Source organism: Pseudolysinimonas sp., assembly GCF_051954455.1.
GTDB lineage: Bacteria > Actinomycetota > Actinomycetes > Actinomycetales > Microbacteriaceae > Pseudolysinimonas.
This window is the reverse complement of sequence record NZ_JBQCHS010000020.1, coordinates 55812-111794: the sequence shown is the minus strand read 5'-3', so window position 1 is coordinate 111794 and position 55983 is coordinate 55812. Positions and strand designations below refer to the sequence as shown.

General features: G+C 71.4%; 58 protein-coding genes (2 of these 58 running past the window's edge). 31 read left to right on the top strand and 27 right to left on the bottom strand.

All coding sequences use genetic code 11. The annotated features are described in order from the left end of the window. From rapZ to ACTHM3_RS09690, 8 genes are all read left to right on the top strand, one after another. A protein-coding gene (gene rapZ, locus ACTHM3_RS09725; protein WP_440405893.1) for an RNase adapter RapZ crosses the window boundary here: on the top strand, nt 1-402 show its end. It extends 468 nt beyond the left edge of the window; the window shows 402 of its 870 coding nt (coding positions 469-870); its start codon lies off the left edge, out of view; its stop codon occupies nt 400-402. 24 nt (nt 403-426) lie between these two features. Next, the gene (gene whiA / locus ACTHM3_RS09720; protein ID WP_440405892.1) at nt 427-1401 is read left to right on the top strand and encodes a DNA-binding protein WhiA; all 975 of its coding nucleotides are present in this window, start codon (nt 427-429) and stop codon (nt 1399-1401) included. 48 nt (nt 1402-1449) lie between these two features. After that, nucleotides 1450-2079: a superoxide dismutase gene (locus ACTHM3_RS09715; protein WP_440405891.1), complete on the top strand. Its 630-nt coding sequence runs from the start codon at nt 1450-1452 to the stop codon at nt 2077-2079. Nucleotides 2080-2194: 115 nt separating this feature from the next. Then, nucleotides 2195-3202, top strand: coding sequence for a type I glyceraldehyde-3-phosphate dehydrogenase (gene gap / locus ACTHM3_RS09710; RefSeq protein WP_440405890.1), 1008 nt, complete (start codon nt 2195-2197; stop codon nt 3200-3202). A 4-nt stretch (nt 3203-3206) separates the two neighbouring features. Continuing rightward, nucleotides 3207-4430 carry a phosphoglycerate kinase gene (locus ACTHM3_RS09705; RefSeq protein WP_440405889.1) on the top strand — a complete coding sequence of 408 codons (1224 nt, stop codon included), beginning with the start codon at nt 3207-3209 and terminating at the stop codon, nt 4428-4430. Continuing rightward, a complete protein-coding gene (gene tpiA, locus ACTHM3_RS09700; RefSeq protein WP_440405888.1) occupies nt 4427-5212 on the top strand; it encodes a triose-phosphate isomerase in 786 nt (261 codons plus the stop codon). The genes ACTHM3_RS09705 and tpiA overlap by 4 nt, the downstream gene beginning before the upstream one ends. A gap of 51 nt (nt 5213-5263) precedes the next feature. Further along, nucleotides 5264-5512 carry a preprotein translocase subunit SecG gene (gene secG, locus ACTHM3_RS09695; RefSeq protein ID WP_440405887.1) on the top strand — a complete coding sequence of 83 codons (249 nt, stop codon included), beginning with the start codon at nt 5264-5266 and terminating at the stop codon, nt 5510-5512. Then, nucleotides 5512-5928 (top strand): RNA polymerase-binding protein RbpA, encoded by a 417-nt coding sequence (locus tag ACTHM3_RS09690; protein WP_440405886.1) that lies wholly within the window; start codon nt 5512-5514, stop codon nt 5926-5928. The genes secG and ACTHM3_RS09690 overlap by 1 nt, the downstream gene beginning before the upstream one ends. On the opposite strand, the gene pgl is transcribed toward ACTHM3_RS09690, so the two are convergent. The 6 genes from pgl to tkt are packed head-to-tail and all read right to left on the bottom strand — an operon-like array spanning nt 5892 to nt 14048. Next, nucleotides 5892-6695 carry a 6-phosphogluconolactonase gene (pgl, locus tag ACTHM3_RS09685; protein ID WP_440405885.1) on the bottom strand — a complete coding sequence of 268 codons (804 nt, stop codon included), beginning with the start codon at nt 6693-6695 and terminating at the stop codon, nt 5892-5894. The genes ACTHM3_RS09690 and pgl overlap by 37 nt on opposite strands. 4 nt (nt 6696-6699) lie before the next feature. Continuing rightward, nucleotides 6700-7650: a glucose-6-phosphate dehydrogenase assembly protein OpcA gene (locus tag ACTHM3_RS09680; RefSeq protein WP_440405884.1), complete on the bottom strand. Its 951-nt coding sequence runs from the start codon at nt 7648-7650 to the stop codon at nt 6700-6702. Next, nucleotides 7647-9188 (bottom strand): glucose-6-phosphate dehydrogenase, encoded by a 1542-nt coding sequence (zwf, locus tag ACTHM3_RS09675; protein WP_440405883.1) that lies wholly within the window; start codon nt 9186-9188, stop codon nt 7647-7649. The genes ACTHM3_RS09680 and zwf overlap by 4 nt, the downstream gene beginning before the upstream one ends. After that, on the bottom strand, nt 9188-10801 hold the full coding sequence (locus tag ACTHM3_RS09670; protein ID WP_440405882.1) for a glucose-6-phosphate isomerase: 1614 nt from the start codon (nt 10799-10801) through the stop codon (nt 9188-9190). The genes zwf and ACTHM3_RS09670 overlap by 1 nt, the downstream gene beginning before the upstream one ends. Continuing rightward, on the bottom strand, nt 10798-11907 hold the full coding sequence (gene tal, locus ACTHM3_RS09665) for a transaldolase (RefSeq protein WP_440405881.1): 1110 nt from the start codon (nt 11905-11907) through the stop codon (nt 10798-10800). Before tal ends, ACTHM3_RS09670 begins: the two co-directional genes overlap by 4 nt. A gap of 41 nt (nt 11908-11948) precedes the next feature. Further along, complete coding sequence (tkt, locus tag ACTHM3_RS09660) at nt 11949-14048, bottom strand: transketolase (RefSeq protein ID WP_440405880.1); 2100 nt, start codon at nt 14046-14048, stop codon at nt 11949-11951. Nucleotides 14049-14160: 112 nt separating this feature from the next. Here tkt and ACTHM3_RS09655 point away from each other — a divergent pair, with 112 nt between their 5' ends. The 9 genes from ACTHM3_RS09655 (at nt 14161) to ACTHM3_RS09615 (ending at nt 23210) form a co-directional block, all read left to right on the top strand. Continuing rightward, nucleotides 14161-15117: a heme o synthase gene (locus tag ACTHM3_RS09655; RefSeq protein WP_440405879.1), complete on the top strand. Its 957-nt coding sequence runs from the start codon at nt 14161-14163 to the stop codon at nt 15115-15117. 16 nt (nt 15118-15133) lie between these two features. Next, on the top strand, nt 15134-16087 hold the full coding sequence (locus tag ACTHM3_RS09650) for a COX15/CtaA family protein (protein ID WP_440405878.1): 954 nt from the start codon (nt 15134-15136) through the stop codon (nt 16085-16087). A 107-nt stretch (nt 16088-16194) separates the two neighbouring features. Beyond that, on the top strand, nt 16195-17613 hold the full coding sequence (gene sufB, locus ACTHM3_RS09645) for a Fe-S cluster assembly protein SufB (protein ID WP_440405877.1): 1419 nt from the start codon (nt 16195-16197) through the stop codon (nt 17611-17613). Nucleotide 17614: 1 nt separating this feature from the next. Next, nucleotides 17615-18766 carry a Fe-S cluster assembly protein SufD gene (sufD, locus tag ACTHM3_RS09640; protein WP_440405876.1) on the top strand — a complete coding sequence of 384 codons (1152 nt, stop codon included), beginning with the start codon at nt 17615-17617 and terminating at the stop codon, nt 18764-18766. Next, nucleotides 18763-19098, top strand: a complete 336-nt coding sequence (locus ACTHM3_RS09635; RefSeq protein WP_440405875.1) for a non-heme iron oxygenase ferredoxin subunit — start codon at nt 18763-18765, stop codon at nt 19096-19098. Before sufD ends, ACTHM3_RS09635 begins: the two co-directional genes overlap by 4 nt. Further along, nucleotides 19095-19874 (top strand): Fe-S cluster assembly ATPase SufC, encoded by a 780-nt coding sequence (gene sufC / locus ACTHM3_RS09630; RefSeq protein ID WP_440405874.1) that lies wholly within the window; start codon nt 19095-19097, stop codon nt 19872-19874. Before ACTHM3_RS09635 ends, sufC begins: the two co-directional genes overlap by 4 nt. Next, a complete protein-coding gene (locus tag ACTHM3_RS09625) occupies nt 19874-20203 on the top strand; it encodes a metal-sulfur cluster assembly factor (RefSeq protein WP_440405873.1) in 330 nt (109 codons plus the stop codon). The genes sufC and ACTHM3_RS09625 overlap by 1 nt, the downstream gene beginning before the upstream one ends. Nucleotides 20204-20364: 161 nt before the next feature. Continuing rightward, nucleotides 20365-22062, top strand: coding sequence for an ATP-binding protein (locus ACTHM3_RS09620; protein ID WP_440405872.1), 1698 nt, complete (start codon nt 20365-20367; stop codon nt 22060-22062). Then, nucleotides 22059-23210: a diguanylate cyclase domain-containing protein gene (locus tag ACTHM3_RS09615; protein WP_440405871.1), complete on the top strand. Its 1152-nt coding sequence runs from the start codon at nt 22059-22061 to the stop codon at nt 23208-23210. Before ACTHM3_RS09620 ends, ACTHM3_RS09615 begins: the two co-directional genes overlap by 4 nt. 31 nt (nt 23211-23241) lie before the next feature. Here the strand turns inward: ACTHM3_RS09615 and ACTHM3_RS09610 are convergent, their stop codons facing one another. After that, on the bottom strand, nt 23242-23850 hold the full coding sequence (locus ACTHM3_RS09610; RefSeq protein ID WP_440405870.1) for a hypothetical protein: 609 nt from the start codon (nt 23848-23850) through the stop codon (nt 23242-23244). Nucleotides 23851-23997: 147 nt separating this feature from the next. Here ACTHM3_RS09610 and ACTHM3_RS09605 point away from each other — a divergent pair, with 147 nt between their 5' ends. Both ACTHM3_RS09605 and ACTHM3_RS09600 read left to right on the top strand, forming a co-directional pair. Further along, on the top strand, nt 23998-25434 hold the full coding sequence (locus ACTHM3_RS09605) for a glycosyltransferase family 2 protein (protein ID WP_440405869.1): 1437 nt from the start codon (nt 23998-24000) through the stop codon (nt 25432-25434). Nucleotides 25435-25442: 8 nt separating this feature from the next. Further along, on the top strand, nt 25443-25811 hold the full coding sequence (locus ACTHM3_RS09600) for a hypothetical protein (protein ID WP_440405868.1): 369 nt from the start codon (nt 25443-25445) through the stop codon (nt 25809-25811). A 178-nt stretch (nt 25812-25989) separates the two neighbouring features. Here ACTHM3_RS09600 and ACTHM3_RS09595 read toward each other — a convergent pair whose 3' ends face one another. From ACTHM3_RS09595 to ACTHM3_RS09585, 3 genes are all read right to left on the bottom strand, one after another. After that, nucleotides 25990-26877, bottom strand: a complete 888-nt coding sequence (locus tag ACTHM3_RS09595; protein ID WP_440405867.1) for a response regulator transcription factor — start codon at nt 26875-26877, stop codon at nt 25990-25992. A gap of 1 nt (nt 26878) precedes the next feature. Continuing rightward, nucleotides 26879-27856: a glycoside hydrolase family 6 protein gene (locus ACTHM3_RS09590; RefSeq protein WP_440405866.1), complete on the bottom strand. Its 978-nt coding sequence runs from the start codon at nt 27854-27856 to the stop codon at nt 26879-26881. A gap of 84 nt (nt 27857-27940) precedes the next feature. Then, nucleotides 27941-28546: a biotin transporter BioY gene (locus ACTHM3_RS09585; RefSeq protein WP_440405865.1), complete on the bottom strand. Its 606-nt coding sequence runs from the start codon at nt 28544-28546 to the stop codon at nt 27941-27943. 68 nt (nt 28547-28614) lie between these two features. Here ACTHM3_RS09585 and ACTHM3_RS09580 point away from each other — a divergent pair, with 68 nt between their 5' ends. Further along, nucleotides 28615-30213 (top strand): ABC-F family ATP-binding cassette domain-containing protein, encoded by a 1599-nt coding sequence (locus ACTHM3_RS09580; RefSeq protein ID WP_440405864.1) that lies wholly within the window; start codon nt 28615-28617, stop codon nt 30211-30213. Nucleotides 30214-30293: 80 nt separating this feature from the next. Here ACTHM3_RS09580 and ACTHM3_RS09575 read toward each other — a convergent pair whose 3' ends face one another. Genes ACTHM3_RS09575 through ACTHM3_RS09565 form a run of 3 tightly spaced genes read right to left on the bottom strand, consistent with a single transcriptional unit; the run spans nt 30294 to nt 31656 of the window. Then, nucleotides 30294-31151 (bottom strand): SURF1 family cytochrome oxidase biogenesis protein, encoded by an 858-nt coding sequence (locus ACTHM3_RS09575; RefSeq protein WP_440405863.1) that lies wholly within the window; start codon nt 31149-31151, stop codon nt 30294-30296. After that, nucleotides 31148-31375 carry a hypothetical protein gene (locus tag ACTHM3_RS09570; RefSeq protein WP_440405929.1) on the bottom strand — a complete coding sequence of 76 codons (228 nt, stop codon included), beginning with the start codon at nt 31373-31375 and terminating at the stop codon, nt 31148-31150. The genes ACTHM3_RS09575 and ACTHM3_RS09570 overlap by 4 nt, the downstream gene beginning before the upstream one ends. Next, nucleotides 31375-31656, bottom strand: coding sequence for a DUF3099 domain-containing protein (locus ACTHM3_RS09565; protein ID WP_440405862.1), 282 nt, complete (start codon nt 31654-31656; stop codon nt 31375-31377). Before ACTHM3_RS09565 ends, ACTHM3_RS09570 begins: the two co-directional genes overlap by 1 nt. Before the next feature lie 57 nt (nt 31657-31713). On the opposite strand from ACTHM3_RS09565, the gene fabG reads away from it, so the two are divergent. Next, entirely contained in the window at nt 31714-32427 is a 714-nt protein-coding gene (gene fabG / locus ACTHM3_RS09560; RefSeq protein ID WP_440405861.1) for a 3-oxoacyl-ACP reductase FabG, read from the top strand. Here the strand turns inward: fabG and ACTHM3_RS09555 are convergent. Genes ACTHM3_RS09555 through ACTHM3_RS09540 form a run of 4 tightly spaced genes read right to left on the bottom strand, consistent with a single transcriptional unit; the run spans nt 32424 to nt 35923 of the window. Then, complete coding sequence (locus ACTHM3_RS09555) at nt 32424-33518, bottom strand: DUF4232 domain-containing protein (protein WP_440405860.1); 1095 nt, start codon at nt 33516-33518, stop codon at nt 32424-32426. The genes fabG and ACTHM3_RS09555 overlap by 4 nt on opposite strands. A 28-nt stretch (nt 33519-33546) precedes the next feature. Then, a complete protein-coding gene (locus ACTHM3_RS09550; protein ID WP_440405859.1) occupies nt 33547-34029 on the bottom strand; it encodes a GNAT family N-acetyltransferase in 483 nt (160 codons plus the stop codon). Then, nucleotides 34026-34661, bottom strand: coding sequence for a phosphoserine phosphatase SerB (serB, locus tag ACTHM3_RS09545; RefSeq protein WP_440405858.1), 636 nt, complete (start codon nt 34659-34661; stop codon nt 34026-34028). The genes ACTHM3_RS09550 and serB overlap by 4 nt, the downstream gene beginning before the upstream one ends. A gap of 23 nt (nt 34662-34684) precedes the next feature. Continuing rightward, nucleotides 34685-35923, bottom strand: coding sequence for a glucose-1-phosphate adenylyltransferase (locus ACTHM3_RS09540; protein ID WP_440405857.1), 1239 nt, complete (start codon nt 35921-35923; stop codon nt 34685-34687). Nucleotides 35924-36001: 78 nt separating this feature from the next. Here ACTHM3_RS09540 and glgA point away from each other — a divergent pair, with 78 nt between their 5' ends. Genes glgA through ACTHM3_RS09525 form a run of 3 tightly spaced genes read left to right on the top strand, consistent with a single transcriptional unit; the run spans nt 36002 to nt 38317 of the window. Continuing rightward, nucleotides 36002-37207, top strand: a complete 1206-nt coding sequence (gene glgA / locus ACTHM3_RS09535) for a glycogen synthase (protein WP_440405856.1) — start codon at nt 36002-36004, stop codon at nt 37205-37207. 12 nt (nt 37208-37219) lie between these two features. Further along, the gene (locus ACTHM3_RS09530) at nt 37220-38008 is read left to right on the top strand and encodes an ABC transporter ATP-binding protein (RefSeq protein WP_440405855.1); all 789 of its coding nucleotides are present in this window, start codon (nt 37220-37222) and stop codon (nt 38006-38008) included. Nucleotides 38009-38068: 60 nt separating this feature from the next. Further along, nucleotides 38069-38317, top strand: coding sequence for a type B 50S ribosomal protein L31 (locus ACTHM3_RS09525; RefSeq protein WP_440405854.1), 249 nt, complete (start codon nt 38069-38071; stop codon nt 38315-38317). Nucleotides 38318-38392: 75 nt separating this feature from the next. On the opposite strand, the gene ACTHM3_RS09520 is transcribed toward ACTHM3_RS09525, so the two are convergent. From ACTHM3_RS09520 to treS, 3 genes are read right to left on the bottom strand one after another with little or no spacing between them, the layout of a single operon-like run. Beyond that, nucleotides 38393-39910, bottom strand: coding sequence for an exonuclease domain-containing protein (locus tag ACTHM3_RS09520; RefSeq protein ID WP_440405853.1), 1518 nt, complete (start codon nt 39908-39910; stop codon nt 38393-38395). 9 nt (nt 39911-39919) lie between these two features. Next, a complete protein-coding gene (locus tag ACTHM3_RS09515) occupies nt 39920-40237 on the bottom strand; it encodes a hypothetical protein (RefSeq protein ID WP_440405852.1) in 318 nt (105 codons plus the stop codon). After that, the gene (treS, locus tag ACTHM3_RS09510) at nt 40237-41961 is read right to left on the bottom strand and encodes a maltose alpha-D-glucosyltransferase (RefSeq protein WP_440405851.1); all 1725 of its coding nucleotides are present in this window, start codon (nt 41959-41961) and stop codon (nt 40237-40239) included. Before treS ends, ACTHM3_RS09515 begins: the two co-directional genes overlap by 1 nt. 84 nt (nt 41962-42045) lie before the next feature. Here treS and ACTHM3_RS09505 point away from each other — a divergent pair, with 84 nt between their 5' ends. Together ACTHM3_RS09505 and ACTHM3_RS09500 are read left to right on the top strand one after the other, a co-directional pair. Continuing rightward, nucleotides 42046-42930: an alpha/beta fold hydrolase gene (locus ACTHM3_RS09505; RefSeq protein ID WP_440405850.1), complete on the top strand. Its 885-nt coding sequence runs from the start codon at nt 42046-42048 to the stop codon at nt 42928-42930. Next, on the top strand, nt 42927-44027 hold the full coding sequence (locus tag ACTHM3_RS09500; protein WP_440405849.1) for a glycosyltransferase: 1101 nt from the start codon (nt 42927-42929) through the stop codon (nt 44025-44027). Before ACTHM3_RS09505 ends, ACTHM3_RS09500 begins: the two co-directional genes overlap by 4 nt. Before the next feature lie 166 nt (nt 44028-44193). Here the strand turns inward: ACTHM3_RS09500 and ACTHM3_RS09495 are convergent, their stop codons facing one another. Genes ACTHM3_RS09495 through ACTHM3_RS09485 form a run of 3 tightly spaced genes read right to left on the bottom strand, consistent with a single transcriptional unit; the run spans nt 44194 to nt 46146 of the window. Next, nucleotides 44194-44652: a YbaK/EbsC family protein gene (locus ACTHM3_RS09495; protein WP_440405848.1), complete on the bottom strand. Its 459-nt coding sequence runs from the start codon at nt 44650-44652 to the stop codon at nt 44194-44196. After that, the gene (locus tag ACTHM3_RS09490) at nt 44649-45260 is read right to left on the bottom strand and encodes a histidine phosphatase family protein (RefSeq protein WP_440405847.1); all 612 of its coding nucleotides are present in this window, start codon (nt 45258-45260) and stop codon (nt 44649-44651) included. Before ACTHM3_RS09490 ends, ACTHM3_RS09495 begins: the two co-directional genes overlap by 4 nt. A gap of 31 nt (nt 45261-45291) precedes the next feature. Continuing rightward, the gene (locus ACTHM3_RS09485; RefSeq protein WP_440405846.1) at nt 45292-46146 is read right to left on the bottom strand and encodes a Sir2 family NAD-dependent protein deacetylase; all 855 of its coding nucleotides are present in this window, start codon (nt 46144-46146) and stop codon (nt 45292-45294) included. 62 nt (nt 46147-46208) lie between these two features. Here ACTHM3_RS09485 and ACTHM3_RS09480 point away from each other — a divergent pair, with 62 nt between their 5' ends. Together ACTHM3_RS09480 and ACTHM3_RS09475 are read left to right on the top strand one after the other, a co-directional pair. Next, entirely contained in the window at nt 46209-47012 is an 804-nt protein-coding gene (locus tag ACTHM3_RS09480; protein WP_440405845.1) for a TrmH family RNA methyltransferase, read from the top strand. Between the two features lie 56 nt (nt 47013-47068). Continuing rightward, the gene (locus ACTHM3_RS09475; RefSeq protein WP_440405844.1) at nt 47069-48298 is read left to right on the top strand and encodes a D-alanyl-D-alanine carboxypeptidase family protein; all 1230 of its coding nucleotides are present in this window, start codon (nt 47069-47071) and stop codon (nt 48296-48298) included. A 24-nt stretch (nt 48299-48322) separates the two neighbouring features. On the opposite strand, the gene ACTHM3_RS09470 is transcribed toward ACTHM3_RS09475, so the two are convergent. Next, nucleotides 48323-49108, bottom strand: coding sequence for an SGNH/GDSL hydrolase family protein (locus tag ACTHM3_RS09470; RefSeq protein ID WP_440405843.1), 786 nt, complete (start codon nt 49106-49108; stop codon nt 48323-48325). Between the two features lie 41 nt (nt 49109-49149). On the opposite strand from ACTHM3_RS09470, the gene dinB reads away from it, so the two are divergent. Genes dinB through ACTHM3_RS09455 form a run of 3 tightly spaced genes read left to right on the top strand, consistent with a single transcriptional unit; the run spans nt 49150 to nt 53515 of the window. Continuing rightward, nucleotides 49150-50394: a DNA polymerase IV gene (dinB, locus tag ACTHM3_RS09465; protein WP_440405842.1), complete on the top strand. Its 1245-nt coding sequence runs from the start codon at nt 49150-49152 to the stop codon at nt 50392-50394. A 52-nt stretch (nt 50395-50446) separates the two neighbouring features. Beyond that, nucleotides 50447-52207 (top strand): DEAD/DEAH box helicase, encoded by a 1761-nt coding sequence (locus ACTHM3_RS09460; RefSeq protein WP_440405841.1) that lies wholly within the window; start codon nt 50447-50449, stop codon nt 52205-52207. A gap of 39 nt (nt 52208-52246) precedes the next feature. Continuing rightward, the gene (locus ACTHM3_RS09455) at nt 52247-53515 is read left to right on the top strand and encodes an aminotransferase class I/II-fold pyridoxal phosphate-dependent enzyme (RefSeq protein WP_440405840.1); all 1269 of its coding nucleotides are present in this window, start codon (nt 52247-52249) and stop codon (nt 53513-53515) included. 21 nt (nt 53516-53536) lie between these two features. Here the strand turns inward: ACTHM3_RS09455 and ACTHM3_RS09450 are convergent, their stop codons facing one another. The 3 genes from ACTHM3_RS09450 to ACTHM3_RS09440 form a co-directional block, all read right to left on the bottom strand. Further along, on the bottom strand, nt 53537-54820 hold the full coding sequence (locus tag ACTHM3_RS09450; protein WP_440405839.1) for a GAF domain-containing protein: 1284 nt from the start codon (nt 54818-54820) through the stop codon (nt 53537-53539). 168 nt (nt 54821-54988) lie between these two features. Continuing rightward, nucleotides 54989-55315 (bottom strand): hypothetical protein, encoded by a 327-nt coding sequence (locus ACTHM3_RS09445; protein ID WP_440405838.1) that lies wholly within the window; start codon nt 55313-55315, stop codon nt 54989-54991. A 7-nt stretch (nt 55316-55322) separates the two neighbouring features. Beyond that, nucleotides 55323-55983, bottom strand: the end of a protein-coding gene (locus ACTHM3_RS09440; RefSeq protein ID WP_440405837.1) for an error-prone DNA polymerase. The gene runs 2774 nt beyond the window's last position; 661 of the gene's 3435 nt are visible here — the last part of the coding sequence; its start codon lies off the right edge, out of view; its stop codon occupies nt 55323-55325.

Here is a 55983-nt window from a genome sequence, read left to right as displayed (position 1 = left end):
CAGTTCTCCGAGTCCGCCGACCAGACCACGCGCATCGCCGTGCAGAGCTTCGGATTCAAGTACGGCCTGCCCTCCGACGCCGATCTCGTGGCCGACTGCCGGTTCCTCCCGAACCCGTTCTGGGTGCCCGAGCTGCGGCCCCTCGACGGCCTCGATCCGAGCGTGGAGCGCTACGTCCTGGAGCAGGAGGGGGCGACCGAGTTCATCGACGCGTACGTCCGGGCGCTGACCCCCGTGCTGGCCGGGTACCGTCGCGAGAACAAGCGGCACGCTACGATCGCTATCGGATGCACGGGCGGGAAGCACCGCTCGGTGGCCATCGCGGAGGAGCTGGGGCGCCGGTTGCGCGCCCTGCCGGATCTGACCGTGAGCGTCAAGCATCGAGATCTGGGCCGCGAGTAGACGACGGCCGGAAGGGCGGAGCGCGTGGCATTGACCGCCGACGTCAAGGAGGAGTTGGCGGCCGTCGAGGCCGGGCGCACCTCGGTCCGAGCGGCCGAGCTGGCCGCGATCCTGCGGTTCTCGGGCGGCCTGCACATCATCTCGGGCCGGATCGCGGTGGAGTCGGAGCTCGACTCGCCGCAGATCGCCCGCCGGGTGCGCAAGGACCTCGCCGAGCTGTACGGCGTCCGCAGCGAGGTGTCGGTGATCTCCGGCGGCAACCTGCGGCGCGCGAGCACCTACCTCGTGCGCGTCCTCGACGGCGGCGAGACCCTCGCCCGCCAGACGGGGCTCCTCGACGCCCGCCGCCGCCCCGTGCGCGGCCTTCCCAACCGCCTGACCACCGGGTCGCGGGAGGAACTCGCCGCCGTCTGGCGCGGGGCCTTCCTCGCCCACGGCTCCCTCACCGATCCGGGCCGCTCCGCCGCGCTCGAGGTGAGCGCCCCCGGCAACGAGTCCGCGATGGCGCTCGTCGGCGCGGCCGGCCGCCTCCACATCGTCGCCAAGGCGCGCGAGGTGCGCGGCGTGCACCGCGTCGTGATCCGCGACGGGGAGTCGATCGCGGCGATGCTCCGGCTCATGGGCGCCGACCGCACCGTCGCGTCGTGGGAGGAGATGCGCCAGCGCCGCGAGGTCCGGGCGACCGCGAACCGGCTCGTCAACTTCGACGACGCGAACCTCCGCCGCAGCGCCCAGGCGGCCGTCGCCGCCTGCGCCCGCGTCGAGCGCGCGCTCGAGATCCTCGGCGACGAGGTCCCCGATCACCTGCGGTACGCGGGGGAGCTCCGCCTCGCCCACCGCGACGCGAGCCTCGACGAGCTGGGGCACCACGCCGACCCGCCGATGACGAAGGACGCGGTCGCGGGGCGCATCCGCCGCCTCCTCGCCATGGCCGACAAGTCGGCCTCCGACCGCGGGATCCCGGGCACCGACGCGAACCTTCCCGAAGGCTTGGAGTAGCCCCTCCGACCCCGGCGCGGAGGGGGCTCGGATCACTAGATTCGAGTCATGGCCGAATACACGCTGCCCGATCTCCCGTACGACTACGCAGCCCTCGAGCCGCACATCAGCGGCAAGATCATGGAGCTGCACCACGACAAGCACCACGCGACCTACGTCGCGGGCGCCAACACCGCCCTCGAGAAGCTCGCGGAGGCGCGTGACAGCGGCGACCTCGCCAACGTCAACAAGCTCGAGAAGGACCTCGCGTTCAACCTCGGCGGTCACGTCAACCACTCGATCTTCTGGACCAACCTGACCGGCGACGGCCAGGGCCGCCCCGAGGGGAACGAGCTCGCGAGCGCGATCGACGAGTTCTTCGGCGGGTTCGACAAGTTCCAGGCGCACTTCACCGCCGCGGCGACCGGCATCCAGGGCTCCGGCTGGGCCGTGCTGTCGTGGGACCCGGTGGGCAAGCGCCTCATCATCCAGCAGCTGTTCGACCAGCAGGCGAACACCGCGCAGGCGACCATCCCGGTCCTCCAGCTCGACATGTGGGAGCACGCCTTCTACCTCGACTACCTCAACGTCAAGGCCGACTACGTGAAGGCGTTCTGGAACATCGCCAACTGGGAGAACGCCGCGCAGCGCTTCACCACCGCGCGGGAGAAGACCGAAGGCCTGCTGCTACTGTCGTAATCGGCGACGCGGCCGGGCCCGGACCTCGTGATCCGGCCCGGCCGCCGCCGTCCAACGCCACCACCACACCCCTACGAGCGGCGCGCGGACGCGCGTCCGGCAAGGAGACACTCCCGTGCCCGTCAAGATCGGCATCAACGGCTTCGGCCGCATCGGTCGCAACTACTTCCGCGCCGCCCTCGCCAAGGGCGCCGACGTCGAGATCGTCGCGGTCAACGACCTCACCGACAACAACGCTCTCGCCAACCTGTTGAAGTACGACTCGATCACCGGTCGCCTCCCCGCCGAGGTCTCGGTCGAGGGCGACAGCATCGTCGTCGACGGCAAGCCGATCACGGTGTTCGAGGAGCGCGACCCCGCCGCCTTGAAGTGGGCCGACCACGGCGTCGACATCGTCATCGAGTCGACCGGCCGGTTCACCAAGGCCGAGGACGCCCGCAAGCACATCGACGGCGGCGGCGCCAAGAAGGTCATCGTCTCCGCCCCCGCGACGGGCGACGACGGCACGTTCGTCATGGGCGTCAACGAGGGCACCTACGACCCGGCCACGATGCACGTCCTGTCGAACGCGTCGTGCACCACGAACTCCCTCGCCCCGCTCGCCAAGGTCTTCAACGACGCCTTCGGCATCGAGCGCGGCCTCATGACGACGGTCCACGCCTACACTGCCGACCAGAACCTGCAGGACGGACCCCACGGCGACCTGCGCCGCGCCCGCGCCGCCGCGATCAACATCGTCCCGACCTCGACCGGCGCCGCGAAGGCCATCGGCCGCGTGCTCCCGGAGCTCAACGGCAAGCTCGACGGCTACTCGCTGCGCGTGCCGGTGCCGACCGGATCGATCACCGACCTCACGGTCACCTCGTCGCGCGTCGTCACCATCGACGAGGTCAACGCGGCGTACAAGGCCGCAGCCGAGGGCCCGCTCAAGGGAATCCTGCGCTACTCGGAGGACCCGATCGTCTCGAGCGACATCGTCACCGACCCGCACTCGTCGATCTACGACGCGCCGCTGACCAAGATCATCGGCGACCAGGTGAAGCTCTACGCCTGGTACGACAACGAGTGGGGCTACTCGAACCGCCTCGTCGACTTCACCGAGTACGTCGCGGCCCGCCTCTAAGCGGATGGCGCTGCGCACCCTCGAGTCGCTGGGCGAGCTGTCCGGCAAGAAGGTCATCGTCCGCTGCGACCTGAACGTGCCGCTTGACGGCGGCACCATCACGGACGACGGACGCATCCGGGCGTCGCTCGGCACCCTCCGCGAGCTGACGGCGGCCGGGGCACGGGTCATCGTGATCTCGCACCTCGGCCGGCCGGGCGGCGAGGAGAAGCCGGAGTTCAGCCTCGCGCCCGTCGCAACGCGGCTCGGCGAGCTCCTCGACGCGCCGGTCGCGTTCGCGGCGGACACGGTCGGGCACGACGCAGAACGCGCCGTGGATGCGCTCGAGGACGGCCAGGTCGTCGTCCTCGAGAACCTGCGCTTCCACGGGCGCGAGACCTCGAAGGACGCCTCCGAGCGCGAGGAGTTCGCGACCCGGCTGGCGCGCTTCGGCGATGCGGTCGTGGAGGACGGCTTCGGCGCCGCGCACCGCAAGCACGCGAGCGTGTGGGAGCTCCCGAAGCTGCTCCCGAGCGCCGCCGGCCGGCTCGTGCAGGCGGAGCTCGAGGTGCTCGAGCGCCTGACGACGGGGGAGCCCCAGCGCCCGTACACCGTCGTGCTCGGCGGCTCGAAGGTCAGCGACAAGCTCGGCGTCATCGACGCACTGCTGCCGCGGGTCGACCGCCTGCTCATCGGCGGCGGCATGCTCTTCACCTTCCTCAAGGCCCAGGGGCACGCGATCGGGAAGAGCCTGCTCGACCAGGACGGGCTCGACGCCGCCCGCGGCTACCTCCGTCAGGCGGAGGAGCGGGGCGTGGACCTCGTGCTGCCGACCGACGTCGTGGTCGCGGATCGCTTCGGCGCCGACGCGGCGCACCAGGTCGCCCCGATCGACGCGATCGAGGCGACGCCTGCGGGCGCCGACGGGATCGGTCTCGACATCGGCCCCGACACGGCCGCCCGGTTCGCGGACCTCGTCCGCGGCTCGGCGACGGTGTTCTGGAACGGCCCGATGGGCGTCTTCGAGCTCGAGCCGTTCGCCGCGGGCACCCGCGCCGTGGCCCAGGCGCTCACCGAGGTCGACGGCCTGAGCGTCGTCGGCGGTGGCGACTCCGCGGCCGCCGTCCGACAGCTCGGGTTCTCCGACGACCGGTTCGGCCACATCTCGACGGGCGGCGGCGCGAGCCTCGAGTTCCTCGAGGGCAAGGCGCTGCCGGGGCTCGAAGCACTCGGATGGGAGCAGGCATGACCGGGCGCCGTCCGCTGATCGCGGGCAACTGGAAGATGAACCTCGACCACCTGCAGTCGATCGCCTTCGTCCAGAAGCTCGCCTGGACCCTGCGCGACGCCAAGCACGACAAGGGCGCGGTCGAGGTCGCGGTGTTCCCGCCGTTCACCGATCTGCGCTCCGTGCAGACGCTCGTCAACTCGGACGAGCTGCCGATCGCCTACGGCGGTCAGGATCTCTCGGCGTTCGACAGCGGCGCCTACACGGGCGAGATCTCGGGCGCGTTCCTGCACGCCCTCGACTGCCGGTACGTCATCATCGGTCACTCCGAGCGACGGCAGTACCACCACGAGACGGACGAGACCGTGGCGACGAAGGTGGCCGCGGCCTTCCGTCACCAGCTGATCCCCGTCGTGTGCGTCGGCGAGACGGCCGAGGATCTCGAGACCCACGGCGCGAGCGCGATCCCGGTCGCGCAGCTGCGCGAGGCGCTGGCCCCTGTCACCCGCGGATCCGAGGTCGTTGTCGCGTACGAGCCGGTCTGGGCGATCGGTTCGGGTCAGGCGGCGACACCCGCCCAGGCCCAGCAGGTATGCGCGGCGCTCCGCGCCGTCGTCGCCGAGGTGCTCGGCGAGGACGCGGGGGCCGCGACCCGCATCCTCTACGGCGGCTCGGTGAAGGCCGCCAACATCGCCTCGTTCATGCGCGAGGCGGACATCGACGGCGCCCTGGTCGGCGGTGCGAGCCTCCTCCTGGAGGAGTTCGCGAGCATCGCGCAGTACCAGAAGCACGTCGGCATCTGAGTACAATCTCCTGAGCCCCTGTGAGGGGCGTCCCGACTCGAAGGGCCCGATGTGGCAATCCTCCAAGTGATCGTCGAGGTCATCCTCGGCATCACGAGCCTGCTCCTGACGCTGCTGATCCTCCTCCACAAGGGTCGCGGAGGCGGTCTCTCGGACATGTTCGGAGGCGGCGTCACGTCCAACCTCGGCGCCTCCGGCGTCGCGGAACGCAACCTGAACCGGATCACCGTGGTGCTGGGGCTCGTCTGGGTCACCTGCATCATCGTGCTCGGGCTCACGATCAAGTTCGCGAACAGCTGATGGCGTCCGGCGGCAGCGCGATCCGGGGATCGCGGGTGGGCTCCGGCCCCATGGGCGAGCAGGATCGCGGATACCACGCGGATCGCGTGCAGGTCTCGTACTGGGACGCGCTCGGCAACGAGACCGTCCGCTACTTCGCGGCGAACCTCCCGGCGGAGGAGATCCCGGACGTCATCGACAGCCCGAGCTCGGGTCTGCCGGCCGGGCGCGACAAGGACAACCCGCCGCTGCTCGCGAAGACGGAGCCCTACAAGACGCACCTCGCCTACGTGAAGGAGCGCCGCTCCGACGAGGAGGCCGCCCAGCTGCTCGACGAGGCGCTGCAGCAGCTGCGCCAGCGTCGCGGGACCGCGGCGCCCTCGAAGCAGGCGACGGCCGGTCACTCCGCGGGGGAGTCGTCCTCGGCGGTCCAGTAGTAGCTGGGGGCGATGAGGTTCGCCGGCACCTCGGCCGCGGCCTCCTGATCGACGAAGAACACCGTGCGCTTGCGCCCCTCGATGCCCGCGACCGGCACCGAGCTGACGCTCGCGCCCGCGAGGGCGAGACCGAGCGCCCCGGCCTTGTCCGGCCCGGCGAGCACCATCCAGCACCGGTCCGACGCGTTGATGATCGGGAGCGTGAGGCTGAGCCGCTCCGAGGGCGGCTTCGGCGAGTCGGTCTCCGCGACGACGACGTGCTCCGTGTCGCGGATCCCGGCGTGGTCGGGGAAGAGCGAGGCGATGTGCCCGTCCTCACCGACGCCGAGGAAGGTGATGTCGAAGCGCGGGGCGCGCGCGCCCTCGGGCGCAGCGGCGAGCAGCTCGGCCGCGTACGCGTCGGCCGCGGCCTGGATGTCGGCCTGCTCGCCGGGTGCCGGCAGGCTCTTCACCTGGGCCGGGTCGAGGTCCAGCGCGTCGAGCAGCGCCGCCTTCGACTGGGTGTCGTTGCGCTCCGGGTCGCCGACCGGCAGGTAGCGCTCGTCGCCCCACCAGAAGGTGATCCGGCTCCAGTCGACCGAGCCGCGGGCGGGGGAGTCGGCGATCGCCTGCAGCACCGCCGACCCCATGGTCCCGCCGGTCAGGCAGACATCGGCGTGGCCGCGCTCCTCCAGGACGTCGACGATCTTGGTGAGGAACCGGGCGGCGACGGCGCCGGCCAGCGCCTGCTTGTCGGGATGGACGAGCACGCGGCGTTCATTGGACACGGATCTACTTCCCCTTCTTGGCAGGGGCCGGCAGCTTCGGCACCCCCTGCTGGACGACCTCGCCGAAGAGGTCGTCCGGGTCGAGCCGGCGCAACTCCTCCGCGAGGCAGTCGCGGAGACTGCGGCGGGGGAGCGCGATGTCGTGGTCGGGCTGACCGGGCTGGACGAGGGTGGCGACGTTGGGCACCAAACGCTCGAGGCTGATCGTGCCCGACTCGCGCACGAGCTGGACGCCGTGGATGCCGCTCGAGCCGTGGGAGGCCGAGCTCGCGATCTCGAGACGGGCGTCGACCTCGAGCTCGAGCTGCAGCCACGCGCAGAGGAGCTCGGTCGAGGGCGAGTCGCTCGCGCCCGACACGATCACGGAGGTGACCGGCTCGTACGGCGGCTGGTCGAGCACCGCGGCGAGCTGCGCGCGCCAGAGCGTCAGACGGGTCCACGCGAAATCGGTGTCGCCGGGGCGGTAGTTCTCGCCGAGCGCCTGCAGCGCCTTGACCGGGTTGCGGGCGGTGGCGGCGTCCGTGATGCGCAGCTGCGCGATCCGGCCGAGCGGGGACTCCGCGGGATGCTCGGGAGGCTCGACCGGCCACCAGACGACCACGGGCGCGTCGGGGAGCAGCAGGCTCGTGACGAGTCCCTCCTCGTCGTCGCCCACCGGGCCATACGCTCGGAGCAGGATGACCTCGCTCGCGCCGGCGTCGCCGCCCACACGGATCTGGCCGTCGATGCGCGACGTCTCGTCGCGATCCGAGCCGCGGGAGAGCACGATGACGCGCATCGGGTGCTCGCGGGAGGCGTCGTTGGCGGCTTCGATGGCCTCCTCCTCCTCGCCGAGCGGCGTGACGATCACGAGCGTCAGCACGCGGCCGAGAGCGACGGCGCCGCCCTCCTCGCGGATGTGGACGAGCGCCTTGGAGACGGCGCTCGTCGTCGTGTCGGGCAGGTCGACGATCACGGGCGCCTCCAGACGCGGCCATCGCGAGCCAGCAGCTCGTCGGCGGATTCGGGACCCCAGGTCCCGGGCTTGTACTGCTCGAGCGGGCCGCCGAGCTGCGCCCAGTACTCCTCGATCGGGTCGAGGATCTTCCAGCTGAGCTCCACCTCCTGGTGGCGCGGGAAGAGCGGCGGGTCGCCGAGCAGCACGTCGAGGATCAGGCGTTCGTACGCCTCCGGGCTCGCCTCGGTGAAGGCGTGGCCGTAGCCGAAGTCCATCGTGACGTCGCGCACCTGCATGCCGGCGCCCGGCACCTTCGAGCCGAAGCGGATGGTCACGCCCTCGTCCGGCTGGACGCGGATGACGAGCGCGTTCTGCCCGAGGGCCGAGGTCTGCGCCTCGGCGAACAGGTACTGCGGCGCTCGCTTGAAGACGACGGCGATCTCGGTGACGCGACGGCCGAGCCGTTTGCCGGCCCGGAGGTAGAACGGCACCCCCGCCCAGCGGCGGGTGTCGACGTTGAGCTTGATGGCGGCGTAGGTCTCGGTGACGGACTCGGGGTTCATCCCCTCCTCCTCGAGGAAGCCGGTGACCTGCTCGCCGCCCTGCCACCCGGAGGAGTACTGCCCGCGCGCCGTCGCCTTCGAGAGATCGGCGTCGAGGTGGACCGCGGAGAGCACCTTCTCCTTCTCGGCGCGGAGGTCCGCGGCCTCGAAGGAGACCGGCTCCTCCATCGCCGTCAGCGCGAAGAGCTGCAGCAGGTGGTTCTGGATGACGTCGCGCGCCGCGCCGATGCCGTCGTAGTACCCGGCCCGGCCGCCGACGCCGATGTCCTCGGCCATCGTGATCTGCACGTGGTCGACGTAGTTGGCGTTCCAGATCGGCTCGAACAGCTGGTTGGCGAAGCGCAGCGCCAGGATGTTCTGGACCGTCTCCTTGCCCAGGTAATGGTCGATGCGGAAGACCGCGTCCGCCGGGAAGACCGACTCGACGACCTCGTTGAGCTCGCGCGCGGTCTGCAGATCGGAGCCGAACGGCTTCTCGATGACGACGCGCCGCCACTCGCCGTCCTTCGGGTCCGCGAGGCCGGAGCGCTTCAGCTGCTCGGTGACCTGGGGGAAGGACTTCGGCGGGATCGACAGGTAGAACGCATGGTTGCCCATCGTCCCGCGCTTCTCGTCGAGGTCGTGCAGGGTCTCCTTGAGGCGGTCGAACGCCGCGTCGTCGTCGAACTCGCCCTGGACGAAGCGGATGCCCTCCTTGAGCTGGTTCCACACGTCGTCGTCGAACGGCGTGCGCGCGTTCGCCTTGACGGCGTCGTAGACGACCTTCTCGAAGTCCTGGTCCTCCCAGTCGCGCCGGGCGAAGCCGACGAGGGCGAAGCCGGGCGGCAGCAGACCCCGGTTGGCGAGGTCGTAGATCGCCGGCATGAGCTTCTTGCGCGACAGGTCGCCCGTCACGCCGAAGATCACGACGCCGCTCGGCCCCGCGATCCGGCTCAGCCGGCGGTCGAGGGGGGAGCGGAGCGGATTGTGGCCCGGTCCGATCTCGGCGGCCATCAGGCCGTCCCGCCGAGGGCGGCCTTCACCGCGCCGAAGCCGGCCGCCACGTCGCCGAGCGTGAGCGTCAGGACCGGTCGGCCGTGCTCCGCGAGCACCGAGGCGTCGCCGGCGGCCTGCGCGCTGATCAGCTGGCCGAACGTGAAGGGGCGCTCCGGGATCGCGAGGTCCTCGGTCGCCGACGCGACGTGCGTGAACTGGAGGAACACGCCGACCGCGGGGCCGCCCTTGTGATACTGCCCGGTCGAGTGGAGGAACCGCGGACCCCAGCCGAAGGTGACCGGCCGCTTCGCCTTCGCGGCCAGCAGGTCACGGAGCTCCGCGAACTCCGGGTGGTCGACCCGGTCGAGGTATGCCTGGATCGCGATGTAGCCGTCGGCGGGGAGCGCGGCCACCAGGGCGTCGAGCGCCGAGGCGATCGTCAGACCGTCGACCGACAGCCCGCCGGCGGTCCGGACCTCGACGTCGCCCTCCGTGAAGACCGGCGCGGTCGGCTCGGGCTGCGCGTCGAGCAGGCCGCGCGCCGCCTTCTTGGCGGACTCGACGTCCGGCTGGTCGAACGGGTTGATCCCGAGGAGCCGCCCGGCGACCGCCACGGCGTACTCCCAGACCATCATCTGACCGCCGAGCGTGCCGGAGATCTCGATCTCGCCCTCGGCGACCTCGCGGGTCGCCGCCGCGTCCTTGACCAGGCGGACGACCTGGAGGTCGGCGAGACCCTCCGAGAGCTCGGGGGAGCGGGTGTCCAGGACGACGGGGAGGAGGCCCTTGCCCTCCTTGCCCGTGGACTCGGCGATCAGCTGCTCGGCCCAGTCGGCGAAGCCGACGATGTGGGTGCCGTCCGCGACGATCCCGAGCTTGTCGCGGAGCGGCTGCGTGCCGCCGATCGCCGCGCCGAGGATCAGGCCGGGGTTGCTGGGCTGATCCTGCACGAGCTCGAGGAGGACCGCCTCCGCCTCGCCGAGCAGCTCGGCGATGTCGGCGCCCGCGAGGCCCGACGGCACCAGGCCGAAGGCCGTGAGGGCCGAGTAGCGGCCGCCGACGTTGGGATCGGCGTTGAAGACGCGGTACCCGTCGGCGCGGGCGGACTGATCGAGCGGCGAGCCCGGGTCGGTCACGACGACGATGCGCTCCGCCGGGTCGATGCCCGCGGCGCGGAACGCCGCCTCGTAGACGCGCTTCTGGCTGTCGGTCTCGAGGGTGGTCCCGGACTTCGACGAGATCACCACGGCGGTCTCGGTCAGCCGATCGTCCAGCGCGTCCTTCACCTGCTGCGGATCGGTCGAGTCGAGCACCGTCAGCTCGACGCCGTAGGTGCGGGTGATGACCTCCGGGGCGAGCGACGAGCCGCCCATCCCGCCGAGCACGATGTGCCTCACGCCCTTGCCGTGCAGCTCCTCGCGGAGCGCGACGATCTCGTCGACCATCGGGCGCGAGATCGCGACGGCCTCGGTCCAGCCGAGGCGGATCGATGCCTCGCCCTCGGCGTCCGAGCCCCAGAGCGTCGGGTCGAGGGCGGTGATCCCGCCGGCGACGCCGTCCGCGACGAGCTGCGGCACGTGCCGGTCGACGGCGTCCTTGGCGGCCCCGGTGGGGACGACCGTGACGCTCACTTCGCGGCCTCGAGGGCGGCGGTCACGGTGTCGAGCAGCTCGCCCCAGGAGACGTTGAACTTCTCGACGCCCTCCTTCTCGAGGACGGCGGTGACGTCGTCGTAGTCGATGCCGACGGCCTTGACGTCGTCGAAGACCTGCTGCGCGGCGGCGTAGGAGCCGGTCACGGCGTCGCCGTGCAGGTCGCCGTGGTCGGCGACCGCGTCGAGGGTCTTCTCCGGCATCGTGTTGACGACGTCCGCCACCGCGAGCTGCGTCACGTAGAGCGTGTCGGGGAGGTTCGGGTCCTTCACACCCGTCGACGCCCACAGCGGACGCTGGCGGTGGGCGCCGGCGTCGAGGAGGGCCTTCGCCCGGTCGGTGGCGAACTGCTCCTCGTACAGCTTGTAGGCGAGCTGCGCGTTGGCGACGCCCAGCTTGCTGCGGAGGGCCTTCGCCTCGTCGGTGCCGATCGCGTCGAGGCGCTTGTCGGTCTCGGTGTCGACGCGCGAGACGAAGAAGGAGGCGACGGAGCGGATGGTCGAGAGGTCGATGCCCGCCTCCTTCGCCTTCTCCAGCCCCGTGAGGTACGCGTCGATGACGGCCTTGTGGCGCTCGATGCTGAAGATGAGGGTCACGTTGACGCTGATGCCGGCGGCGATCGCGGCGGTGATGGCCTCGAGGCCCTCGACCGTCGCCGGGATCTTGATCATCGCGTTCGGCCGGTCCACCGAATCCCAGAGGCGCTTGGCCTCGTCGATCGTGCCGGCTGCGTCGTGCGCGAGGCCCGGCTCCACCTCGATCGACACGCGGCCGTCCCGGCCGTTCGTCGCGTCGTAGACGGGGCGGAAGATGTCGCACGCGTCGCGGACGTCACCGGTGGTGATCTCGAAGACCGCGTCGGTGATCGAGGTGCCGGCCTCCGCGAGCTCGGCGACCTTCTCGTCGTACGCGTTGCCCTTGGCGAGCGCCGACGCGAAGATCGTCGGGTTCGTCGTCACGCCGACCACGTTGAGGTCGTCGATGAGCTTCTGCAGCCCGCCCGAGGCGATGCGCTCGCGCGAGAGGTCGTCGAGCCAGATGCTGACGCCGAGCTCCGAGAGCGCGGCCGTGTTGCTGTTGGTCATGATTCCTGCTTCCTGCTGGGGTGGCGACAGGGTGATGGATGTCAGGCGGACGCCGCGGCGATGGAGTCCTTGGCGGCAGCGACGGCCGCCTCGGCGGTGAGGCCGAACTCCTTGTACAGCGTCTTGTAGTCGGCCGAGGCGCCGTAGTGCTCGATCGAGATGCTGCGCCCGGCGTCGCCGAGGAACGGCGCCCACGTGAGCTTCAGACCGGCCTCCACCGAGACACGCGCGCGGACCGCCTTCGGCAGCACCGACTCGCGGTAGGCCTCGTCCTGCTCGGCGAACCACTCCTGGCTCGGCACCGAGACGACGCGGGCGTGGACTCCCTCCGCCTCGAGCTGCTCGCGCGCGGCGATCGCGATCTGGACCTCGGATCCCGTAGCCAGGAAGATCACGTCCGGCGTCTCCGCCTTCGCCTCGGCCAGGATGTACGCGCCCCGGGCGACGTTCGACGCGGCCGCGAACGTGTCGCCCGAGGCGTCGCCGTCTCCGCGCTCGAACACCGGGAGGTTCTGGCGGCTGAGCACGAGGCCCGCCGGGTTCTTGCGGCGCTCGAGGATGGTCTTCCAGGCCCAGGCGACCTCGTTCGCGTCGGCCGGGCGGACGATCTCGAGGTTCGGGATCGCGCGCATCGCCGTGAGGTGCTCGATGGGCTGGTGGGTCGGTCCGTCCTCGCCGAGGGCGATGGAGTCGTGGGTCCAGACGTAGATCGTGGGGATCTGCATGAGCGAGGCGAGGCGCACGGCCGGCCGCATGTAGTCGCTGAACGTGAAGAACGTCGCGCCGAACGGGCGGGTGTTGCCGTGCAGCTGGATGCCGCTCAGGATCGCGCCCATCGCGTGCTCGCGGATGCCGAAATGGAGGACGCGGCCGTAGGGGCTGCCGTTCCACATCGTGGTGCTGCGCTCGGGCGGCAGGAACGAGTCGGCGCCCTCGATGGTCGAGTTGTTCGACTCGGCGAGGTCGGCGGATCCGCCCCACAGCTCCGGCATGATCGGCGCGATCGCGTTGATCACCTTGCCGGAGGCGGCACGGGTCGAGACGTCCTTGCCGGCCTCGAAGACCGGCAGCACCTCGGCGATGCCCTCGGGGTGCTCGCCGGCCTCCAGCCGGTCGAGCAGCTGCTTGCGCTCCGGGTTCGCGGCGGCCCACGCGTCGAACGAGTGCTGCCAGCCGGCCTTGTACTCCTGGATCCGGTCGCTCGCTCCGCGGGTGTGGGCGAGCACGTCGTCCGCGACCTCGAAGCTCTTCTCGGGATCGAATCCGAGAGCCTTCTTGAGGCCCGCCACCTCGTCGGCGCCCATCGCCGAACCGTGGATCTTGCCGGTGTTCTGCTTGGTCGGCGACGGCCAGCCGATGATCGTCTTGAGGACGATGAGCGACGGCTGCGTGGTGTTCGCCTTCGCGGTCTGGATCGCGTCCCAGAGCTGCTGCACGTTCTCGACGTAGCCGGCCTTGGTGTTGAAGTCGACCGTCTGCACGTGCCAGCCGTACGCCTCGTAGCGGGCCGCCGTGTCCTCGCTCAGGGCGATGTTGGTGTCGTCCTCGATCGAGATCTGGTTGCTGTCGTAGAACACGACGAGGTTGCCGAGCTGCTGCGTGCCGGCGAGCGAGCCCGCCTCGCTGGTCACGCCCTCCTCGATGTCGCCGTCGGAGGCGATGACGTAGACGTGGTGGTCGAACGGGCTCTCGCCCTGGGCCGTGTCCGGATCGAACAGGCCGCGCTCGAAGCGCGCGGCGTAGGCGAACCCGACGGACGAGGCGAGACCCTGGCCGAGCGGGCCGGTGGTGATCTCGACGCCCGGGGTGTGGAAGACCTCCGGGTGGCCCGGGGTCAGGGAGCCCCAGGTGCGCAGCGCCTCGAGGTCCTTCAGCTCGAGGCCGGATCCCTCGAGGTAGAGCTGGATGTACTGGGTCAGCGAGCTGTGGCCCGCCGAGAGGATGAAACGGTCGCGGCCGTGCCAGGTGAGATCCCGCGGATCCCGCTTCATCACCTTCTGGAACAGCAGATAGGCGAGCGGCGCGAGGCTGATGGCGGTGCCGGGATGCCCGTTGCCCACCTTCTCCACCGCGTCGGCAGCCAGCACACGAGCGGTGTCGACCGCCCTCTGATCGATCGGTTCCCAGTTGAGGTTGGTCACGTTCCCTGATCCTAGTGAGCGAGCCGGGTGGCCGCCGACCGCGGGCCGAGAGGCCCAGGGGACTCCCACGGGAGTACGGAGGCACGCGCGGGCGTCGCCTAAACTGGACGACATGCAGGAGGCCGTGGCGACTCCGGCCGCCCAGCCGGTCGGTGCTGCGACCCGACCCCGCATCCCGCTCGGCCGCAAGGTCCTCGCCTACGTCGCGCTGACGAAGCCGCGGGTCGTGGAGCTGCTCCTGGTCACGACCGCGCCCGTCATGGTGCTGGCGGCCCACGGGATCCCGAACCTCTGGCTCGTGCTCGCGACCCTCGTCGGCGGCGCGCTCAGCGCGGGCTCCGCCAACGCCTTCAACTGCTACATCGACCGCGACATCGACCGGGTGATGAAGCGCACCCAGAAGCGGCCGCTCGTCACGGGGGAGCTGCGCGACGGCGAGGCCCTCGCGTTCGCCTGGATCACCGGCGTCGTCTCGACCGCGTGGCTGTGGTTCCTCACCACGCCCCTCGCCGCGATCCTCTCGGTCGCCGCCATCGCGTTCTACGTCCTGATCTACACACTGATCCTCAAGCGCCGCACCCCGCAGAACATCGTCTGGGGCGGCGCGGCGGGCTGCATGCCGGTGCTCATCGGCTGGGCCGCCGTGACCGGCTCGCTCGACTGGGCGCCGATCATCCTCTTCGGCATCGTCTTCCTCTGGACCCCGCCGCACTACTGGCCGCTGTCCATGCGTTATAAGGAGGACTACGCGTCGGTCCACGTGCCGATGCTCGCCGTGGTCCGCACCCGGACGACCGTCGGCATCCAGGTGGTGCTGTACGCGTGGGCGACGGTGGCGTGCTCGCTCCTGCTCATCCCGATCTCGGGGATGGGGTGGATCTACGCGGTCGCGGCGCTCGGCTCGGGCGCCTGGTTCCTGCTGGAGGCGCACCGCCTCTACGCGAGCGCGATCCGCGAGGGCGAGGTCAAGCCGATGCGGGTGTTCCACGCCAGCATCACGTACCTGACGATCGTCTTCCTCGCGGTGGGCATCGACCCGCTCGTGCACCTGCCGATCGCGCTGCCGTGACGGTCGTGATCGCCTCGTGCTGACTCCTCTCGGCTGGGCGGCGTCGCGCTGGACGCTCGGCACCCGGGCGCTGCGCTGGTCGACGACCGCCGCGCTCGTCATGGCCGTGCTCATCGTGCTGGGCGGCGGCATCGTCCGGGTGACCGGTTCGGGCCTCGGCTGCCCGACCTGGCCCACCTGCGACGGCACCAACGTGATCCAGGTGGTTCCCGACTCGGTCCACCTGCTCATCGAGCAGACCAACCGGATGGTCACCGGGCTGCTGGTGGTCGCGGTCGGCTGGGCGATCATCGCGACGCGCCTGCAGCCGGTGCGCGACCGCGCGCTGACCCGGCTCTCCTGGTCGATGTTCTGGCTCGTGATCGTGAACGCCGTCGCGGGCGGCATCACGGTGCTCGTCAAGCTGAACCCCTGGGTGGTGGCGCTGCACTTCGTGCTCGCGATGGCGCTGCTGGCGACCGCCACGCTCACCTGGCACCGCTCGCGGTGGCGCGGATCGCGCGACGTCGTCGTCGCGCCTCGCGCGCGCGGGATCGGCTGGGTCCTGCTGACCGCGTCGGCGGCGCTCGTGGTCGTCGGCACGATCGTGTCCGGCGCGGGACCCCATTCGGGCGACAGCCGCGAGGTCCACCGGATCCCGGTCGAATGGACGAGCGTCGTCTGGGTGCACGGCCTGCTCGCGGCGCTGGTCGTCGTGCTGACCGTCGTGGCGATCGCGGCGGTGCCGACCGCCCGGCGTCGGGCGATCACGCTCCTCGTCGTCCTGCTCCTCCAGGGCCTCATCGGAGTGGTCCAGTCGCTGACCGCGCTGCCGGAGCTGCTCGTGGCCCTGCACCTGCTCGGCGCGGCGCTCGTGTGGGTCGGCGCCATCCGGGTGCTCCTCGACGCCGATCCGCGGCTGTTCGCGCTCCGAACCCCGATCGCCGAACAAGCGGCGGCGACCCAGCCCCGGGCGAGCAGCGCCCGATAGACTGACTCACTGATCCGAACACGCAAGGGTGCGTGCCCCAGAGTGCTCCCGAGCACACAAGCCGGTCCGGACAGGACAGTCCGCAGCGGCAGGAGAGAGGGAACCCCATGTCCGACGTGCTCATCGACCGGCCCGAGCTGGCCGGCCTCGGCCAGTACGAGTTCGGCTGGTCCGACTCCGACGCGGCCGGCGCCTCGGCGCGCCGAGGTCTCAGCGACGACGTCGTCAGCGACATCTCGAAGCTCAAGAACGAGCCGGAGTGGATGCTGAAGAACCGCCTCAAGGCGCTCAAGATCTTCGGCATGAAGCCCATGCCCACCTGGGGTGCCGACCTCACCGGCATCGACTTCGACAACATCAAGTACTTCGTCCGCTCCACGGAGAAGCAGGCCTCCTCGTGGGAGGAGCTGCCCGAGGACATCAAGGCGACCTACGAGAAGCTCGGCATCCCGGAGGCGGAGCGCCAGCGCCTCGTCGCGGGCGTCGCCGCGCAGTACGAGTCCGAGGTCGTGTACCACCAGATCCGCGAGGACCTGGAGCAGCAGGGCGTCATCTTCATGGACACCGACACGGCGCTCCGCGAGCACCCGGAGATCTTCCAGGAGCACTTCGGCACCGTCATCCCGGCCGGCGACAACAAGTTCGCGGCGCTGAACACCGCGGTGTGGTCGGGCGGCTCCTTCGTGTACGTGCCGAAGGGCGTGCACGTCGAGATCCCCCTGCAAGCCTATTTCCGGATCAACACCGAGAACATGGGCCAGTTCGAGCGGACGCTGATCATCGCCGACGAGGGCTCCTACGTGCACTACATCGAGGGCTGCACGGCGCCGATCTACAAGTCCGACTCGCTGCACTCGGCCGTCGTCGAGATCATCGTGAAGAAGAACGCCCGCGTGCGGTACACGACGATCCAGAACTGGTCGAGCAACGTCTACAACCTGGTCACCAAGCGCGCGATCGCCCACGAGGGCGCGACCATGGAGTGGATCGACGGCAACATCGGCTCGAAGGTCACGATGAAGTACCCGTCGATCTACCTGGTGGGGGAGCACGCCAAGGGCGAGACGCTCTCCGTCGCGTTCGCCGGCCCCGGCCAGCACCAGGACGCCGGCGCGAAGATGATCCACATGGCGCCGCACACGACGTCGTCGATCGTGTCGAAGTCGATCGCCCGCGGCGGCGGTCGTGCCGGTTACCGCGGCGAGGTGCGCGTGGCCGAGGGCGCGCACCACGCGGCGAACACGGTCCGCTGCGACGCGCTGCTGGTCGACACCATCTCGCGCTCCGACACCTACCCGGCGATCGACATCCGCGTCGACGACGTGCAGCTCGGCCACGAGGCCACGGTCTCGCGGGTGAGCGAGGAGCAGCTGTTCTACCTGCAGTCGCGCGGGATGCCCGAGGACGAGGCCATGGCCATGATCGTCCGCGGCTTCATCGAGCCGATCGCGCGCGAGCTGCCGATGGAGTACGCCCTCGAGCTCAACAAGCTCATCGAGATGAGCATGGAAGGCAGCGTCGGCTGACGTGAGCACGTACACCGAGACCGAGCCCAGCTTCCTGGCCCCGGTCCAGACCCGTTCGGAGCGCTTCACGAGCTTCGTGCACGACGACTTCCCCGAGGTCGAGGGCCACGAGGCGGAATGGAAGCTCACGCCCGTCGACCGTGTGCGCCCGCTCATCGACGGCGACCTCGACGGCGCGCCCTACGCGGTGCTGTATCCGGAGGTCGCCGGCACGACGGTGGAGTGGATCGACCGCGCCGACCCGCGCATCGGCTCCGCCGGCGCCCCCGAGGAGCGCGCGGCGGCCAACGCCTGGACCTCGTTCGAGAAGGCGCTGCACGTGCACGTCGAGGGCGCCGTCGAGGCGCTCACCGTCACGCGCGCCCAGCTCGGCTCGGCGCCGCGCGGCGCCCACGTGCTCATCACGGCCGCAGCGCAGTCCCGCGGCCTCGTCGTGCTCGACAGCCGGGGTCCCGCCCAGCTGTCGGAGAACGTCGAGATCGTGCTCGAGCAGGGCGCCGACCTCACGGTCGTGAGCCTGCAGGAGTGGGATGACGACGCGATCCACCTGTCGAGCCAGTTCGCGCGGCTCGCGAAGGATGCGCGCCTCAAGCACATCGTCGTCTCGCTCGGCGGGGCGATCGTGCGCGTCAACCCGTCGGCGCACCTGGCCGAGGAGGGCTCCGACGCGGAGCTGCTCGGCGTCTACTTCGCCGACGCGCATCAGCACCTCGAACAGCGCGTCTACGTGCACCACGATGCGGCGCACACGCGCAGCCGGGTGACCTACAAGGGCGCGCTGAACGGCGACGGCGCGCGAACGGTCTGGGTGGGCGACGTGCTCATCGGGCCGAACGCGACCGGCACCGACACCTACGAGCAGAACCGCAACCTCGTGCTGAGCGAGGGCACGCGCGCCGACTCGATCCCGAACCTCGAGATCGAGACCGGCGACATCGTGGGCGCCGGCCACGCGAGCGCGACCGGGCGCTTCGACGACGAGCACCTCTTCTACCTGCAGGCCCGCGGGATCCCGGAGGACGAAGCCCGCCGCCTCGTCGTGCTCGGCTTCCTCAGCGAGATCGTGCAGCGGATCGGCGAGCCCGAGCTGGAGGCGCGCCTCCTCGAGGCGCTCGTCGCCGAGCTCGAGAACGCGAAGAGGGTCGCCGCGTGACGCGCGAGCGGGTGGCCGCGGTCTCCGAGCTCGAGCCCGACACCGCCAAGCGGGTCGTGGTCGGCGGAGCGCCGATCGCGCTCGTCAAGGACTCCGCCGGCGAGATCCATGCCATCGGCGACACCTGCACCCACGGCGACATCTCGCTGAGCGAGGGCTTCGTGGAGGACGACACATTGGAATGCTGGGCCCACGGCTCGAAGTTCTCCCTGCTGAGCGGCACGCCGCTCAGCCTGCCGGCCTACGAGCCGGTCCCCGTCTACGTCGTCGAGATCGACGGCGACGACGTGTACATCGACCCGAGCAACACCAAGGACGTGACGAACGCATGAGCACCCTCGAGATCCGCGACCTCAAGGTCTCGATCGAGACCGACCAGGGCACCAAGCACATCCTCAAGGGCGTCGATCTGACGATCCGGGAGGGCGAGATCCACGCCGTCATGGGTCCGAACGGCTCCGGCAAGTCGACTCTGGCCTACACGATCGCCGGTCACCCCCGATACCACGTCGAGGGCGGTTCGATCACGCTCGACGGGCAGGACGTGCTCGCCATGAGCGTCGACGAGCGGGCGCGTGCGGGACTCTTCCTCGCGATGCAGTACCCGGTCGAGATCCCGGGCGTGACCGTCTCGAACTTCCTGCGCACCGCCAAGACGGCGATCGACGGCGAAGCGCCGGCGATCCGCGGCTGGGCCGGCACCGTCTCCGAGGCGATGAAGAACCTGCGCATGGACTCGTCGTTCGCGGCCCGCAACGTCAACGAGGGCTTCTCGGGCGGCGAGAAGAAGCGCCACGAGATCCTGCAGCTCGAGCTCCTGAAGCCGAAGTTCGCCGTGCTCGACGAGACCGACTCCGGGCTCGACGTCGACGCGCTCAAGATCGTGTCGGAGGGCGTCAACCGGGCGCACGCGGCGACCGATCTCGGCATCCTGCTGATCACCCACTACACGCGGATCCTGCGCTATATCACGCCGGACTTCGTGCACGTCTTCGTGGACGGCAAGGTCGCCGAGGAGGGCGGCCCGGAGCTCGCCGAGCGGCTCGAGAACGAGGGCTACGACCGGTACCTGACCGACGGAGCCGTGCTCGCGGGGGAGCAGGCGTAGTGCCCACCGCCCTCGAGCCGAAGCTCTTCGACAGGGTCGAAGAGGGGCTGAAGGACGTCATCGACCCTGAGCTCGGCGTCAACGTCGTCGATCTCGGGCTGATCTACGACCTCGCCTGGGACGACGAGAACGACGCGCTCATCATCTCGATGACGCTGACCTCCGCGGGCTGCCCCCTGACCGACGTGATCGAGGAGCAGACCGGCCAGGCGCTCGACGGAATCGTCGAGCGGTTCCGGATCAACTGGGTCTGGATGCCGCCGTGGGGCCCGGAGCGGATCACGGACGACGGCCGCGACATGATGAGAGCGATCGGCTTCAGCATCTGACGGCAGAGCCGGCAGATGTCGGGCGCCGATGGCGGCCGACCGATCGCTCCTGCGTCAGTAGGCATCGGCTTCAGCATCTGACGGCAGAGCTTCCGCCGCGAGCGGGACCACCCCAGATCTGGGTGGTGGGGTCGTCGCGGCTCCCCGGGTAGCCTGACGGCATGGTGCGGGGGGACCGGGCTGGATCGGCGCGCGCGCGTTCGCGCGGCGCCGGCACGGCCATGCTCTCGAGCCAGATGCTCATCTCGGCGGCGGTGCTGCTGGTCGCGGTCGCGATCATGGTGTTCGCCCCGCGGGCGCTGACCCTCCCCACCCTGTTCGCCGCGCTCGGCCTCGTCTTCGTGCTGACCGGGGTGGCGGCGACGGTTCCCTGGGACGCGATCTCGCGGCATTGGCGCGTCATCCTGCCGATGTCGAACATCCTCGCGATCGGCGCGGTCCGCGCCGCCGAGCCGGCCCTCGGGTCCGGACTCATGATGATCTTCCCGGTCATCTGGTTGGCCCGCTCGTTCTCACTCCGGGCCGTGATCGGCGGCACGAGCCTCGCGGTGGCCCTGATCTGGGTCTCGCGCGCGATCACCCCGGGACCCCTCGTCGTCAACGACTTCGCGTCGGTCGTACTGCTGCCGATCATGCTCGCATTCGCCGCGACGACCGTCTACCTGTCCGCGCGGCGCGGCCGCGCGCAGGCGGTTCTGCTGCGCCAGCACTCCCAGCTGATCGAGACGGCGCTGGAGCGCGCCCGCATGCAGCAGCGACTGCTCGACGAGGTCCTCAACACCGTCGACTTCGGTGTCGTCTCATTCGATCGCAACAAGCAGGTCTCGTTCGTCAACCGTGCCCAGCGACGCTGGCTCGATGAGGCCGGCGAGCCGAAGACCGCCTTCGTGCACGAGGTCGTCTACCAAGCCGATCGAACGACTCCCTACCCGCCGGGCACCCGCCCCTTCTCGCGCGCACTCGCCGGTCAGGAGTTCGACAACCTCGTGATCTGGGTGGGGGAGCCCGGCGGCCGACGCGCCGCCTACACCGTGAGCTCCCGGATCCTCCGCGACGTCCACGGGGAATACGACGGCGGAGTCGTCGTGGTGAAGGACGTCACCCGCGAGCTGGACGCCGTCCGTGCCCGCGACGACCTGGTCGGCTCCGTCACGCATGAGCTGCGGTCGCCCCTGACCTCGATCCTCGGCTACCTCGACCTCGTGCGCGACGCCGACCTCGACCTGGCGACGCTCGACCAGGTCGAGGTGGCGTACCACAACGCCGAGCGCCTGCTGGTGATCGTCAACGACCTCCTCCGCGCGGCGAGTGACGCCGACAAGAACCTGCCGATGTCGTTCGTGCGCAGCGACGTGGCGCAGATCGCGCGGGAGTCCGTCGCGGCTCACCGCCTCCTGGCGGAGGACGAGGAGCTCGAGCTGACCTGCGACACCCCGGAGTCGGCGTTCGCGACGGTCGATCCGGTCCGCGTGCGCCAGGTGATCGACAACCTCGTCACCAACGCCATCAAGTACAACCGCGAGTGGGGCCGCGTCGCCGTGACGGTCCGCGAGGTGGGCCGCGCGATCACGGTCGAGGTGCTCGACAGCGGCCAGGGCATCCCCGAGGCCGACGTCGCGCGGATCTTCGACCGCTTCTACCGCACCAAGTCCGCCCGCAACTCGGAGACCACCGGCACCGGGCTCGGTCTCGCGATCACGCGGGAGATCATCCAGCGCCACGGCGGCGACCTCTCGGTGGAGAGCGAGCTCGGCCTCGGCAGCACGTTCACGGTCACCCTGCCCACCGAGCAGGTCGGAGACACCGCGAGCTCGGGCGAGACGCCCGAGTCGGCACAGCGACACGGGAAGGCCGCATGAACCTCGACATCACCACGGTCGCCGCCGTCAGCGGCATCATCGTGATCATCTGCGGGGTGACCTTCATCCTCAACACGACGCTGCGCCGGAACGACCTCGTCGGTCGCATCTGGAGCGTCGCCTTCGTCGCGGCGATCCTGGAGACCATCGCCTACACCGTCCAGGGCATGGAGCCCTCGGCCTGGTGGGCGATCGCGATCGGCAACTCCGCCCTCGTGTTCGCGATCGGAGTGCTCTGGTCCGGCAGCCGCGCCGCCAACGAGCGCCGACCGCTGTACCCGATTCCGCTCGCCGTGGCGGTGATCGTGGGCGCCGCAGTCCTGCTCCGCGGGCCCGCGGGGGGTCCGTGGGCCGGATCCGTCGAGATGTTCACCGCGACCGCCGTGTTCGCCGGGCTCGGCTTCGTCGAGACGTCGCGCGGCTGGCTGGCCCGCAGCCTCAACGCCCGGATCCTGGGCATCGCCAGCCTCGTCATGGCGCTCTACTACGCGGCACGCGCGGTGCTGATCCTGATCCTGGGCCACCGGGACCCGGTGTTCGCGACCGGGTTCGGCACGATCCCGGCGACGATCATCGACATGGGGTTGGTCGTGATCGGCACCGTCACCATCTCGCTGATCCAGCAGGAGCGCTTCAAGCGACCCGGACTCGTCATCCCGTCCGACTCCGAGGCCGAGGGGCTCATGTCGCCGGGGGCCTTCCGTGCCGTGGCCGAGACATGGCTGCGACGGTCGGTGCGGGACCGCGTGACGCTCGCCCTCGTGCTCGTGGAGCTCGCCAACATCGACGAGATCAATCTCGCGTTCGGCCGCCTCATGGGCGACAACGCGATCCGCCTGATGGGGCGCCTGGCGGTCGGCGACGCCCCCGCGGCGGCTCTCGTGGGCCGCCTGAGTAGGCGGCGCTTCGCGATCCTGTTCCCGATGGAGGACGAGGACGACGCACGCATCGTGGCCGACCGCATCAACAGCGACGCTCTCACGTCTCCCATCGACGACGCCGACCGTTTCCGCGCCGCCACCTTCACCGGCATCACCTCGACCCGCGCGGCCGGATCCCGCTACGACGACCTGGTCGAGACCGCCGAGGCGGTTCTCGACCTCGCCATCGACTCGGGCAAGCCGGGCACGATCGAGTACGCGGCGTAGGGCGCCGGAGGTGGGGGCTCCCCGGAGCGGGCTACGGCTTCGCGAGCGCGATCGTCAGCGTGTCGGAGGCGCTCTCCTTGGCGTAGCTCGCCGAGGTCGGCGTGGTCTGGAGCAGCAGCTCGTACACGAACGACACCGTGATGGACGTCGCGCTCTTGTCGACCGGCGGGATGATGAAGGTCGGGCCGTAGGCGTACGGCGCCTTGACGAAGTAGCCGGGCTGCACCGACGCGGCGTCGGTCTGCGACGCGGGCGACGACAGGGGGCCCTTCGGCCCCTGGACCGTCGTCGAGACCGTCACCTTGCTGAGATAGACCGACTGGCCCTGGTCGGAACCGAGACTCGCCGACGCGCTCAGGCTGAGAGGCTTGTCGGCGCCCGGATACCACTGGCCGATGTCGAGGCTCGAGTAGTAGTTCACGTCGAGCTTGATGTCGCCCGCCTGCAGGGTGCGCTTGACCGAGCCGGTCGCGAGGTCGTTCTTCACCACGATGATGCGGCTGCGCGAGGGACTGGGCGTGCCGTCGCCGCTCGACGATCCGCCCTGCTGCTGCCAGGGCGGGGTGCCGCACGCGGCGAGGCCCAGGGCCACGGCGAGACCCGCTGCCAGGAGCGCGATCGTGCGGGTGGTGCGCGCCATCAGGTCACTCCTCGTCGGCCCGGCAGCGGCTTGAGCAGATCTTGAGGCGATCTTGTCGGGACGCGGGACGCGTCCCTGAGGTCGCTGCTGGACACTGACACTAGCGGCCCGGGAAGGACTCGAAAGCCGCGACACGGGGGACAGGACATGACCGACACCATCAGGGGTGAGAAGGAGTACGTGACGCGCGTCGAGCCCGTCATCGACAACGACTTCATCGCCTCCGTCGCCGCGCTCGGAACCCAGCGCGCCACCATCGGCTGCATCATCCCCGCCTACAACGAGGCCGAGTCGATCGCCCAGGTGCTGGAGTCGCTGCTCGGTCAGACCCGCGTCCCCGACGTCATCCACGTGGTCGTCAACAACACCACCGATGACACGGTCGCGATCGCCAGCGCCTACGCCGGACCGCACCGCCTGGTGAACGCCGGCGTGGAGCAGTTCACCGAGGTCTTCATCCACGACATCGGCAAGAACCCCGACAAGAAGGTCGGCGCGCTCAACTACGGCTTCGAGCTCGTGGAGGGCTGCGACTTCCTGCTCGGCGTCGACGGGGACACCGTCGCCGAGGTCGACGCGGTCGAGCGGCTCGAGGAGGAGATCGTCAGCGACACCCGCATCGGCGGCATCTCGGCGATCTACACCATCGACGACAGCCAGATGCGCGGCATGGCGGGCTTCCTCATCGCCGGGCAGCGCGCGCAGTTCGCGGCGTTCAACATGCAGAACATGCTGCGCGGCCGCAATATGGCGGTGCTCGGCGGTCAGTTCTCCATCTTCTCGATGAAGGCCCTCCACCAGGCGATGGTCGACAACCACCAGTCGACGCCGTGGGTGAAGGACTCCGAGGTCGAGGACTCGCTGCTCTCGCTGCAGATCAAGAGCGCCGGCTACCTCACCAAGATCAGCGCCCGCGCCCGCGCGAGCGTCGGCGGGATGACCACCCTGCGCGGCCTCGACGCCCAGCAGGTCAAGTGGAACTTCGGCGCGATCGAGCTCATGTGGCCCGGTCAGCGCGGGGACACCAAGGGCCAGCCGCTGCACCCGAACCTGCGCCTGCGCTGGCTCGAGAACCTGTCGATGCTCATCAACGGCGTGACGCGCCTGCTCTTCATCCTCCTGCTCGTCGCCTCGCTGTCGATCCACGCCTTCGTCTTCTCGCCGATCTGGCTGATCCCGCCGGCCGTCGCCGTGCTGCTGAACCTCCGCATCGCACTGTCGATGGAGAAGCGCGACGCGAAGGACATCCTGTTCGCGGTGCTCCTGGCTCCCGCGGAGATCTACATGTGGATCCGCCTCGGCCACTTCGTGCGCGCGTGGAGCAAGTTCCTCAGCCGCAAGCAGGTCGACAACTGGGCCGCGCAGGCCAAGGCGGAGCGCGGGTCCGGGAGCGCCTTCGTGGCACCCGCGATCATCGCGGTGCTGGTCATGGCGGTGCTCGTGCTCGGCTGGTTCCTGCTGCCCGTCGTGATCCAGTCGTCGATCCTGTGGGTCGGCTGGCCGATCCTCGGAGTGATCACCGGCATCCAGACCCTGTCCATGGTCGTCCAGCTCTTCCGCCGCCAGCGCGGCTACCGGGTGTGATCGGGGCCATGACCTACGTGCACATCGACGAGACCACCGTCTCCCGGCTCCTCCGGGAGCTGGCCGACGACGTCCCCGCCGGCGTGCGTTTCCTGACCGACTTCGTCGCGGCGTGGGAGGGGCGGGTCGCCCGCCTGCTCGACGCCGTCGAACGAGAAGACCCCGAGGACGTCACGACCGTGCTCCTCAGCATCCGCACCGCGAGCGGCATGCTGGGCGCGAGGTCGCTGTTCTCGGCCGCGAGCGACCTGCAGCGGCAGGTCGCCGAGACCCGCCAGGTGGATGCACCCGCCATCCGACGGTTCGTGGAGCTGGGCACCGCCAGCTGTCTCGAGCTGCTCGACCTGGCGCATCGGTTGGAGGCCGCCGCCGTCTGAGCAACCCGAACCGTCGCCGCGACGCGGCCCGTCGAATCTAGACGGCGGAGACGACCGCCCCCGAGGTCGTCGGCGGTGCTCAGGCGGGGCGACCCCCACCCCGAACCGATACGGAAAGGCCCGGACGATCCATCCCCCGAGGATCGTCCGGGCCCTCTGCGTGCCGGCGCCGGCAGTGTCAGTCGTCGGCGGCGGTGAGCCGGTAGCCGACGCCGCGGACCGTCTCGATCCAGCGCGGGGTGCTCGAGCTCTCGCCGATCTTCTTGCGGAGGTTGCCCATGTGGACCTCGATGCCGCGCTTGTCGGCCTCGCTCACGAAGTGGCTGGTGACGTAGCTCTCCCCGCGGAGCAGCAGCGCGAGGTCGGCCTTGGTGCGGACGCGACGCCCCGACTGCATGAGGGCCGCGAGGAGATCGAACTCGGAGCGGGTCAGGGCGATCTCCTGATCGTCCGCCCGGACGACGCGCATCGGCAGGTTGAGCAGAAGGCCGTTGTGCTCGTGCCAGCCCTCGGCGGGGTTGCCGATCGAGGTCGGCGCCGGCTCGTTCGTCGAGGTCGCTGCGGCGAGCGGCTCGGCCTCCGTGGCGAGCGGTGTACCCGGCTGGACCGGCTCGCTGGGCGCCTGCGCCACCGTGCCGAGCGCGGGGGAGGCCGCCACCGGGGCCGCGTCGACGGGCGCCCCGAACGAGCGCGGACGCCGCAGCATCGCCTCGATTCGTGCGCGCAGCTCCCGCGGTCGGAACGGCTTGGTGATGTAGTCGTCGGCGCCGGCGTCGAGCCCCTGGAGGGTGTCGATCTCCTCGTCGAGCGCCGTCAGCATCACGATGTAGGTCGAGCTGAACGCGCGGATGCGCTTGGCGGTCTCGAAGCCGTCGATGCCCGGCATGTTGACATCGAGCGTCGTGACCGTGGGCTCGAACGTGCGCACCGCCTCGATGCCGTCGAGCCCGTTCGATCGGGCCACGACCTCGAAGCCGCCCTGCGTCAGGACGGTCTCCAGCAGATTGCGGATGTCGTCGTCGTCCTCGATCACCACGGCGACACGTCGGGTCTCGCGCTCGGCCATGTCACTTCCCTCCTGCGATGAGCGCCTTCGCGCCCTCGGGCCACCACTGTCCTGCGGGCGGGCCGCCGTTGCAGCTGCCGTCGCTCTCGCCGGGGTTCTTGATCCACAGCGTCGCATCCAGACGGGTGCCGTCCTCGACGACGCGCGGGCGGTCGCCCAGCCCGCGGCCCGGCGGGTTGCACCACGCCTGATCGCTGGTCGGGCCGTTGCCGTTGCGCGACGTGTCGATGACGTAGTGCGCGCCGCCGAGATCGGAGCTGACGGCGTCGTCGTAGGTGCGCTCGTCGTCGGTCGTCTCGAAGTTGGAGACGTTGCTCGCAAAACCCCGCACCTGGCCGACGCCCGCATCCCGCAGCAGCTGGGCCATGTCGCCGGGGGCGACCCACCCGGAGTGGCCGGCGTCGAGGTAGATCGTCGCGCCGGAACGCGCGAGGAGCCCCACCGCCGAACGCAGCTCGGCGACCCGCTGCTGGCGGTTGTCGCATTGGGTGCTCAGCGCGAGCGCGTCGGGCTCCAGGATCACGATGGTCTGGGCGGTGAGCGACCTGGCGATCGCTCCGACCCAGGCGCGGTAGTCGGCGTCGTCGGCCGAGCCGCCGGACGAATCCTGCGCCTGGCAGTCGCGCTGCGGCACGCCGTAGACCACGAGCACGGGCCACGCCCCGGAACGGCGCGCCTCGTCGACGAGGCCGCGGACGTAGCCGCCGATCTCGCTCGCGTCGTGCTGCTCGGGCGTCAGCCAGGTGGCGGCGGGCTCGTCGGCGATCGGTCGGAACTGGGGATCGTCGGCGGCGGCCTTCGCGGCGCTCGAGTCGGGGTTGGACCACAGCGTCGCACCGTCGAGCGGATTCGCCGTGGCGGGCCGCGGCGCGACCGCGGAGTAGACCGCGACGCCCGCGAGCCCGGCGAGGACGAGGGAGAGCACGGCGATCACGATGCCGACGCCCACGCGTCGTCCCGTGGTGGACGTCCCGCTCACCTCATCGCCCCTCTCGACGGTCGCTCGAGAAGTCTAGGGACGGGTGCCCGGGGAGTCGCGCCCCCGTTCGGGTCGGACGAGGACTCAGCTCCGGGTGTCGAGACGACCCGCGGCCTTCCAGGCGAGCGGCAGCAGCACGCCGGCGACCGCCGCCTTGATCGCGTCGCCGATCAGGAAGACGAGGAGCCCGTGCTGGATCGTGAATCCGAGGGCGTCCGGCTGGTGCAGCGACACCATCGAGGCGAAGAGCCACGGCAGGCCGAACGCGTACATGACGGCCGAGCCGGCGAGGAAGGCGACGACGGTGCCGTACCAGCGACGGTCCCAGCGGCGACGGGCCAGGAATCCGACGAGCGCGGCGGCGACGATGAAGCCGACGATGTAGCCCCCGGAGGGAAGCGCGACGAGGTCGCCGTGCGCACCGCCGGTGAAGATCGGGAGGCCGAGCGCTCCGAGCACCAGGTACAGCGCCATGGAGATGGCACCGCGCACCGGGCCGAGCACCGCTCCGACCAGCAGCACAGCGAAGGTCTGCCCCGTGATCGGGACCGGCCACAGCGGGATCGCGACCTGGGCGAGCACCGAGACCAATGCGGTCCCGGCGATCACCAGGATCGCGCTGCCGGCGAGGCTGCGCGGAAGCACACGGTCGGCGAGGACGAGGCGACGAGCGGGCACGGCGATGGTCATGTCGGTAGGCTAGCGGGCTGGGCACCGTCGGCCCGTCACCCTCCCCACCAAAGAATCGGAGTCCCTCTGTGCTCGCCGTGCACGACCTCGAGATCCGGGTCGGCGCACGCCTGCTCATGGAGGGCGTGAACTTCCGCGTCGACAAGGGCGACAAGGTGGGGCTCGTCGGCCGCAACGGCGCCGGCAAGACCACGCTCACGAAGTCACTCGCGGGGGAGGCGCAGCCGACCGGCGGCCGCATCGACCGCTCGGGCGAGATCGGCTACCTGCCGCAGGACCCGCGCTCCGGCGACCCGGAGATGCTGGCCCGCACCCGCATCCTCGACGCCCGCGGGCTCGGCACGATCATGCTCGAGATGGAGCGCGCCACGCTCGAGATGGCCTCCGCCGACGAGACGGCGAGCGCCCGCGCCATGCGGCGCTACGGCGACCTGCAGGACCGGTTCGCGGCGCTCGGCGGCTACGCGGCCGAGGCGGAGGCGGCGGTCATCGCGTCGAACCTCGCGCTGCCGGACCGCATCCTCGATCAGCCGCTCAAGACCCTCTCCGGTGGCCAGCGTCGTCGCATCGAACTCGCGCGCATCCTGTTCTCGGACGCCGACACCATGATCCTCGACGAGCCGACCAACCACCTCGACGCCGACTCGATCATCTGGCTGCGCGAGTTCCTCAAGGGCTATCAGGGCGGCGTGATCGTGATCAGCCACGACGTCGACCTCGTCGAGGAGGTCGTCAACAAGGTCTTCTACCTCGACGCCAACCGCCAGGTCATGGACGTCTACAACATGGGGTGGAAGCACTACCTTCGTCAGCGCGAGGCCGACGAGGAGCGCCGCAAGAAGGAGCGCGCCAACGCCGAGAAGAAGGCGACCGCCCTGCAGCTCCAGGCGGCGCGGTTCGGAGCCAAGGCCACGAAGGCGGCGGCCGCCCACCAGATGGTGGCGCGGGCGGAGAAGCTGCTCGCGGGGCTCGAGGAGGTGCGCGCCGTCGACCGGGTCGCGAAGCTCCGCTTCCCGGAGCCGGTCGCCTGCGGCCGCACGCCGCTCGCCGCCGACAACCTCTCGAAGTCGTACGGCTCGCTCGAGATCTTCACGGCGGTGGACCTCGCCATCGACCGCGGGTCGAAGGTCGTCGTGCTCGGGCTCAACGGAGCCGGCAAGACGACGCTGCTGCGGATCCTCGCGGGCGTCGACCGGCCCGACACCGGCGTGATCGAGGCGGGGCACGGGCTGCGCATCGGCTACTACGCGCAGGAGCACGAGACGATCGATGTGAACCGCTCGGTGATCCAGAACATGATGAGCTCCTCGCCGAACCTCACCGAGACGGAGGCCCGCAAGGTCCTCGGGTCGTTCCTGTTCACGGGCGACGACGGCCACAAGCCGGCCGGCGTGCTCTCCGGCGGCGAGAAGACCCGGCTCGCGCTGGCGATGATCGTCGTGTCGGGCGCGAACGTCCTGCTGCTCGACGAGCCGACCAACAACCTCGATCCCGCGTCCCGCGAGGAGATCCTCGGCGCATTGGCCGGATACACCGGCGCGGTCGTGCTCGTGTCGCACGACGAGGGCGCGGTCGAGGCGCTGAACCCGGAGCGGGTGCTCATCATGCCCGAGGGCACCGAGGACCACTGGAACCCGGACTACCTGGATCTGATCTCCGTCAGCTAGACCGCAGGTCGAGTAGCCGCGCAGCGGCGTATCGAGACCTCCCCGAGACGTCCGCGGTCTCGATACGGCCGCTCCGCGGCCTACTCGACCCGCTCCGCGTCGAGGACCGCGTCCTCGTAGTCGGCGTCGCTCGAGCGCCGGGCGCCCCGCTCGAGCGTCTCGCGCTGCTCCCGCGTCATCCCGCTCAGCCGCTTCTCGCGCCGGTACGCCCAGAACAGACCCACGAACGCGAGGATCCCGAACACGATCCACTGGATCGCGTAGGAGAGGAACGGCCCGGGATCGGCGACCGGCTTCGGCTCGATGATCGGCCGGGTCGCGGTGGCCGGATCCTCGGAGGTCATCGTGCCGTAGGCGCCCGTGTAGGCATCGCCGCCCACCTGCCGGTCGATCGTTCCGAGGTCGATGGAGGCGATCTGCCCGCGGGGCGACGTGCGGCCGGGGAGGTCGGGCTCGCCCTGCTGCAGCCGGGCGACCACGGTGACCTCGCCGCGCGGAGGAGCGGGGGCGGTCGGGAGGTTCGCATCCGGCGGGATCGGGAGCCAGCCCCGATCGACGACGAAGATGCGGCCGTCGGCGAGCCGGAGCGGCACGAGGACCTCGAATCCCGGGTTCGAGTTGCGCACCCGGTTGCGCACCAGCAGCTGCTCGTCGACGAGGTAGGTGCCGGTCATGACGACCTCGCGCCACTCGAGGTCGTGCCGCCAGGAGTCGCGAGCCGGGAGCAGCTCTCCGAGCGGCGCGGCCGGGCGGTCCCAGTTGATGGCGATGAGGTGGTTCTCGGCGATGCGCTCGGCGTTGCGCGACCACTGCCACCAGGAGAGGAAGCCGCACGCGATCGCGAAGACGATGACCAGGGCGATGTACCCGCCCCAGCGCCGGATGCCCTGCGGCACCTCCGCCTCGGCGCTGCGGTCGCCCGTCGCTGCGGCGCTCATGCCGGGTCGGGCACGACGTCGGCGACCACGTCGGCCGGTGTCACGACGACGGGGAAGCCGCGCGAGCCGAGATAGCCCTCGAGGTGGTCGCGATGGGCGTCGCACGCGAGCCACACCTTGACGCGGTCGGGGGTGTGCAGCCGGGGGTTGCGCCAGTTCACGCGCCAGGCGGCCCGCTCCCGGCATCCCGCCGCGGAGCACTGGACGGCGGCCTCGCCGCCGATCACGCGGCGTCCTGACGGTCCCCGCCCTGGCGCACGAGCGCTCCCGGGCGCTCCACCGGGCCGACAGGCCGGGCCCGGACGTTGTTGGCCACGACCACCGCGAAGTAGGGGAGGAAGATCGCGCCGATGGCGGGGAGGATCTTCCACCAGCCCGGCACGGGGACGAGCAGGATGATGCAGACGAGCCGGATCACCTGGGCGATCGCGTACTTGACCATCCGCACGTGGCGCTCGTGGTCGGGCGACGGCGGCAGGTTCGTGATCGCGACGGTCCTGGCCATGGGGTGCTGCCAGCCTACGCTCCGATCCCCGGCGGAGCCTGGCTAGGCTGGTCGACCGTGACCACGACTCCTCGCACCGCGCTCGTGACCGGCGGCAACCGCGGCATCGGCCGCGCGATCGCGACGGAGCTCGTCGCCCAGGGGCACCGCGTCGCGGTGACGGCGCGGTCCGGCGAGGGCCCGGAGGGCACCCTCACCGTGCGCGCGGACGTCACCGACGGCGCCTCGCTGGACGCCGCCTTCGCCGAGATCGAGGAGAAGCTCGGCCCGGTGGAGATCGTCGTCGCCAACGCGGGCGTGACCCGCGACGGCCTCCTGCTGCGGATGAGCGACGAGGACTTCGACACGGTCGTCGACACGAACCTCGGCGGCGCGTTCCGCGTGGTCAAGCGGGCCTCGAAGGCGATGCTGCGCGCGAAGTTCGGCCGCGTGATCCTCATCTCGAGCGTCGGCGGCATGCTCGGCAACGCGGGGCAGATCAACTACGCGGCCTCGAAGACCGGGATGATCGGCTTCGTGCGCTCGCTCACCCGCGAGCTCGGCTCCCGCAACATCACCGCGAACATCGTCGCCCCCGGCTTCATCGAGACGGACATGACCGCGGAGCTCGCCCCCGAGCAGCAGGAGGCGATGAAGAAGCAGATCCCGGCCGGCCGCTACGGCGCCGCGTCGGAGGTCGCGAAGGCGGTGGCCTGGCTCGCCTCCGACGACGCGGGCTACATCTCGGGCGCGATCCTGCCGGTCGACGGCGGGCTCGGGATGGGCAACTAGCCTCCGTCGCCGTCCAGCGCCCCCGCGTGCCAGGCGGTGACGAAGACCGTGGTGCCGTCGACGACGTCGAGCGGATCGGATGCCGCGTCGATCGGGCGCGCTCCAGTCGCGACCACGAGCTCCACGGTCGTCGACGCGGTCGGGTCGGCCGGCTCGGCGCCGGCGTCCCAGCCGAGGCTCGTGACCGCCATCCCGCCCGGCGCGAGGGTCACCGGGACGGCCCCCGGATCCTCGGCCATGAACGAGCGCCCCGGCGTCACCGTCGCTGCCGTCACCCGGTGCGCCGCACCCCGGAAGACGACGCCCGGGTAGCCCGTGAGCCTGCACACCCGGCCGGAGTCGTTGCGGATCTCGAGGTCGTATTCGCGGTGTCCCGTCGCGGCCCCGCCCCCGGTGCCGGCGAGCACGAGCCGATCCGCCGGGCAGTCCGTCGTCGCGAGGTCGTCGCCCGGCGTGGCCGACGCGGTCGAGGGCGACGCGGTCGCGGGCGCGCTCGGCGCTGCGGGCGACGCGGCCGCCCGGTGGTCGAGCGCGGCGTAGCGCAGCGGAGCGGCGACGGCCATCGACGCGACGAGCGCGGACACGAGCAGGGGCGCCGCGACGCCGAGAACCGTGCCCGGGATCCGACGGCTCGGGCCGTCCGCACTCCATCCGGCGACGAACGCGGGCGCCCACCCGACGAGCAGTCCCCATGCCTGCACGCCGAGCGAGCGTGCGACGTCCGCGACGGGGAAGGAGACGCCGAGCCGCGGACTCACTCCGAGCACCTGCCCCAGGCCCATCGCGAGGCCCACGACGAACGCGGCGAGCGGCACGGCGAGCCACACGACGGGCACCCGGATCGGTCCGCGCGCGAGCAGAGCGGCTCCCGTCACGAGCACGCCGAGAACGAGCGCGCCGATCACGACGACCGCGGCCTGTGCCGCGATCGGCAGAGCGGCGAGCTCGACGAGAGGGCCGGGGACGAGCACCTGAGCGATCCACCCGAGCGGTCGCGGGCCGATCGGCACCTGCGCGAGGAGCGCGGTCGCTGCCCAGAGGACGGCGGCGAGGAGGCCGGCGCCGATCGTCCGCGCGATCGACGGCCTCATGACCCGAGACTACCTCGGCTCACAGCGCTCAGCGCGCGGTGTCGCCCGCGGCGAGACGCCGGAGGTAGGGCTCCGGGTGATCGGCGAACCCGAGTTGGCGGTAGAGGGGCTCCGCGGCGGCGGTCGAGGTGAGGTCCACCTGACGGACGCCCTGGGCGTCGAACCAGTCGAGGACCCGCGTGACGACGGCGCGGGCGTGCCCGGCACGGCGGGCCTCCGGACGGGTCGCGACGCTCGACAGGTGCCCGACCCAGCCGATGGGGGAGCCGGGGCTCGGAGCGTGCCGCTGGCGCAGGCCGACGGCCACGGCGAGGAGGCGGTCGCCGTCGTCGGCGACGAAGGCGACGGTGTCGTCGCCCGCGAGTTCCGTCGCGAACCACGCGACCGCATCCCGCCACCAGACCTCGTCCGGCGAGGAGGTGCGGCCGGTGACCTCGTCGATCATGATCGCCCGGAGCTCGACGACCTCCGCCGCGTCGGCGGGCTCGGCTCGGCGGTAGACGACGCTCATCGCAGCCCCATGATCCCGAGCAGCCGCGAGAGGTCGCGCTCGTCGAGCAGCACGTGCGCGACGTCGCGCACCGGCGCCTTCGCATCGAAGCCGACCGAGAGACCGCAGAGCGCCATCATCGGCAGATCGTTGGCGCCGTCGCCGACGGCGAGCGTCTGCGCGAGGGGGAGCCCCGCCTCGTCCGCCCACTCCTGCAATGCGGCGGCCTTCGCCTCCGCATCGACGATCGGCGGGATCACCTCGCCCGTGAGGCGCCCGCCCGCGACCGCGAGGCGGTTCGCCCGCCAGCGGTCGAGCCCGAGCCGCTCCGCGAGGGGGTCGATGACCTCGTGGAATCCGCCGGACACCACGGCGACGCGCCCGCCGGCCGCGTGCACCCCCGCGATCATCTCGGGCACCCCGCGGGTGACCCGCACCCGGCCGCGCACGCGCTCGATCGCGGCGACGTCGAGGCCGGCGAGGGTCGCGACGCGCTCGCGCAGCGACTCGGCGAAGTCGAGCTCGCCGTTCATCGCCCGGAAGGTCACGTCGGCGACGGCGTCGAGCGATCCCGCCTCCTCGGCGAGGAGCTCGATGACCTCGTCCTCGATGAGCGTCGAGTCGACGTCGAGGACCACGAGGAAGCGCGCCATGGGCGGGGTGCGTTCCTCTCGGGCTATTCGACCAGGACGCCCTTGCCGACGACCGTGATGCCGCTGTCGGTCACCGTGAAGCCGCGGGCGAGGTCCGCGGCGCGGTCCACGCCGACGGTCGCGCCGGGGGCGACGGTGACGTCCTTGTCCAAGATAGCGCGGCGGACCACGGCCCCCTCGCCGATCGTCGAGCGCTCGAAGACCACGGCGTCGGTCACGCTCGCGCCGGAGGCCACCGACACCCAGGTCCCGAGGACGCTGCGCTCGAGGTGCGCGCCCGACACGACGCAGCCGAGCGAGACGATCGAGTCGATGACCTGGCCGAGCGCGCCCTTCGCGTCGCGCACGAACTTCGCCGGCGGCGAGTTGAGCTGCGCCGAGTAGATCGGCCAGGCCGTGTTGTAGAGGTTGAAGACCGGCAGCGCCGAGATCAGGTCCTGGTGGGCGTCGAAGAAGGAGTCGATGGTGCCCACGTCGCGCCAGTAGAAGCGGTCGCGATCCGTGGATCCCGGCACCTCGTTGCGGTTGAGGTCGTAGACCGCCGCCTCGCCCCGCGCCACGAAGTCGGGGATGATGTCGCCGCCCATGTCGTGGTTGGAGTCGGCCTTCAGCCCGTCGCGCTGCACGGCGTCGATGAGCACGTCCGCGTCGAACACGTAGTTGCCCATCGAGGCGAGGACCTCGCCGGGGGAGTCGGGGAGCGGCACCGGGTTCTGCGGCTTCTCGTGGAAGGCCTCGATGTGCCGCGGGTTGCCCTCGGAGACCTCGATGACCCCGAACTGGTCGGCGAGCGCGAGCGGCTGGCGGATCGCCGACACCGTGACGCCCTTTCCGGAGTCGATGTGCGCCTGGATCATCTGGCTGAAGTCCATGCGGTAGACGTGGTCGGCGCCGACCACGACGACGATGTCGGGCTTCTCGTCGCGCAGCAGGTTGAGGCTCTGCAGGATCGCGTCCGCCGATCCCGAGAACCAGCGCTTGCCGAGCCGCTGCTGCGCCGGCACCGAGGCGACGTACGATCCGAGCATGGCGGGCAGGCGCCAGGTCGTCGACACGTGCCGGTCGAGCGAGTGCGACTTGTACTGCGTGAGCACCACGATCTGCTGCAGCCCCGAGTTGACGAGGTTCGACAGCGCGAAGTCGATGAGCCGGTACGCCCCGCCGAACGGGACCGCGGGCTTCGCCCGGTCCGCCGTCAGCGGCATGAGACGCTTGCCCTCGCCGCCCGCCAGGACGATCCCGAAGATCTTCTTCGATGCCACGTCCACACCCTATTGCGCCCCCTTGGGATCAGCCGGGTCTGGACAGGGGGCGCGCCGGGGCTGTACTAGCGTCGGCACGTGCGCGTCGACATCCTCACCCGTGAGTACCCGCCCGAGGTCTACGGGGGCGCCGGCGTCCACGTGGCCGAGCTCGTCCAGGCCCTGCGGACCGACGTGGACGCCGTGGTCCGCTGTTTCGGCGCGCCGCGCGACGAGCCCCACACCTACGCCTACCTCGTGCCGCCGCAGCTGAGCGGCGCGAATCCGGCCCTCGCGACGCTCGGCGTCGACCTGCCGATGGCCCAGGACGTCGAAGGGGCCGACCTCGTGCACTCGCACACCTGGTACGCCAACGGGGCGGGCCACGTCGCCAAGCTCCTGCACGGGATCCCGCACATCGTCACGGCGCACAGCCTGGAGCCGCTGCGGCCGTGGAAGGCCGAGCAGCTCGGCGGCGGCTATCGGGTCTCGAGCTGGATCGAGAAGACCGCGTTCGAGGCCGCCGACGCCGTGATCGCGGTGAGTGCCGGGATGCGCGCCGACATCCTCCGCAGCTACCCGTCGATCGACCCGGCCCGCGTGCGCGTCGTGCACAACGGCATCGACCCGGTGCGCTGGCGCCGCCTCGAGGAGCCCGACACGGTGCGCGCGCTCGGCGTCGACCCCGACCGTCCGAGCGTCGTCTTCGTGGGACGGATCACGCGACAGAAGGGCCTGCCATACCTGCTGCGCGCCGCCGCATCGCTGCCGCCGGACGTGCAGCTCGTGCTCTGCGCCGGCGCCCCCGACACGCCCGAGATCCTCGCCGAGGTCACGGCGGGCGTCGAGGCGCTCCAGGCCACCCGGTCCGGTGTCGTCTGGATCGACCGTATGCTGCAGCAGCGCGAGCTCGCGGCCCTGCTGTCGGCCGCCACGGTCTTCGTCTGCCCGTCGATCTACGAGCCCCTCGGCATCGTCAACCTCGAGGCCATGGCGTGCGGCGCCCCGGTGGTCGGGACCGCGACCGGCGGCATCCCCGAGGTCGTCGCCGAGGGGATCACCGGCCGGCTGGTGCCGATCGAGCAGGCCTCGGACGGCACCGGGACGCCCACCGCCCCCGACCGGTTCGTGGCCGACCTCGCGGACCGCCTCAACCAGGTGCTCGCCGATCCGACGGCCGCGCGGCTCATGGGGGAGGCCGGCCGCCGCCGCGCCGAGACCGAGTTCAGCTGGTCGACGATCGCGCACAAGACGCGCGCGATCTACAACGCCGTCCTCGGGTCCGCGGGGGCGCCGAGCGCCTAGGCTGGCTGGATCATGCCCCCGGTGCTCCACCTCCAGGACCTGTCCGTCGTCCGCGACGGCACGCCCATCCTCGACGGCGTCACGTGGGAGGTGCAGCCGGAGGACCGTTGGGTCGTACTCGGCCCGAACGGGGCCGGCAAGACCACGATGCTGCAGGTCGTCTCGGCGAACATGCACCCGAGCTCCGGCACCGCGACCATCCTCGGCGAGGAGCTCGGGTCGGTCGACGTCTTCGAGCTGCGGCCGCGCATCGGCTTCGCCTCGACCGCGCTGGCGCGGCGGATCCCGCCCGAGGAGGTCGTGCTCGACGTCGTCATGACGGCCGCCTACTCGGTCACGGGGCGCTGGAACGAGCAGTACGAGGACGTCGACGAGCGCCGCGCCCGCCGCGTGCTGGGCGAGTGGCGCCTCGAGCACCTCGCGAACCGGCGCTTCGGCACGCTGAGCGACGGCGAGCAGAAGCGCGTGCAGATCGCCCGATCGGTCATGACCGACCCCGAGCTGCTGCTGCTGGACGAGCCGGCCGCCTCCCTCGACCTCGGGGCGCGCGAGGAGCTGCTGCAGCTGCTCGGCGCGTACGCGAGCTCGCCCGAGAGCCCGGCCATGATCATGGTGACCCACCACGTCGAGGAGATCCCGCCCGGCTTCACGCACGCGCTGCTGCTCGCGCACGGGCGCGTGCAGGCCGCCGGCCCGATCGCCGAGGTCGTCACAGAGCAGCGGTTGAGCGAGACGTTCGGCCTCGACCTCGTCGTCGCGACGAGCGAGGACGGCCGCTTCTCGGCTCGCGCGCGTTCGTAGTAGACTCGTTCCTTGGCCGTTCGGCCGCGAGCTTTCCGTCATCCATTCCGAGGTACCGCCATGAAGTCCGAGACCCACCCCGAGTACAACCCGATCGTCTTCCGTGACCTGGCGAGCGGTGAGACCTTCCTCACGCGCTCGACCGCGACGAGCGACAAGACCATCGAGCTCGACGGCACGACCTATCCGGTCATCGACGTCGAGATCTCGTCGGCGTCGCACCCGTTCTACACGGGCAAGCAGCGCATCCTCGACAGCGCCGGCCGCGTGGAGAAGTTCAACTCGCGCTACAAGGGCTTCGGCAAGTAAGCACCACAGCAGACGTGAAAGCGGGCGGTTCCTCCGGGAGCCGCCCGCTTTCGCATGCGGAGACGCAGCGGGCGGCTAGAAGAGACCGCCGCCGGATGCCGACTCGCGGCGCTCCTGCCACAGCGGGAGCAGCTGCTCGCTGCTGAGCGGGGCGAGGGGGACGTCCACCTCGGCGGAGTCGATCCAGAGGATCTCGTCGATCTCCGCCTGTGCGGCGACCTCCTGGTCGGTCACGAGCGCGAACACCGCCGCCGACACCAGGGTGTCGGGCTCGTTCGCGGCCTCGGCGCGGAAGATGCCGAGGTATTCGACCTTGTCGGGGTCGAGCTCGAGGCCGAGCTCCTCGCGCAGCTCGCGCGTCAGCGTCTCGACGGCGGATTCGCCCGGCTCGACCTTGCCGCCCGGCTGCATGAACCTCTCGGTCCCGCGCTTGCGGACGAGGAGTGCGCGGCCGGCCGGATCGGTGACGATCGCCGCGGCGAGCCGCAGCACCGTCGTCACTCGGGGCGCATCGGACGGCGTCGCCGGCGCAGGATCGGGCTCCGCCGCCGGGACGGGCTCGGGTTCGACGTCCGGCTCCGCCTTCTCCTCGATGGAATCCGCTTCGTCGACGCTCGGCTCGGGTGTCTCCTCACCCTCGACATCCGGCTCGACACGGCCTCCGAAGTCGACGTCGATCTCGTCCTCGATCGACAGCGCCCCCACCAGATCCGCGAGCGGCACCGACGGCGCCTGCCGGGGAGACGCGCCCGATCGCCGTAGGTCCTCGGCTTGCGGAACAGCCTCGGCTTGCGGGAGTGCCCGATTCTGGATTTCGGAGAAATCCAGAATCGGCACCCGGCCGGGCTGCGGCGGCAGCGGAGGGATCGGCTGCGTGTCGACGAACGTGTTGGGATCGCCCACCGGGCGGACCGGCCACGATCGGTCGGCGACGTAGCGCTCCCGACCCGGCTTGGTGCGGACGTACTCCTCGAAGTTCGCCGCCTGCTCGACGTACCAGATCTCCTGGCGGCCGTGCAGGTCGGCGACGCTCAGGTCGAGGTCCTCGGGGTAGCGCCGCGCGAGCGCCTGCGCGACCCGTCCGGCGCAGATGGCGTCGGCAGCCGCGTCGTGCGCGCCGTCGAGTTCGACGCCGTACACCTCGGCCGTCGCCTCGAGGATGCGCTTGCCCTTGCGATAGCGGTCGAGCGCCTTGTCGATGACGAGCGGGTCGATGACGGGCGCCGGCTCCGCGATCGGCGGCAGCCCGTGCCGCCGGCACTCCCGGTCGAGCAGGGTGAGGTCGTAGGGCGCGTTGTAGACCACGAGCGGAACGCCCTGTGCGAGCAGCACCCGGATGGTCTGGGCGATCTCGCCGATCGCCGCCTCGGCCCGACGTCCCTCGCTCCGCGCCCGCTCCGTGGTGATGCCGTGGACGGCGCTGGCCGCCTCCGGCACCTCGACCCCCGGGTCGAGCAGCCAGTCCCATCGCGCCGTCGGGCCGCCGTCGGCGTCGAGCACCGCGATGCACGCCGACACGATCCGCGCCGTGTCGGTGTCGACGCCGGTGGTCTCGAGGTCGAAGACGCCGAGGGGGCCGTCCCAGGTACTCACCAGGTCAGGCTAGGGTCGGCCCCCGTCCGAGTCCGGGAGGCGCACCGCGAACAGCTCGGTCCGCGCCACGACGCGATCGCGTTCCTCCGTACGCGCGGCGCGCTCCGGATCGGCCAGGTAGCCGTCGAGCGCCGACCGGCTGGAGAACTCGAAGACCTGGACCTCGTGCGGCGTGTCGTCCGCGCCATCGCCGAGCTCCCGGGTCACGACGCGACCGCCGTGGACGGGCACCCGGGACAGCACCGCGTCCTCGTAGGCGTGCAGGCCGTCCTCCTCCCCGGCCGCGGCCCACAGGAGGCAGCAGAGTCGCAGGGGCTCGCTGCTCATCAGCGCGGCGGCTGGTAGCGCTGCGTGCCGACGTGCAGCCAGTAGAAGCTCTGCGTCGCGAGTGTCAGCGTGAGGTAGCCCTCGTCGTCGACGACGGGGAAGTCGCCGCCGCCGAAGAGGTCGTAGACGGGCGCACCCCGGTCCTCGTCCGGGAGCTTGATGCGGGCGGAGGCCGGGTTGTGCGAGAACGAGAACACGCACAGGATCCGCTCGGGGGCGTCGCCGAACTGCTGGCCCGATCCCTCGTAGTCGCGCACGAAGGCGAGCACCGACTCATGGTCGGTCTCCAGCACCTCGATGGAACCGAGGCCGAACGTGGGATGGGCCTTCCGCACGTGGATGACGTTGCGCACCCAGTGCAGCAGGGACCGCGACTGGGCGAGCTGCGCCTCCACGTTGATCTGGTTGTAGTGGTAGACGAGCGACTGGACGACCGGCAGGTAGAGCTTGCCGGGGTCGGCGCTCGAGAAGCCGGCGTTGCGGTCCGGCGTCCACTGCATCGGCGTGCGGGAGGCGTCGCGGTCGGGGAGCCAGATGTTGTCGCCCATGCCGATCTCGTCGCCGTAGTACAGGAACGGGGAGCCGGGCAGCGAGAACAGGAGCGCGTGCGCGAGCTCCAGCTCCGCGCGCGAGTTGTCGAGGAGCGGCGCGAGGCGACGCCGGATGCCGACGTTGGAGCGCATCCGCGGGTCGTAGGCGTACCAGCCGTACATCGCCTGCCGGTACTCCTCGCTCACCATCTCGAGCGTGAGCTCGTCGTGGTTGCGCAGGAACACGCCCCACGCGGCGCCCTCCGGCACGTCCTGGGTCTCGGAGAGCACGCGCTTCAGCTCGGCGGCGGACTGCGAGCGCAGCGAGTAGAAGATGCGCGGCATGACCGGGAAGTCGAACGCCATGTGGCACTCGGGCTCCTCCTCGGTGCCGAAGTACTCCGCGACCTCGGCGGGCCACTGGTTCGCCTCGGCCACGAGCATGCGGCCCGGGTACTCGCGGTCGACCATCGCCCGCAGCTCCCGGATGAAGACGTGCGTGGGCGGCTCCGACTCGCTGTTGCCCTCCTCCGACTCGTAGAGGTAGGGGATCGCGTCGAGCCGCAGGCCGTCGACACCCATGTCGAGCCAGAACCGCACGACGTCGAACATCGCCTCGTGCACGGCCGGGTTCTCGAAGTTGAGGTCGGGCTGGTGGGAGAAGAAGCGGTGCCAGAAGAACTGGCGGCGGACCGGATCGAAGGTCCAGTTGGACTCCTCGTAGTCGGTGAAGATGATGCGCGCGTTCTGGTACTTCTCGTCGGTGTCGCTCCAGACGTAGAAGTCGCCGTACGGGCCCTCCGGGTCGGAACGGGACTGCTGGAACCACTCGTGCTGGTCGCTCGTGTGGTTCATCACGATGTCGATGACGATGCGCATGTTGCGCTCGTGGGCCTTCGTGACGAGCTCGCGGAACTCCTCGAGCGTGCCGAACTCGGGGAGGATCCCCTTGTAGTCGGCGACGTCGTAGCCGCCGTCGCGCAGCGGGCTCGTGTAGATCGGCGGGATCCACAGGGCGTCGATGCCGAGCCACTGCAGGTAGTCGAGCTTCGAGATCAGCCCGCCGAGGTCACCGGTGCCGTCGCCGTTCGAGTCGACGAACGAGCGCACCATGACCTCGTAGAACACGGACCGGCGGTACCACCGCGGGTCCAGGGCCAGACCGGGCAACGTGATGGGGGCCGTGAAGGTCACGATCCAACCCTAGAACCGGGGGTCGGGGCGGATCGGACGATGTCCAGCGATCCTCCATCATCGACGGCTCCTAGACTTCGGGGGATGCCTCGACCCGCCCCGCACGCCGCCGAGCTGGCGGCACTGCCGCTGCGCACCGGCGAGGTCGCGATCCTCGGCAGCACGACCCGGTACTGGGACTACGGCCCGCGGGATGCGACCCGCACGCTCGTCCTGTGCCACGGCTACCGCGGCGACCACCACGGCCTCGAGCCCGTCGTCGCTCGGCTCCCCGGAGTGCGGATCGTGAGCCCCGACCTCCCCGGCTTCGGCGAGTCGACGCCGATGACGGAGCAGCCGCATTCGATCGACGGCTACGCGCGCTGGTTCGCGGCGTTCGTGCGGGCGCTGGGGCTGGAGGACGCGGTCGTCCTCGGCCACTCGTTCGGCTCGATCGTCACCACGCACGCGGTCGCGGCGGGCCTCACGCCGCCCGCGCTCATCCTCGTCAACCCGATCGCGAGCGATCCCGCCGAGGTCGGCGGCGTCGGCGTCACGAAGCTCTACTACGGGCTGGCACGCCGCCTGCCCGAGCGGCTCGGCCGCGCGCTCCTCGCCTCGCCGCTCATCGTCGCGGTCATGTCGCGCACGCTCGTGAAGACGCCCGACCGCGAGCTGCGGAAGTGGATCCACGAGGAGCACGGCCGCTACTTCAGCCGCTTCAGCGACGTGCGCACCGTGGCGGAGGGGTTCGACGCGTCGCTCAGCGCGCAGGTCGGCGACGCGGCCGACGCGGTCGGGGTGCCGACGCTCCTCATCGCGGGCGACGACGACATGATCGCGCCGGCCGCGGGCGCGCGGGAGACCGTGGGCCGGTTCCGCGACGGACGCCTCGTCGTGCTCCCGGGGGTCGGTCATCTCGTCCACTACGAGGCCGCCGAGGGGGCGGCCGATGCGATCACCGCCTTCCTCGACGAGGTGCTGACGTGAAGATCGTCGCCGACTGCCGCTACGTCCGCACCGACCACCACGACGGCATCAGCCGCTACAGCTCCCGGATCACGGAGGCGCTCGGGCGGGCGGCCGCAGCGCGCGGGCACCGGGTGACGATGCTCATCAGCGACGAGCGACAGCTGAAGCTGCTGCCCGACATGCCGTGGGCGATCGGCCCGTCGCCGACGTCCGCGGGGGAGCCGTGGGTCGCCCGCCGCATCAACCGGCTGGGCGCCGACGTCGTGTTCACCCCGATGCAGACGATGGGCACCCTCGCCCGCCGCCGCTACAAGCTCGTGAAGACGCTCCACGACCTGATCTACTACCGGCACCGGACGCCGCCGCGCGACCTGCCCGGCTTCGTCCGCGTGCTGTGGCGGCTCTACCACCTGGCCTGGTGGCCGCAACGCGCGCTGCTCAACCGCGCCGACGCCGTCGCGACCGTGTCGCACACCACCGAGCAGCTGATCGCGGCGCACCGCCTGACCCGGCGTCCCGTGGTCGTCGTCTCGAACGCGGCCGACCCCGCGCCCGAGGGGACGCCGCTCGACCGGCCGGCCCCCGATCCCGCCGCGGACGACGGCCGCGACCTCGTCTACATGGGGTCGTTCATGCCGTACAAGAACGTCGAGACCTTGGCCCGCGCCCTGCACGAGCTGCCGGGCTACCGGCTGCACCTGCTGTCGCGGATCACGCCCGCGGCCCGCGCCCGCTTCGAGGAGCTCGCCCCGCCCGGGTCGCTGGTCGTGCACGACGGAACGAGCGAGGAGGAGTACCGCGCGCTGCTGCTCCGCGCGCGGGCGCTCGTGACCGCGTCGAAGGACGAGGGCTTCGGACTGCCGCTGGTCGAGGCGATGGTGCTCGGCACGCCCATCGTCGTGAGCGACATCCCGATCTTCCGCGAGATCGGCGGCGACGCCGCGCTCTACGCGGGCGCCGACGACGCGGCCGGGTTCGCGGCGGCGGTGCGCCGGCTCGAGGATCCCGCGGAGTGGCGTGCGCGGTCCGCGGCGGCGGTCGCGCAGGCCGCGCACTTCGACTGGGATCGCTCGGCGATGGCCCTGCTCGGGATGCTGGAGTCGCTGGCGGGTTAGCCGCCCCGCCGCGACACGCTCCGAGTCGCTTCCGTCACACCGGTGACAAATGACGGTGCGGACATCGGCATCGCGCCGAGAATGGCGACGTCCCCGGCCGAAGTCGCCCTCGACCTCGCGGGATATCCGTCATTCGTACCGCGGGCGGCGAGCGCGGTGCGGCGAGTCAGGAGACCGGCAGGACCTCCGCGCCCGTCAGCCGGGCGAGCTCCGCGGGCGCGATCGCGAACACGGACGTCGCCGTGCCGGCGGCGGCCCACACCTCGGGCAGCGCGAGGAGCGTCTCGTCCATGACGGTGCGGATCGGCGCCGGGAATCCGAGCGGCGGCACCCCGCCGATCGAGTAGCCGGTCGCCGACTTCACCAGCGCGGCATCGGCCTTGCCGATCACGACGCCGAGGCGGGAGCCGAGCGCGGCGGTGTCGACGCGGTTCGGGCCGGAGACCAGGGCCAGCAGGGGTGCGCCGTCGGCCGTGAAGACGAGGCTCTTGACGATCGCGGCGACGTCGCATCCGACGGCGGTGGCCGCCTCCGCGGCGGTGTGCGTCGACTCGGCGAACTCACGCACCTCACTGTCGAGCCCGAGCGCGGCGGCGGCCGCGCGGAACCGGTCCAGCCCGCTCACACCCGGTGCTCCCGCGCCTCGATCGCGTTCTGCTCGTCGAGCGAGGAGCCGAGCGGGTCGTCGAACGCGACGAGCTCGAGCGCGTCTCCGACCAGCTCGAAGCTGTGGACCGAGCCGTTCGTGATCGGGCCGTACTCGGTGGCCGGATCGACGCGGTCCAGCACCGAACGGATCGCGCCGCCGTGGCTGACGACGATGAGGAGCGCGTCCGGGCGGGAGCGGGCGAGCTCCACCAGGGCCGGGACCACGCGGTCCGCGACGTCGTGACGGCTCTCGCGTCCGGGCACCGCCGTCCCGTCCGGGTAGCGCCGCTCGACCTCGAGCCAGTCGAGCCCCTCCGCCTCGCCGTAGTCGCGCTCGACGAGGCGGTGCAGGAGCTCCGGGCCGCCGAGGCCGACCTCGCGGCCGATGATCTCCGCGGTCTCCCGGGCGCGCGACAGCGGGCTCGCGTAGATGCCGTCCCAGCCGCCCAGCGCGGCGAAGCGGTGGCCGGTCATGAGCGCCTGCTCGCGTCCGGTCGTGTTCAGCGGGATGTCGGTGCGGCCCTGGATGCGGCGCTGCCGGTTCCAGTCGGTCTCGCCGTGGCGCACGAGGTAGAGGCGGGTCACCCCGCCAGCATGTCAGGCCGCCGGCCTCGCGTCAGACGAGCCGCCGGCGCAGCGCAGTCAGCACCTCGGATGTGCCGGCGTCGATCTTGAGGTTCGCGCGCGGGTCTCCCTTGGTGGCGCCGCGGTTCACGATCACGATCGGCATGCGCCGCTTGACCGCCTGGTCGAGCAGCCGGATCCCGGAGTTGACCGCGAGCGACGACCCGGCGATCACCATCCCCTCGGCACGGCGCACGAGCGCGGCCGCCTCCGCGAACTTCTCCTTCGGCACGAACTCCCCGAAGAACACGACCTCGGGCTTCAGCACCCCGCCGCAGTTCGTGCAGTCGGGCACCGTCATCGCGTCGTAGGAGTCGATGTCGACGTCGCCGTCCGGGTTCAGCCGCACACCGTCCGGCGACGCGAGCCACGGGTTGTCGCGGGTGAGGCGGTCGGCGACGCCCGTGCGCGAGAAGATCTGGCCGCAGCGGAGGCACCGCACGCGATCCATCGAGCCGTGGATATCGACCACGCGCCGCGACCCGGCGCGCAGGTGCAACCCGTCGACGTTCTGGGTGACGACGCCGTCGGCGACGCCCGCGAGCTCCAGATCGGCGATCGCGCGGTGCCCCGCATTCGGCGCGGCGGCGGAGAAGTGCCGCCAGCCGAGGTGGCTGCCCGCCCAGTAGCGCTGCCGCGCCACCGGATCGGCGAGGAAGCGGTCGATCGTCATCGGCGTGCGCACGGGGGCCCCCTCGCCGCGGTAGTCCGGGATCCCGGAGTCGGTGCTGACGCCCGCACCGGTCAGGATCACCAGCCGACGTCCCGCCAAAAGCCGGGCGGCTTCGTCGACGAGGGGTGCGACGGCGGGATCGAGCCGCGGCCCCGTCTCCATCGTCACGCCCATGCGCACCTCCCGACCTTCCCACGAGGGTAAACGCCGGGGATTTCGGATATGTTTCCGGACTCGTGCACGTCGTCCCCATCACCGACCCCGGCGACCCCTCGCTCCGCGACTACCGGGACCTCACCGACGTGGTCCTGCGCCGGCTCGCGGAGCCCGAGGGCGGCCTCTACCTCGCGGAGTCGGTGAAGGTCATCGAGCGCGCCCTCCGCGCCGGTCACCGGCCGCGCTCCGCCCTCGTGCTGCCGAAGTGGGTCGACGAGGTGGGTGCGCTGCTCGCGGACTCCGACATCCCGGTCTACGTGGGGGAGTCGGACGTGCTCGAGTCGATCACCGGCTTCGTGATGCACCGCGGCGCCCTCGCGTCGATGCACCGGCCCGAGCTGCCGTCCGTCGCGTCGCTCCTCCAGGGCGCCCGGCGGATCGTCGTGCTCGAGGACATCGTCGACCACACCAACGTGGGAGCGATCTTCCGCAACGGCGCGGCGCTCGGCGTCGACGCGGTGCTCGTCACGCCGCGCTGCGCCGATCCGCTCTACCGCCGCAGCGTGCGGGTGTCGATGGGCACGGTGTTCCAGGTGCCGTGGACGCGGATCGAGGACTGGGAGGGATCGGGCCTCGATCTGGTGCGCTCGCTCGGCTTCCGCGTCGCCGCCTTCGGGCTCCGCGACGACGCGATCCCGCTCGACGCCTACGCGGCGAGCGCGCCGGAGCGCCTCGCGCTGGTGTTCGGCACCGAGGGCGAGGGGTTGCTGCCGAGCACGATGGCGGCGGCGGACGACGTCGTGATGATCCCGATGAGCGGCGGAGTCGACTCGCTCAACGTCGCCTCGGCCACCGGGATCGCGATCTGGGCGACACGGCCCTGAGGTCGCCCGGCGGGGTGCGCAGCGTCTCCGCCGGCCCGACCCGTTAGCCTCTCGGGGTGCCGACGCCCGCGACCTACCGCCGCCGCCGCGTCACGGCGCTCCTCGTGATCCTCGTGGTCGTCGTCGCCGGACTCTACGGCGCCCTGACCCTGCTGGCGCCCGTGAAGAGCGTCGCGGCATCCGTCGCCGCACCCGCGATCCCCGCCACCGCGGCACCGGCGGTCACCTGGCCGGGCTACGGGGCGAGCGCGGTCGGAGCCGTCGGCTTCCCCGCGGCGACGGCGGCATCGGGCCGGACCGATGCCGTTCCGATGGCGAGCATCAGCAAGGTCGTCACCGCGCTCGTCGTGCTCGGCGCCAAGCCGCTGAAGGCGGGGGAGGCGGGGCCGGGCATCACCATGACCGCCGCCGACGTCGCGCTCTACAGCCACTACCTCGCCCTCAACGGCGACGTGGTGACGGTGCGGGCGGGCTACACGTTCAGCGAGCTCGACCTGCTGAAGCTCGCGCTCATCAAGTCGGCGAACAACTACGCGGGCAGCCTCGCGAACTGGGCGTTCGGATCCACCGACGCGTTCGCCGCCGCCGCGACGGCGTGGCTGGCCAAGAACGGCCTCACCGGGATCCACGTGGTCGAGCCGACCGGCATCGACCCACGGAACGTCGGCACCGCCTCCGACCTCGTGAAGCTCGGCGAGCTCGCACTGCAGAACCCGGTCATCGCGCCGATCGTCGCGAGCACGACCGGCGATGCGCCGAACGTGGGCGGATTCGCGAACACCAACAACCTCCTCGGCAAGGACGGCGTCGACGGGATCAAGACGGGAACCCTCGACGGCTGGGGGGCCAACCTCCTGTTCTCGAGCGACCACCGCGTCGGCGGCACCACGGTCACGATCGTGGGCGTCGTGCTCGGGGGACGGGACCACGCCACGATCGACGCCGACATCCGCACCCTCATCGGCACCGTGCTGGCCGGGTTCCACCCCGTGACCCTCGCCGAGAAGGGCCAGGCGTTCGGCAGCTACGCGACGGCGTGGGGCGACACCGCGAAGCTCGTCGCCGCGAAGAAGGTGGCGACGGTCGTGTGGGGGGCGACATCGGTCGCACCGCAGGTGACGGCGCGGCCGGTCGCGACGGCAGCACGCGGGGCGACCGTCGGCACCGTGTCGTTCACGATCGGCGGCACCACGCTCAGCACCCCGCTCGAGCTGTCGCGCCGGATCGACGACCCGGGCTGGGGATGGCGGCTCGGGCATCCGCAGGTCGTGTTCGGCGGCGTCTGACCCCCGAGCGCGTCGGCGGGGCGGTCAGCGGACGGAGCCGAGCCCCGGACGCTTCGGCTGGACGCCGTCACCCGACGAGCGACCGGTCAGCCGGCGACCGATCCAGGGGACGAAGTACTCCCGGGCCCAGTCGATGTTCTCGCGCGACGCCCGTCGCCAGGTGACCGCCGGCAGCGGCTCGGGCTTGAAGGGCTCGAGCGAGTTGGGCACCTCGAGGGTGTCGAGGACCATGCGGGCGATGGTGTGGTGGCCGACCGGGGAGAAGTGCAGCCGGTCCGGCGCCCACATGCGGGGATCGCGGAGCTCGGACAACTTCCAGAGGTCGGCGACGCGCGCGCCGTAGCGGCTCGCGAGCGCGCGCACGTTCTCGTTGTAGATCGCCGCCTTGCCGCGCACGAGTCCGAGCACGGCGGTGCGACCGGGATCCGGGCCGGTGAACACGACGACGGTCGCCCCGTCAGAGACGAGCCGCCGAAGACCCGCCTCGTACCGCCGCGTGATCGCGTCCGGGTCGCTGCCGGGACGGATGACGTCGTTGCCGCCGGCGGAGATGGTGATCAGGTCGGGCTTCAGCTCGAGAGCCGCATCCACCTGCTCCGCGAGGATCTGGTCGAGCAGCCGGCCGCGGATCGCGAGGTTGGCGTAGGCGAAGCCCTGCGGGCCGCCCTCCGCCGTCTCGGCGAGCACCTCCGCGACGCGGTCCGCCCAGCCCCGCGAGCCGCCCGGAACCGCCGGCTCGGGATCGCCGATGCCCTCGGTGAAGGAGTCGCCGATCGCGACGTACCGGGTCCACGGGTGAGCTGCCGTCACGGCTTCGAGCATAGGTCGGAGGCGCCTGCGACCATGGGGGAGTGAGCAAGCAGGACGGGCGCGGGAGGCAGGTGTCGGCCGAGCCGGTCGACGACCTGACCGCCACGATCCTGCACGTCGACATGGACGCCTTCTACGCCTCCGTGGAGCTGCTCCAGCGGCCGGATCTCGTCGGCCGCCCGGTCATCGTCGGGCACGCCAGCCGGCGCTCGGTGGTCACCGCGGCCACCTACGAGGCGCGGAAGTACGGGGTCAACTCGGCCATGTCGATGGCGCTCGCGCTGCAGCGGTGCCCGCAGGCGGTGATCCTCGAGCCGCACTTCGACGACTACTCCCGGTACTCCCGGATCGTGATGCGGTTGCTCGGGGAGTTCACGCCCCGGGTCGAGCCGCTCTCGATCGACGAGGCGTTCCTCGACGTCGCCGGGGCGCTGCGGCTGTACGGCACCCCGTGGGAGATCGGCACGCGCATCCGCGCCCGGATCTTCGAGGAGACCGGGCTGCGGGCGTCGGTCGGGGCGGCGGCGACCAAGTACGTCGCCAAGCTGTCGTCGGGGCTCGCCAAGCCGAACGGGCTGCTCGTGGTGCCGCGCGACAGGACGATCGAGACGCTGCATCCGCTCCCGGTGTCGGCACTGTGGGGCGTGGGTCCGAAGTCGGCGGAGCAGCTCGAGCGGCTGGGGCTCCGCACGGTCGGGGAGGTGGCCGCGGTACCGCTCGACGCGCTCGCGCGGGCGGTCGGGCCGACCAATGCGGCGCGGCTGCAGGACCTCGCCTGGGGGCGCGACCCGCGGTCCGTGGAGGACCACCGGGTCGAGAAGAGCATCGGTCACGAGCTCACCTTCGAGCACGACCTGACGGATCGGACCGAGATCCACCGCGAGCTGCTGCGGCTCTCCGACGCCGTCGGTGCGCGCCTCCGCCGCGCGGGCGTGCAGGCGCGCACGGTCGCGCTCAAGCTGCGCTTCTCCGACTTCACGACCGTCTCCCGCTCGCGCACGCTCGCGGAGCCGACGGACCTCGGGCGCCGGCTCTACGAGGAGGCGCGCGCCCTGTACGACGCCGCCTCCGAGAACGGGCGGCCGGTGCGGCTCCTCGGGGTGCGCGGCGAGCAGCTGACCGGCGCGGTCGCCGCGCTCGCGCTGTGGGATGACGACGCGGCCTGGCGCGAGGCGGAGACGACGGTGGACGCGGTGGCGTCGCGGTTCGGGGCGGGCGCGATCGGGCCGGCCGCGCTCCTCGGACGGGCGCCGGCGCGCCGCATCGGCGCGGACGGCGACGACTGAGGCACCTGCTCGACCACCGAGGTCGGCGGGATCGCCTACCCTCGAACACGCGATGACTGACGCTCCTGCCTTCCGCGCGACCGCGGCGGCTGAGCACCTCTCGCCGGCCTTCCCGGAGCGCGCCGCGCGTGGCACGGCCGGCGCCCTCCGCGCCTGGCAGCAGGAGGCCCTCGACCGCTATCTCGCGGCCGACCGCAAGGACTTCCTGGTCTCGGCGACCCCCGGCGCCGGCAAGACCACCTTCGCACTCCGGATCGCGAGCGAGCTCCTGCAGCGGCGCGTCGTCGACCGCATCACCGTCGTCGCGCCGACCGAGCACCTCAAGATCCAGTGGGCGGAGGCGGCCCACCGGGCCGGCATCCGGCTCGACCCGAAGTTCAGCAACCGGCACGTGCGCGAGGCCCGGCACTACCACGGGGTCGTCGTGACCTACGCGCAGGTCGCCGTGAAGGCCTCGGTGCACCGGGAGCTGACCGGCTGGCGGCGCACCCTCGTGATCCTCGACGAGGTGCACCACGGGGGCGACGCGCTGAGCTGGGGCGACGCGATCCGCGAGGCGTTCGACCCCGCGACGCGGCGGCTGTCGCTCACCGGGACGCCCTTCCGCAGCGACACCGCGCCGATCCCGTTCGTGCGGTACCTGCGCGACGAGCGCGGGGTGCGCGTCTCGCAGACCGACTACGCCTACGGCTACGGGCACGCGCTGAAGGACGGCGTGGTCCGCCCGGTGATCTTCCTCAGCTACGCCGGATCGATGCGCTGGCGCACGCGCCAGGGCGAGGAGATGTCGGCGGCGCTCGGGCAGGGCGACACCAAGGACGTGACCGCGCAGGCCTGGCGGGCCGCCCTCGACCCGTCGGGGGACTGGATCCCCGCGGTGCTCGCGGCGGCCGACCGGCGGCTCAGCGAGGTGCGGCAGGCCGTCCCCGACGCCGGCGGCCTGGTGATCGCGACCGATCAGACAACCGCGCGCGCCTACGCCGCGATCCTCACCGAGCTCACCGGGGCCGCGCCGACCGTCGTGCTGAGCGACGAGAAGGCGTCGAGCGAACGGATCGCGGAGTTCGCTGCGAGCGACGCGCGCTGGATGGTCGCGGTGCGGATGGTGTCGGAGGGGGTCGACGTGCCGCGGCTCGCGGTCGGCGTCTACGCCACGAGTGCCGCCACCCCGCTCTACTTCGCCCAGGCGATCGGCCGATTCGTGCGGGCGCGGCGCCGCGGCGAGCTCGCGTCGATCTTCCTGCCGAGCGTGCCGATCCTGCTCGCGCTCGCCTCCGCGCTCGAGCTGGAGCGCGATCACGCCCTCGACCGCGAACGCGACGGCGACGAGCTGCTCGACGACGAGCTGATGGAGGCCGCCGAGCAGGGGGAGTCGGCCAGCGCCGATCTGCTCGAGGAGGGCACCTGGACGGCGCTCGGCTCGATCGCGACGTTCGAGAAGGTGCTCTACGACGGCGTCGAGTTCGGGCAGCTCGCCGAGCCCGGCAGCGACGAGGAGTGGGACTTCATCGGCCTCCCCGGCATCCTCGAGCCGGAGCAGGTCAGCGAGCTGCTCAAGGCCCGGCAGGTCCGGCAGGCGCGCCGGACCGCCGGGAGGCCCATCGCGGAGGAGGCCCCGCCGCCGCTGCACCGCACCCTCTCGGAGCAGCGCCAGCTGCTGAACCGCCTCGTCTCCATCCGGGCGCGCAACACGGGGCAGACCCACGCGTTCGTGCACGCGGAGGTGCGGCGGGTGAACGGCGGGCCGGAGGTCGCGCGCGCGTCGGTCGCGCAGCTGCAGAAGCGCATCGACTGGCTGAAGGCGCGGGTCTGAGCGCGGCCGCGGCCGAGTGCGCGCCGGTAGCCTGGAACCATGCCCTCCACCCCGGTTCGCGCGGCGTACGACGAGCTCGTCGCCCGCGGCCTGAAGCTCGACCTCACCCGCGGCAAGCCCGCGCCCGACCAGCTCGACCTCGCCGCGCCGCTCCTCGCGCGCGACATGTCGCACGACTACCGCGCGGCCGACGGCACCGACACCCGCAACTACGGCGGCGACAACGGGGCGGGGCTTCCGGAGCTGCGCGCCATCTTCGGCGAGCTGCTGCACATCCCGGTGGAGCAGCTGCTCGCCCTCGGCAACGCGAGCCTGCAGGTCATGCACGACACGATCGTCCACGCGCTGCTGCACGGCCTGCCCGGCGTGCTGGCCCCCTGGCACGGCCAGGAGGTCGCCTTCCTCTGCCCGTCGCCCGGCTACGACCGACACTTCGCGGTTACGGAGTCGTTCGGCATCCGGATGATCCCGGTGCCGTTCGACGCCGACGGCCGACTGCCCCTCGATCTCATCGCCGAGCACCTCAAGGACCCAGCCGTCAAGGGCATGTGGTGCGTCCCGATGTTCGCGAATCCGGGCGGCGAGGTCTACGACGAGGAGACCGTGCGGGCGCTCGTCTCGCTGCCCGCGGCCGCCGACGACTTCCGGCTGTTCTGGGACAACGCGTACGCGGTGCACGTCCTCACCGACGAGTTCCCGCCGGTCATCGACGTCCTGGGGCTCGCGGCCGAGGCCGGCAACCCGGACCGCGTGTTCGTGTTCGCGTCGACGTCGAAGATGACTCTCGCCGGCGGCGGGGTCGCGTTCTTCGGCTCGTCGCCGGCGAACGTGACCTGGTTCCGGAAGCACACCTCGGTGCAGACGATCGGCCCCGACAAGGTCAACCAGCTGCGGCACGTGCGGCACTTCGGCGACGCCGACGGCGTGCGCGCGCTGATGCAGCGCCACCGCGCGCTCATCGCGCCGAAGTTCGCAGCGACCGAACGGATCCTGGCGGAGCGGCTGCGCCCGAGCGGCGCCGAACCGGTGGCCCACTGGACGACTCCCGCGGGCGGATACTTCATCGCCCTCACCGGTCCGGCGGGCACCGCGACCCGTGCCGTCGAGCTCGCGAAGGCTGCCGGCATCGCGGTGACGCCCGCCGGCGCCGCCTTCCCGTACGGCGAGGATCCGGACGACGCGGTCATCCGCATCGCGCCGACCTTCCCGTCGCTCGACGACGTGGAGGCGGCGGTCGACGGACTCTGCACCTGCCTGCTGTTCGCGACCGAGGAGCGGGCGGCGGTCTCCGCGTCGTCCCCGTCCTGATCGAAGCCGGTCCCGATCGAGCTAGTCCCGATCGAGCAGGACACGCTCCCCGGTGGGCGCGGCCATCGCTCCGGGGAGCGCGGGGCCGTCGTGAGCCGGGGCGGCATCCACGATCTCGTACCGGCGCAGAACGCCTTGCGCCTCCAGCGCGAGGTCGCGGAGTCGTTCGAGCGACGCCTCCGACGGGGTGCGCGGCCGGGAGCCCTGCAGGCAGAACGACCCGATCACGCGGCCGTCGCTCGCGCGGAGCGGGTAGCCGGCGTAGAAGTTGATGAACGAGACGTCGGTGAGCGGGTTGTCCGCGAAGCGCGGATCCTTCCCGGTGTCCGGGATGACGGTGACCTCGCCGCTCTCGACGGTGTACCGGCAGAACGACAGGTCGAGCGGCACGGACGCGGGCAGGACGTCCGTATTGGTGCCGTGGTACAGCCGGTCGCCGTCGACCAGCGACACCACCGCGAGCTCGACGCCGAATTGCCGCTGGGCGTGCTCGGTGAGGCGGCGCAGCTCCGGTTCGCCGCCGTCCCGCGCGGCGGCGACGATCGCCGGGGTGCCGGACCAGTCCGGAACGCGCGGAGCCCGAGCGGGTCGGGGCCGGGCCTTCGGGCGCGCCTCGAGGAGGAGCGGGGCGATCCGGTCGGCGATCCGCTCGGCGAAGTCGCGATAGACCGTCTCCGGGGAGCGCATGGTCGTACGGTCGTCCGAGGCGGGGAGGTCGATGTACCGGATGTGACGACGTGCGGCGATCTGCCGGGTCGCGGTGTTGAGCCGAGCGCGGTGGCTCTCGCTCACGTGCGCGCTGAACGATCCGTAGGCGCTGAAGGACGAGAGCGGCGGGATCCCGGCGATCGCCAGGGCCGCCTCGGGGCGCATGCGCGCGGCGACGCCGTCGAGCAGATCGGAGAGCTCGCGCCGCCAGACGGCGACCGGGGTGAGCCGGAGGGCGTCGTTGACCCCGACGACGAGGACGACCGCCTCCTCCTCGCCGAGGTCGCGGTCCCCGATCCACGCCATCGCCGAGCGGACGTTCATGGCCTCGGCGCCGATGAGGTCGATGTCGCAGGGTCGGCCGGTCTGCCCGGCCACGGCGTCGGCGAGGCGGCCGACGAGCCCGAGCTGGTGGCTCAGGACGCCCCAGCCGTGGCTCGGACCGTTGCCGACGACGAGAACGCGGTCGGCGCGCGGGTCGCCGGAGCGGATCGCCGGCACGTCGACGGGCTGCGGACGCGTGCGGAGTCGCAGCAGGCGGAAGGCGTACCAGGCGCGCAGCACGAATCGCACGGGGCGCGATTCGGTCAGGGGCACGGCGGAGTCCTCAGGTCGTCCTGATCCGTGTCGTCGGGGTGGGCGGTGACTCCACCGGTTGTCCCCCGAAGGGAGGACCAGCGTGACCTCAGAGTACGGGGCGGCCGGGGCCACTCTCTACCCCCCGAGCGCGGCTCAGGTTCGTCGGTCCCTCGGTGCCGCCTCCGGTCACGTCCCGTTGACCCCGCCGGGGCGCGCCAGGGTGCGGAGCCAGTGCCGATGCGCCCAGTACGCCGCCGCCTTCAAGGTACGGAAATACCCGATCAGCTGCCGATCCTCACTCCTCTCCGCCCAGGTCACCGAGCGGTATCCCTGCTCGCCGCCCACGCGGAGCAGGCGGACGATCGCATAGGGCCGCCCGTACTGCGTCGTGAGCCACCATTCGCCCGGGCGCTGCTCGTCGAGCGCGAGGATCGGATGCCAGTCGCGGTTGTACCCCGATCGCGCCCGATCGGCGGCGTCGAGACCGTCCTGGGGGTCGCCGTTCACCGCCATCGCGCACCTACTGGAAGTCCCGCGATCGGTGCTGCACGTTCACCCTCAGCGGCTCGAACCGGTCGGCGAGCAGATTGGTGACCCCCTCGCTGCTGCGCTCGAGGACACCGCGCACGACGAGCGCGGGGGAGTCGCGCACGGTGCGGCGGTAGCGGCCCCACACCCCCTGCGAGCAGATGATGTTCATCAGGCCGTGCTCGTCCTCGAGGTTGAGGAAGGTGATGCCGGAGGCGGTCGCCGGTCGCTGCCGGTGCGTCACGAGCCCCGCGACCTCGATGCGACGCCCCGGCTCCGCGGTGCGGATGGCGAGGCTCGAGAGGGCTCCGCGCTCGTCGAGAGCCGAACGGAAGTGCGCGAGCGGGTGGTCGTCGGGGGAGATCCCGGTCGCCCAGAGGTCGGCGGCCATCGTCTCGAACGCCGTCTGGTCCTCGAACAGCGGCGGCTGGACGGCGACGACCGAGTCGGCGAGGAACTCCTCGCGGTCCTGCGCGGCCGCACCCGCCCGCCAGAGCGCCTCGCGCCGGGTGAGGCCGAGGTCGTCGAACGCGCCGGCGGTGGCGAGGGCCTCGAGCTGGGCGGTGACGAGGCCGGTGCGCCGGACGAGGTCCTCCATCGAGCGGAAGGGGCCGTGCTCGTCGCGCTCGGCGACGATCCGGGTCGCGACCTTC

Excerpts from the sequence above, each read along its gene's own strand:
- tpiA (WP_440405888.1), top strand. The coding sequence starts at position 4,427 with ATGACCGGGCGCCGTCCGCTGATCGCGGGCAACTGGAAGATGAACCTC.
- ACTHM3_RS09585 (WP_440405865.1), bottom strand. The coding sequence starts at position 28,546 with ATGACCATCGCCGTGCCCGCTCGTCGCCTCGTCCTCGCCGACCGTGTG.
- ACTHM3_RS09605 (WP_440405869.1), top strand. The coding sequence starts at position 23,998 with ATGACCGACACCATCAGGGGTGAGAAGGAGTACGTGACGCGCGTCGAG.
- ACTHM3_RS09715 (WP_440405891.1), top strand. The coding sequence starts at position 1,450 with ATGGCCGAATACACGCTGCCCGATCTCCCGTACGACTACGCAGCCCTC.
- ACTHM3_RS09515 (WP_440405852.1), bottom strand. The coding sequence starts at position 40,237 with ATGAGCAGCGAGCCCCTGCGACTCTGCTGCCTCCTGTGGGCCGCGGCC.
- ACTHM3_RS09525 (WP_440405854.1), top strand. The coding sequence starts at position 38,069 with ATGAAGTCCGAGACCCACCCCGAGTACAACCCGATCGTCTTCCGTGAC.
- ACTHM3_RS09445 (WP_440405838.1), bottom strand. The coding sequence starts at position 55,315 with ATGGCGGTGAACGGCGACCCCCAGGACGGTCTCGACGCCGCCGATCGG.
- ACTHM3_RS09620 (WP_440405872.1), top strand. The coding sequence starts at position 20,365 with ATGGTGCGGGGGGACCGGGCTGGATCGGCGCGCGCGCGTTCGCGCGGC.
- ACTHM3_RS09565 (WP_440405862.1), bottom strand. The coding sequence starts at position 31,656 with ATGGCCAGGACCGTCGCGATCACGAACCTGCCGCCGTCGCCCGACCAC.
- ACTHM3_RS09455 (WP_440405840.1), top strand. The coding sequence starts at position 52,247 with ATGCCCTCCACCCCGGTTCGCGCGGCGTACGACGAGCTCGTCGCCCGC.
- ACTHM3_RS09690 (WP_440405886.1), top strand. The coding sequence starts at position 5,512 with ATGGCGTCCGGCGGCAGCGCGATCCGGGGATCGCGGGTGGGCTCCGGC.
- ACTHM3_RS09550 (WP_440405859.1), bottom strand. The coding sequence starts at position 34,029 with ATGAGCGTCGTCTACCGCCGAGCCGAGCCCGCCGACGCGGCGGAGGTC.
- ACTHM3_RS09600 (WP_440405868.1), top strand. The coding sequence starts at position 25,443 with ATGACCTACGTGCACATCGACGAGACCACCGTCTCCCGGCTCCTCCGG.
- ACTHM3_RS09615 (WP_440405871.1), top strand. The coding sequence starts at position 22,059 with ATGAACCTCGACATCACCACGGTCGCCGCCGTCAGCGGCATCATCGTG.
- ACTHM3_RS09505 (WP_440405850.1), top strand. The coding sequence starts at position 42,046 with ATGCCTCGACCCGCCCCGCACGCCGCCGAGCTGGCGGCACTGCCGCTG.
- ACTHM3_RS09610 (WP_440405870.1), bottom strand. The coding sequence starts at position 23,850 with ATGGCGCGCACCACCCGCACGATCGCGCTCCTGGCAGCGGGTCTCGCC.
- sufC (WP_440405874.1), top strand. The coding sequence starts at position 19,095 with ATGAGCACCCTCGAGATCCGCGACCTCAAGGTCTCGATCGAGACCGAC.
- ACTHM3_RS09595 (WP_440405867.1), bottom strand. The coding sequence starts at position 26,877 with ATGGCCGAGCGCGAGACCCGACGTGTCGCCGTGGTGATCGAGGACGAC.
- ACTHM3_RS09460 (WP_440405841.1), top strand. The coding sequence starts at position 50,447 with ATGACTGACGCTCCTGCCTTCCGCGCGACCGCGGCGGCTGAGCACCTC.
- sufB (WP_440405877.1), top strand. The coding sequence starts at position 16,195 with ATGTCCGACGTGCTCATCGACCGGCCCGAGCTGGCCGGCCTCGGCCAG.
- ACTHM3_RS09530 (WP_440405855.1), top strand. The coding sequence starts at position 37,220 with ATGCCCCCGGTGCTCCACCTCCAGGACCTGTCCGTCGTCCGCGACGGC.
- ACTHM3_RS09655 (WP_440405879.1), top strand. The coding sequence starts at position 14,161 with ATGCAGGAGGCCGTGGCGACTCCGGCCGCCCAGCCGGTCGGTGCTGCG.
- ACTHM3_RS09575 (WP_440405863.1), bottom strand. The coding sequence starts at position 31,151 with ATGAGCGCCGCAGCGACGGGCGACCGCAGCGCCGAGGCGGAGGTGCCG.
- serB (WP_440405858.1), bottom strand. The coding sequence starts at position 34,661 with ATGGCGCGCTTCCTCGTGGTCCTCGACGTCGACTCGACGCTCATCGAG.
- tal (WP_440405881.1), bottom strand. The coding sequence starts at position 11,907 with ATGACCAACAGCAACACGGCCGCGCTCTCGGAGCTCGGCGTCAGCATC.
- ACTHM3_RS09705 (WP_440405889.1), top strand. The coding sequence starts at position 3,207 with ATGGCGCTGCGCACCCTCGAGTCGCTGGGCGAGCTGTCCGGCAAGAAG.
- zwf (WP_440405883.1), bottom strand. The coding sequence starts at position 9,188 with ATGGCCGCCGAGATCGGACCGGGCCACAATCCGCTCCGCTCCCCCCTC.
- ACTHM3_RS09555 (WP_440405860.1), bottom strand. The coding sequence starts at position 33,518 with ATGAGGCCGTCGATCGCGCGGACGATCGGCGCCGGCCTCCTCGCCGCC.
- ACTHM3_RS09485 (WP_440405846.1), bottom strand. The coding sequence starts at position 46,146 with ATGGGCGTGACGATGGAGACGGGGCCGCGGCTCGATCCCGCCGTCGCA.